Annotated in this window: 46 protein-coding genes and 2 tRNA genes (1 of these 48 running past the window's edge); 19 read left to right on the plus strand and 29 right to left on the minus strand. The window is 51.7% G+C overall.

Annotated elements, in window-relative coordinates:
* From KF749_13045 to KF749_13115, 15 genes are all read left to right on the plus strand, one after another.
* Positions 1-1,038 (plus strand): TolC family protein (locus tag KF749_13045; protein MBX2992077.1); only part of this gene is annotated, 1,038 nt, incomplete at its 5' end.
* A gap of 37 nt (positions 1,039-1,075) precedes the next feature.
* Positions 1,076-2,161, plus strand: coding sequence for an efflux RND transporter periplasmic adaptor subunit (locus tag KF749_13050; GenBank protein MBX2992078.1), 1,086 nt, complete (start codon positions 1,076-1,078; stop codon positions 2,159-2,161).
* Between the two features lie 3 nt (positions 2,162-2,164).
* The gene (locus KF749_13055; protein ID MBX2992079.1) at positions 2,165-5,284 is read left to right on the plus strand and encodes an efflux RND transporter permease subunit; all 3,120 of its coding nucleotides are present in this window, start codon (positions 2,165-2,167) and stop codon (positions 5,282-5,284) included.
* Between the two features lie 100 nt (positions 5,285-5,384).
* On the plus strand, positions 5,385-5,576 hold the full coding sequence (gene rpmB, locus KF749_13060; protein MBX2992080.1) for a 50S ribosomal protein L28: 192 nt from the start codon (positions 5,385-5,387) through the stop codon (positions 5,574-5,576).
* 88 nt (positions 5,577-5,664) lie between these two features.
* Complete coding sequence (pgsA, locus tag KF749_13065) at positions 5,665-6,294, plus strand: CDP-diacylglycerol--glycerol-3-phosphate 3-phosphatidyltransferase (protein MBX2992081.1); 630 nt, start codon at positions 5,665-5,667, stop codon at positions 6,292-6,294.
* Complete coding sequence (locus tag KF749_13070) at positions 6,266-6,841, plus strand: phosphatidylglycerophosphatase A (GenBank protein MBX2992082.1); 576 nt, start codon at positions 6,266-6,268, stop codon at positions 6,839-6,841. Before pgsA ends, KF749_13070 begins: the two co-directional genes overlap by 29 nt.
* A gap of 2 nt (positions 6,842-6,843) precedes the next feature.
* Complete coding sequence (locus tag KF749_13075; GenBank protein ID MBX2992083.1) at positions 6,844-8,085, plus strand: competence/damage-inducible protein A; 1,242 nt, start codon at positions 6,844-6,846, stop codon at positions 8,083-8,085.
* A 10-nt stretch (positions 8,086-8,095) separates the two neighbouring features.
* Positions 8,096-8,665: an RNA 2',3'-cyclic phosphodiesterase gene (thpR, locus tag KF749_13080; GenBank protein ID MBX2992084.1), complete on the plus strand. Its 570-nt coding sequence runs from the start codon at positions 8,096-8,098 to the stop codon at positions 8,663-8,665.
* A 45-nt stretch (positions 8,666-8,710) separates the two neighbouring features.
* A complete protein-coding gene (gene recA / locus KF749_13085; protein ID MBX2992085.1) occupies positions 8,711-9,844 on the plus strand; it encodes a recombinase RecA in 1,134 nt (377 codons plus the stop codon).
* A 3-nt stretch (positions 9,845-9,847) separates the two neighbouring features.
* Positions 9,848-10,495: a RecX family transcriptional regulator gene (locus KF749_13090; GenBank protein ID MBX2992086.1), complete on the plus strand. Its 648-nt coding sequence runs from the start codon at positions 9,848-9,850 to the stop codon at positions 10,493-10,495.
* The gene (locus tag KF749_13095; protein MBX2992087.1) at positions 10,492-11,175 is read left to right on the plus strand and encodes a ribonuclease H-like domain-containing protein; all 684 of its coding nucleotides are present in this window, start codon (positions 10,492-10,494) and stop codon (positions 11,173-11,175) included. Before KF749_13090 ends, KF749_13095 begins: the two co-directional genes overlap by 4 nt.
* Positions 11,176-11,265: 90 nt before the next feature.
* The gene (locus KF749_13100; protein MBX2992088.1) at positions 11,266-11,658 is read left to right on the plus strand and encodes a helix-turn-helix transcriptional regulator; all 393 of its coding nucleotides are present in this window, start codon (positions 11,266-11,268) and stop codon (positions 11,656-11,658) included.
* 19 nt (positions 11,659-11,677) lie between these two features.
* A complete protein-coding gene (arsM, locus tag KF749_13105) occupies positions 11,678-12,538 on the plus strand; it encodes an arsenite methyltransferase (GenBank protein MBX2992089.1) in 861 nt (286 codons plus the stop codon).
* A 1-nt stretch (position 12,539) separates the two neighbouring features.
* Positions 12,540-12,986, plus strand: a complete 447-nt coding sequence (locus KF749_13110) for a GNAT family N-acetyltransferase (GenBank protein MBX2992090.1) — start codon at positions 12,540-12,542, stop codon at positions 12,984-12,986.
* On the plus strand, positions 12,983-13,273 hold the full coding sequence (locus KF749_13115) for a hypothetical protein (GenBank protein ID MBX2992091.1): 291 nt from the start codon (positions 12,983-12,985) through the stop codon (positions 13,271-13,273). Before KF749_13110 ends, KF749_13115 begins: the two co-directional genes overlap by 4 nt.
* Before the next feature lie 9 nt (positions 13,274-13,282).
* Here KF749_13115 and KF749_13120 read toward each other — a convergent pair whose 3' ends face one another.
* Positions 13,283-13,558, minus strand: coding sequence for a hypothetical protein (locus tag KF749_13120; GenBank protein MBX2992092.1), 276 nt, complete (start codon positions 13,556-13,558; stop codon positions 13,283-13,285).
* 412 nt (positions 13,559-13,970) lie between these two features.
* Here KF749_13120 and KF749_13125 point away from each other — a divergent pair, with 412 nt between their 5' ends.
* Both KF749_13125 and KF749_13130 read left to right on the plus strand, forming a co-directional pair.
* Positions 13,971-18,077, plus strand: coding sequence for a VCBS repeat-containing protein (locus tag KF749_13125; protein ID MBX2992093.1), 4,107 nt, complete (start codon positions 13,971-13,973; stop codon positions 18,075-18,077).
* Between the two features lie 411 nt (positions 18,078-18,488).
* Positions 18,489-19,256, plus strand: coding sequence for a hypothetical protein (locus KF749_13130; GenBank protein ID MBX2992094.1), 768 nt, complete (start codon positions 18,489-18,491; stop codon positions 19,254-19,256).
* A gap of 19 nt (positions 19,257-19,275) precedes the next feature.
* Here the strand turns inward: KF749_13130 and KF749_13135 are convergent, their stop codons facing one another.
* The 11 genes from KF749_13135 to KF749_13185 form a co-directional block, all read right to left on the minus strand.
* Entirely contained in the window at positions 19,276-20,568 is a 1,293-nt protein-coding gene (locus tag KF749_13135; protein ID MBX2992095.1) for a GAF domain-containing protein, read from the minus strand.
* Positions 20,540-21,736, minus strand: coding sequence for a tetratricopeptide repeat protein (locus tag KF749_13140; protein ID MBX2992096.1), 1,197 nt, complete (start codon positions 21,734-21,736; stop codon positions 20,540-20,542). The genes KF749_13135 and KF749_13140 overlap by 29 nt, the downstream gene beginning before the upstream one ends.
* Positions 21,737-22,128: 392 nt before the next feature.
* Positions 22,129-22,920 carry a serine/threonine-protein phosphatase gene (locus KF749_13145; protein ID MBX2992097.1) on the minus strand — a complete coding sequence of 264 codons (792 nt, stop codon included), beginning with the start codon at positions 22,918-22,920 and terminating at the stop codon, positions 22,129-22,131.
* Positions 22,889-24,235, minus strand: coding sequence for a HAMP domain-containing histidine kinase (locus KF749_13150; protein MBX2992098.1), 1,347 nt, complete (start codon positions 24,233-24,235; stop codon positions 22,889-22,891). The genes KF749_13145 and KF749_13150 overlap by 32 nt, the downstream gene beginning before the upstream one ends.
* Before the next feature lie 606 nt (positions 24,236-24,841).
* The gene (locus tag KF749_13155) at positions 24,842-26,263 is read right to left on the minus strand and encodes a sigma-54-dependent Fis family transcriptional regulator (protein ID MBX2992099.1); all 1,422 of its coding nucleotides are present in this window, start codon (positions 26,261-26,263) and stop codon (positions 24,842-24,844) included.
* 10 nt (positions 26,264-26,273) lie between these two features.
* A complete protein-coding gene (locus tag KF749_13160) occupies positions 26,274-29,966 on the minus strand; it encodes a tetratricopeptide repeat protein (GenBank protein MBX2992100.1) in 3,693 nt (1,230 codons plus the stop codon).
* Positions 29,963-31,177, minus strand: a complete 1,215-nt coding sequence (locus tag KF749_13165) for an ABC transporter permease (GenBank protein MBX2992101.1) — start codon at positions 31,175-31,177, stop codon at positions 29,963-29,965. The genes KF749_13160 and KF749_13165 overlap by 4 nt, the downstream gene beginning before the upstream one ends.
* Positions 31,177-32,142 (minus strand): ABC transporter permease, encoded by a 966-nt coding sequence (locus KF749_13170; GenBank protein MBX2992102.1) that lies wholly within the window; start codon positions 32,140-32,142, stop codon positions 31,177-31,179. Before KF749_13170 ends, KF749_13165 begins: the two co-directional genes overlap by 1 nt.
* 17 nt (positions 32,143-32,159) lie before the next feature.
* A complete protein-coding gene (locus KF749_13175) occupies positions 32,160-33,848 on the minus strand; it encodes a hypothetical protein (protein ID MBX2992103.1) in 1,689 nt (562 codons plus the stop codon).
* A 110-nt stretch (positions 33,849-33,958) separates the two neighbouring features.
* The gene (locus tag KF749_13180; GenBank protein ID MBX2992104.1) at positions 33,959-36,847 is read right to left on the minus strand and encodes a PD40 domain-containing protein; all 2,889 of its coding nucleotides are present in this window, start codon (positions 36,845-36,847) and stop codon (positions 33,959-33,961) included.
* Positions 36,848-37,027: 180 nt separating this feature from the next.
* Positions 37,028-37,747 carry a hypothetical protein gene (locus KF749_13185; GenBank protein MBX2992105.1) on the minus strand — a complete coding sequence of 240 codons (720 nt, stop codon included), beginning with the start codon at positions 37,745-37,747 and terminating at the stop codon, positions 37,028-37,030.
* 267 nt (positions 37,748-38,014) lie between these two features.
* Here KF749_13185 and KF749_13190 point away from each other — a divergent pair, with 267 nt between their 5' ends.
* Together KF749_13190 and KF749_13195 are read left to right on the plus strand one after the other, a co-directional pair.
* Positions 38,015-38,833 carry an ABC transporter ATP-binding protein gene (locus tag KF749_13190; GenBank protein ID MBX2992106.1) on the plus strand — a complete coding sequence of 273 codons (819 nt, stop codon included), beginning with the start codon at positions 38,015-38,017 and terminating at the stop codon, positions 38,831-38,833.
* Positions 38,820-39,599 carry an ATP-binding cassette domain-containing protein gene (locus KF749_13195; GenBank protein ID MBX2992107.1) on the plus strand — a complete coding sequence of 260 codons (780 nt, stop codon included), beginning with the start codon at positions 38,820-38,822 and terminating at the stop codon, positions 39,597-39,599. Before KF749_13190 ends, KF749_13195 begins: the two co-directional genes overlap by 14 nt.
* Here the strand turns inward: KF749_13195 and KF749_13200 are convergent.
* The 17 genes from KF749_13200 to KF749_13280 all read right to left on the minus strand — a co-directional run.
* Positions 39,589-41,370: an ABC transporter ATP-binding protein gene (locus KF749_13200; GenBank protein MBX2992108.1), complete on the minus strand. Its 1,782-nt coding sequence runs from the start codon at positions 41,368-41,370 to the stop codon at positions 39,589-39,591. The genes KF749_13195 and KF749_13200 overlap by 11 nt on opposite strands.
* A gap of 148 nt (positions 41,371-41,518) precedes the next feature.
* Positions 41,519-41,591, minus strand: a tRNA-Phe gene (locus KF749_13205).
* A 109-nt stretch (positions 41,592-41,700) separates the two neighbouring features.
* Entirely contained in the window at positions 41,701-42,909 is a 1,209-nt protein-coding gene (gene rocD, locus KF749_13210; GenBank protein ID MBX2992109.1) for an ornithine--oxo-acid transaminase, read from the minus strand.
* A 76-nt stretch (positions 42,910-42,985) separates the two neighbouring features.
* The gene (locus tag KF749_13215) at positions 42,986-43,831 is read right to left on the minus strand and encodes an SDR family oxidoreductase (GenBank protein ID MBX2992110.1); all 846 of its coding nucleotides are present in this window, start codon (positions 43,829-43,831) and stop codon (positions 42,986-42,988) included.
* Positions 43,832-43,853: 22 nt separating this feature from the next.
* Positions 43,854-45,698 (minus strand): glutamine--fructose-6-phosphate transaminase (isomerizing), encoded by a 1,845-nt coding sequence (gene glmS / locus KF749_13220; GenBank protein ID MBX2992111.1) that lies wholly within the window; start codon positions 45,696-45,698, stop codon positions 43,854-43,856.
* 79 nt (positions 45,699-45,777) lie between these two features.
* Positions 45,778-45,924, minus strand: coding sequence for a hypothetical protein (locus KF749_13225; protein MBX2992112.1), 147 nt, complete (start codon positions 45,922-45,924; stop codon positions 45,778-45,780).
* Positions 45,925-45,948: 24 nt separating this feature from the next.
* Positions 45,949-46,563, minus strand: coding sequence for a hypothetical protein (locus KF749_13230; protein MBX2992113.1), 615 nt, complete (start codon positions 46,561-46,563; stop codon positions 45,949-45,951).
* A 195-nt stretch (positions 46,564-46,758) separates the two neighbouring features.
* Positions 46,759-47,427: a peptidoglycan editing factor PgeF gene (gene pgeF / locus KF749_13235; GenBank protein ID MBX2992114.1), complete on the minus strand. Its 669-nt coding sequence runs from the start codon at positions 47,425-47,427 to the stop codon at positions 46,759-46,761.
* Positions 47,428-47,467: 40 nt separating this feature from the next.
* The gene (locus KF749_13240; protein MBX2992115.1) at positions 47,468-51,364 is read right to left on the minus strand and encodes a HAMP domain-containing protein; all 3,897 of its coding nucleotides are present in this window, start codon (positions 51,362-51,364) and stop codon (positions 47,468-47,470) included.
* A 44-nt stretch (positions 51,365-51,408) separates the two neighbouring features.
* On the minus strand, positions 51,409-51,834 hold the full coding sequence (locus KF749_13245) for a DUF4783 domain-containing protein (GenBank protein ID MBX2992116.1): 426 nt from the start codon (positions 51,832-51,834) through the stop codon (positions 51,409-51,411).
* 53 nt (positions 51,835-51,887) lie between these two features.
* Positions 51,888-52,649 (minus strand): hypothetical protein, encoded by a 762-nt coding sequence (locus KF749_13250; GenBank protein MBX2992117.1) that lies wholly within the window; start codon positions 52,647-52,649, stop codon positions 51,888-51,890.
* Positions 52,650-52,871: 222 nt separating this feature from the next.
* Entirely contained in the window at positions 52,872-53,678 is an 807-nt protein-coding gene (locus KF749_13255; GenBank protein ID MBX2992118.1) for a hypothetical protein, read from the minus strand.
* 200 nt (positions 53,679-53,878) lie between these two features.
* On the minus strand, positions 53,879-55,159 hold the full coding sequence (locus KF749_13260) for a dihydroorotase (GenBank protein MBX2992119.1): 1,281 nt from the start codon (positions 55,157-55,159) through the stop codon (positions 53,879-53,881).
* A gap of 31 nt (positions 55,160-55,190) precedes the next feature.
* Complete coding sequence (locus KF749_13265; GenBank protein MBX2992120.1) at positions 55,191-56,111, minus strand: aspartate carbamoyltransferase catalytic subunit; 921 nt, start codon at positions 56,109-56,111, stop codon at positions 55,191-55,193.
* Between the two features lie 81 nt (positions 56,112-56,192).
* Positions 56,193-56,744, minus strand: a complete 552-nt coding sequence (pyrR, locus tag KF749_13270; protein MBX2992121.1) for a bifunctional pyr operon transcriptional regulator/uracil phosphoribosyltransferase PyrR — start codon at positions 56,742-56,744, stop codon at positions 56,193-56,195.
* A gap of 290 nt (positions 56,745-57,034) precedes the next feature.
* Positions 57,035-57,109 (minus strand) — tRNA-Val (locus KF749_13275).
* Positions 57,110-57,355: 246 nt separating this feature from the next.
* Positions 57,356-57,671 carry the 3' portion of a hypothetical protein gene (locus tag KF749_13280; protein MBX2992122.1) on the minus strand. Its footprint extends 176 nt past the window's final position, so 316 of the gene's 492 nt are visible here — the last part of the coding sequence; its start codon lies beyond the right edge, outside the window; the stop codon is at positions 57,356-57,358.

A 57,671-nucleotide genomic window follows, 5' to 3' on the forward strand; every position in this document is an offset into this window, starting at 1 on the left:
GTCGTCAAAACAGATCAGGAATTGGATGCCGCCAAAGCGCGCTACGACCAAGAAGTGCTTGCCATCAGTTCACGCGTCGAACAGAGCTACTGGGATTTGTACACCGCCGAACGGGATTATGCCGTTCAGAAATTGACGCGTGACCGGGCGGAATCTTTCTTGGAGGAAACAGAAGTACGCGCACGAACCGGGCTCATCGGCCCGAATCAGGTTGCCAACGCCCGCACATTTTTGGCTGAACAGAAAATCCTTCTTCTTGATCGTGAAGAACAACTCGACAGGCTTTCGGATCAGTTTGCATCGCTGATTGGCGTGCGGCCCGAACCGCCTGTACGCCGCTATCTTACAGCCGATACTCCCCCCGCCGAATTTCCACTCGAAGAAGCGGATGAACTCGTCGCCAAGGCAATCGAGAGAAACCTTCAACTACAAGCAGCGAAAGCAGATATTGAGGCACAGCGGGCGCTATCCAACGCGGCGTTTTGGGAAGCTCTGCCCCGCGTTGATGTCGTCGGCTCCATCGGCGGCAGCGGACTCGCAGGCTCGGCACGAGATGTTGTGTTTGGCGGCGATACTCTGCGCTCGGAAATCAGCGGAAGTCTGAACGAGGCAATGCGCCAGTCCATCAAACGCAGCTTTCCCGCCTGGAGTATCGGGGTGGAAGTGACCATACCCATCGGATTGCGAAGCGGTTTCGGGGAGAAGGAACGGCTTGAAGCAGAAGTTGTTCTCGCCGAGCAACGCTACATCCAGCAAGCGAGAGTTCTTGAAGAACAAGTCCGGGCAGGCTACAGGGATTTATACCACGGAAGCCGCCGGTTGAATGCCGCACGGGAAGGGGTTGACGCCGCGCAGGAACAGGTACGCATCGGGCTGATTGAGTTCCAGAACGGCCGCTCAACAGCGTTTGAGCTTGTCCGCCTCGGGGCGGATTTTGCGGTTGCCCAGCAACGGTATTCTCAGGCAATTGTGCGGAATGCGAAAGCTGCAGCCGCATTGAGACAACTGACATCCGGCGCATATCCGGCTCAACAGTAGATCATAGATATTTCGAAAATCAGAAAGGCACGAATGTATGAAACACAGGTTATCCCCGGCACTCTTCACTCTTCTTCTCCTCTTCGGAATACTTCTCCACGGATGCGGTGATCAGCAACGCGGCGGATTTTCCATGCCTCCCATGCCGGTGGAAGTCAGCAAAGTCACCGTTCAAAAAGTGATTGATAAATTCGAGGCCGTCGGCACGATTGAAGCGCTTGAAGCAATAACCGTCGTCTCCGAAATCGACGCAGCCGTCAAAGCGTTGCCGTTCAAAGAAGGCGGATTCATCCAACGCGGCCAACCCATTGCGCAATTAGACGACGCGCAACTTGCTGCAGAGGTTGCACGAGCTGAGGCGCTGCGTGCACAAAGCAAAACAACCTATGATCGGGTAAAGAGTGTTGTCGATCAGCGTGCCGGCGCTCCGCAGGATTTGGATGATGCTGCCGCGGCGTTGAAGGTTGCCGATGCAAATCTCGACGTCGCAAAAGCCCGCCATGCAAAAACCCGCATCGTTGCGCCGTTCAGCGGCATTATCGGAGCGCGACGGGTAAGCATCGGAACATTTCTAAGGCCGGGTCAGGCGATAACTGAACTTGCCAATATTGACGAGATTCGGGTTTTCTTCTCCGCTCCTGAGCGGTACCTCTCCCTTCTCTCGCAAGGGGCAGCGGTGAACATTTCGTCAACCGCCTTTCCCGGCTATGAGTTGAAAGGGAAGATCATCGTCATCGAACCCATTATCGATCAGACAACACGCAGCGCCCGTGTTGTTGCCCGCGTAACAAATCCCGACAGGCGGTTCCGCCCGGGAATGTCTGCAAACGTCTCGGCTGTTCTGAGTGAGCGACCGAATGCGCTTACCATTCCGAACGAAGCCGTTTTCGGCGGCGGAACGCAGTCGTTTGTGTTTGTTGTGAACGAAGACAGCAGCGTTGCCCGTGTGCCGCTCGTTCTCGGTACCCGCCTTTCCGATGTTGTTGAAGTTCTTGAAGGATTAAAAGAAGGAATGACGGTTGTCCGTGCAGGACATCAAAAGCTGTTTGATGGAGGAAAAGTCATGCCCATCAGCAACGCGGTGGCACAACCCGATGAAGGCTCAATGAAGAGTGGAGGATAGGCAATGAAACTCAGCACAGTATCTATACGTCGGCCGGTATTTGCCAGCGTGATGAGTTTTACGATTCTGCTGTTTGGAATCATCTCATTCACGCGCTTGCCCGTTCGCGAGTATCCCGATATCGACCCGCCGATTGTTTCCGTTGTGACGTTCTACCGCGGGGCAAGCCCTGCTGTTGTCGAAACAGAAATCACCAACATCCTCGAAGAACAATTCGCAACGCTCGAAGGTGTCAAGACCATGACATCCTCCAGCCGGGAACAGGGTTCGGTCATCACCATCGAATTCGAGTTGGCCCGCAATGTCGATGAGGCATCCAATGATGTTCGTGACCGCGTGTCCCGCGTTCGTGCCCGGCTTCCCCGCGAAATCGACGACCCCGTTATCTCAAAGGTTGACGCCAATGCCCAGCCGATTGTCTGGCTTGCGCTTTCGAGCGACAGGCACAGCGGCCTTGAACTCACCGACATTGCCGACCGCATCCTGAAGGAGCGACTCCAGCGATTAACAGGCGTCGGCTCGGTATTCATTGGAGGAGAGCGACAGTACGCAATGCGTGTGTGGCTCGACCCGTTGCGAATGGCGGCTCACCAGCTTACAACGCAGGAAGTCGAGGCCGCGATCCGTAGCGAGAACGCGGAAATCCCCGCCGGCCGTGTTGAAGGGGCCGAACGGGAATTCTCCGTGCGTACCCGCGGCGAACTGACGACTCCCGAAGAGTTTGCCGCTATTATCGTCTCCAGAAAGAACAGCGACATCGTACGCTTGAGCGACATTGCGGAAGTGAAGGTCGGCGCGCAGGACGAGCGCACGGTGGCGCGGTTTAACGGACAAACCGCCGTCGGGTTGGGAGTAGTGAAACAATCCAAAGCCAGCACCGTGGATGTTGCCGCCGAAGTGCGGGCAGCGCTGGAAGACCTTCTCTCCCTCCTCCCCGCCGGAATGAAACTCGAGGTTGCCTACGACTCGTCCCGATTCATTCAGGAATCGATCAACGAAGTCATCGAAACCCTTGTCATCGCCATGTGCCTGGTTGTTCTCGTTGTTCTGGCGTTTCTCAAGAGTTTTCGGGCAACGGCCATCCCGTCGGTGGCAATTCCGATTTCTATTATCGGCGCATTAAGCGTGGCGTACTTCGCGGGCTTCACGCTGAACATTCTGACACTTCTCGCCCTCGTACTCGCTATCGGGCTTGTGGTGGATGATGCAATTGTGATGCTGGAAAACATCTACCGCCATATTGAGATGGGAAAAACACGCCGGCAGGCGGCGTTCGACGGCAGCAAGGAAATCGGCTTCGCCATCATCGCAACGACGATATCGCTTGTTGCGGTGTTCATCCCTCTTGCATTTCTTACCGGCAACGTCGGGAGATTGTTCAACGAGTTCGGATTAACACTCGCAGTCGCTATTCTGATCTCCGGCTTCGTTGCGTTGTCGCTTTCGCCGATGCTTTCTTCACGAATTTTGCGTCCTCTGCACGGCACAAGCACAGGCTGGGCATCCCGCTCGTTCGATACGTTCTTCGAGTTCCTCAACGATATCTACGAGCGCACACTCCGCTTCGCGTTAGGCCGAAAATGGTTGATGTTGGCCGGCGCCGTTCTGACAGTTGTCCTGAGTGTCGTGTTGTTCCGGTTTCTTCCGAGTGAACTGGTGCCGATTGAGGATCGGGGAATCGCCTTCGGCATCGTGATTGCGCCCGAGGGAGCAACCCTGGATTATACCGACAGATATATGAGAGAAGTGGAAAAGCGTTTGCTTGACCTGCCCGAACGGCGAACGTTGTTCACTGCTGTCGGGTTGGGTTTTGGCGGACCCGGACGCGTGACAAACGGATTTCTGTTTTTAGGATTGAAACCGCGAAGCGAACGAACGAAGTCCCAGCAACAAATCGTCCAGGAACTGTTTCCGCAACTTCTCTCCATTCCCGGCGTGCTGGCATTCGTCATTAACCCGCCGAGTATCGGGGGGCGGTTCAGCTCAAGTCCGGTAGAGTACGTCCTTCAGGCGGAGAGCTACGAAGAACTGAACCAGGCAGTCGGCATTATGATGGGCGAGGCCAACAAGTTGGGCTATCTCATCAATCTTGATACCGATTTGCGACTGAACAAGCCGCAGCTCGATCTGACAATCGACAGGGAACGGGCGGCAGGACTCGGCGCTTCGCTCACCGATATCGGCCTGACGTTGGAGACGTTCCTTGGCGGCCGTGTGGTTACAAATTTCAAACGGGGCACGAAGCAATACGATGTGATTCTTCAGATGAAGCCTTCCGCCCGCGCTACGCCTGATGCTATCAGGGAAATCTACATTCGCGGAACGGGTGGATTGGTACAGCTTGCCAATGTTGTCCGCATCGACGAGACACTTGCTCCGAAAGAACTGAACCACTACAACCGGGTTCGCTCCGCCACACTCACGGCAAATCTCCGGCCCGGCGTCAGTCTCGGTCAGGCCCTTGACGATCTCGACCGGATCGCTGCAGAGAAACTTCCTGCGGGGATGAAACGCGAGTTCGGCGGACAATCGCTTGAGTACAAAACTTCCAGCACGAGCCTGTACTTCATGTTCCTTCTCGCCATCATCTTCATTTATCTTGTACTTGCGGCACAATTTGAGAGTTTTGTTCATCCCTTTACCATTCTGCTCTCGGTTCCGCTTGCTGTGTTCGGCGCGTTGTTAACGCTGTTCATTTTCGGGCAGAGTCTCAACATCTATTCTCAAATCGGGTTGATCATGCTTGTCGGATTGGTAACGAAAAATTCCATTCTGATTGTGGAGTTTGCGAATCAGTTGCGCGAACGAGGCGAGGAAGTTCTTGAAGCTGTTATTCACGCGGCAACGATCCGCCTCCGCCCCATTCTCATGACGTCGTTTGCAACCATATTCGGCGTTCTGCCGATCGCCATCGGTTTCGGCGCGGGTGCCGAGTCGAGACGCCCGCTCGGACTTGCAGTTGTGGGAGGAATGTTCTTCTCGACATTCCTGACGCTTGTTCTTGTTCCGGTTCTGTACACCGTTCTTGCCCGCTTCACGCGTGCAACTGCACCGGGACATGAACACGAGGAAGAGAAAGAGATCGCCATCAAATCTGAACCCGAAGCGACCCTGGCGACGTAGAGCCAACAAATAAGAGTAGTGTTTGAAGGAAATTTAATTGCACGATATTGTTCTTTTTCCTATATTTGTGCGATAAAATTTCATGAAAAAGGACTCTGTAATGGCAAAAGTGTGTGATATTTGCGGAAAGAAGCCGGTCAGCGGCAACAACATCAGCCACGCGCATAATAAGACGCGTCGCCGTTGGTTGCCGAACATCCAGTCCGTTCGGGCCAAGGTCAACGGGCGCACGACCCGAATGCATGTTTGCGCGACGTGCATCAAGAGTAACAAGGTTCTCAAGGCCGCGTAAGCGCTGCATCAGCTTCGGTTACACGAAGGCCATCACGCTGTGCTGATGGCTTTTTTATTCCTTTCACATCTCCGGGCATCCGCCGTCAATGCGGAAGATTTCAATAGAACTCAACGCCCCCAATCAACTGACGCTGCTTCGCGTTCTGTTGACTCCGGTATTTGCGCTCTTCATCCTCTCCGACTCCAACCTCTACAAGCAACTCTCGCTCGTCGTCTTCATCATCGCTGCGTTAACGGATTGGTATGATGGATGGATTGCCCGCAAGTTCGGCCATATTTCGCGCTGGGGGAAATTCCTCGATCCGCTTGCCGATAAGGTACTGACTTCGGCGGCATTTCTCGTGTACGCCTATTTAGGATTGATCGATGCGTGGATGGCGTGGATTGTGATCGTTCGTGACTTCCTCATTACCGGATTGCGAAGTTATGCCGAGTTCAAAGATCAACCGATTGTCACGTCAAAGACCGCACAGGTAAAAACGTTCGGGCAGTTCGTTGTTATCTACTACATTCTCCTCCTCCACGTCGCACAACACATCCCTGCAATCTACGAACGATTCGGCGGGCACATCGAGATGCTGATGGATCCGCCGGTGCTGTTTGGCATGATGCTGCTCGTGACTCTCTCCACGGTCGGAACCGGCATCGCGTATCTGTTCGATAACAGGAAGTTTCTCAAGGAACTTTATGAACAGTTTCGACAACGACGAGCCTGACAGTAGCGGTATACAGCCGGATTTTCTTACGCGGTTCGTCGCCACCGGCTTCTTTTCTGGCTATATTCCCTGGGCATCGGGCACATTCGGAGCCCTGGTTGGCGCGTTGTTTTTCCTGATTCCCGGCTTTACCAATATCCCCGTTTTGACCGCGGCAATTGTCGTTGCATTTTTTGCCGGCGTAGTTACTTCGGCAAAGATTGCTTCTGCCGAAGGGCACAAGCTGACTCAAACGGCGCGAAGGATGAAGGAACGATTTCAGCCCGGCGAGCATGGAGCTCCGGACCCATCCATTGTTGTTATCGATGAAATTGTCGGGGTGTGGATTGCAATGATTGCCATCCCTCTTACTCTGCCGGGAGTAGCGGTTGCTTTCTTCGCGTTCAGGTTGTTTGATATCGTCAAACCTTATCCCGTCCGCCAGGTTGAACACATCAGTTCCGGATGGGGCATCATGCTGGACGATGTTGTTGCCGGCATCTATGCAAACATCGCAACACGGCTGGTTATGGCATTTCTCTACGCATACTTACCGGAACTTTTCTAAGAATGAAAGCTGAAATAATCACAATCGGCGACGAACTGCTCATTGGACAGGTGATCAACACCAATCAGGCATTCATTGCACAAAAGCTCAACGAGATTGGCGTCCGCGTCGGCTTGATGGAATCGGTCGGCGACGACATGCAGGAGATACTCGACGCATTCCACTTCGCCTGGCGCCGGAACGACGTGGTTATTGTCACCGGCGGACTCGGACCAACACACGACGATATCACCAAGAAGGCAGTCTGCTCATTCTTCGATTCGGATCTTGTACCGAACGACGAGATTCGCAGGCACATTGAAGAGTTGGTGAAGAAATGGAACCGCCAGTGGGGCCCGACGTACGAGGAGCAAACGTTGTTTCCGCGCAAGGCAAAGCTCATCCCCAACCCGATAGGAACCGCGGGGGGAATGGTATTTGAAGTAGAGAACAAATATCTTTTCGTCCTGCCCGGCGTTCCGTATGAAATGAAAGAGATGATTGAGCAATCTGTCGCGCCTTTCCTTTCATCCCGCAACACCAGCTCCGTCATCCGCCATCTTACATTGCGAACGACGGGTATTTCCGAAAGTATGCTTGCCGCCCAACTCGGAGACATTGATTCGCTGCTGCAAGGCGCTAAACTGGCATTTCTGCCGTCGCCAACCGGCGTTCGTCTACGGATTACAGTCTATGGGTCCGACGTTCAAACTGTTGAGAACCTTCTTCGGCAGGCGGAACACCGCATTCGCGCCAAAGCAGAGAAGTACATCTACGGAGTGAACAACGAAGAACTGGAGGAAGTAGTCGGCGGAATGTTGACCGAGCGCAAACTCACGATTGCTGTCGCCGAATCCTGCACGGGCGGACTCGTTGCCGACAAGATCACAGATGTCAGCGGAAGCTCGAATTACTTCCAGCAGGGTCTCGTTACGTACAGCAATGAATCAAAAGTGGAAGTCTTGGGCGTCCCTTCCCTTCTGCTGGAGCAACACGGCGCAGTCAGCAAAGAAGTTGCCGAAGCAATGGCCGCGGGAATCCGGCGCGTTGCCCGGACGGATATCGGGCTTTCAACAACGGGCATTGCCGGACCGACTGGCGCGACATCCGTCAAACCTATAGGGCTTGTATGGATCGGCTATTCGGACGCCGAGACAACCCTTGCCGTTCGCTTCCAACTTGGCGACGGACGCCGGAGGGTGAAGGAACGGGCTGCACAAGCTGCATTGGAACTTCTCCGAAGAAAACTGCTGAAGCTTGAATAGGGACATCCTAATGGCAACCGTCCGCCTCTTCATCGCCATTGAAATACCGCCCGACATCAGATCAGGAATCGGCGCGGTGATTCAGGAGTTGCAAGCAGCAAACGCCGATGTCAGGTGGGAACAAACGGACAAACTCCATATCACGTTGAAGTTTCTTGGCGGAACAGACGAAGGAATGGTATCGAAGATATTCACGTCTCTTGACACCCTCTGCAGGAAAACCCCGGTTTTTACTCTTCGTTACAGATTACTCGGATGTTTCCCGCCGAAGCGCGAGCCGCGGATTATCTGGATTGGAGTGGAAGAGAATAGCTGCGTTCTCCAACGGCTTAGCTACTTGATTGATGAGTCGATGTCTTCATTCGGGTTCAAGAAAGAAGAACGGGAGTTTCACGCGCATGTCACCGTTGGAAGAGTCAAGAGTCAGCGGAATATCCGGGACTTGCTTCGCACAATGGAATCTATTACCTTTGAAAGCCAGCCAACGACAATTTCGGAACTTGCACTCGTCAAGAGTGAGCTAAAACCCAGCGGGTCGGTGTACACAATCCTTCACAGGATTCCGCTTCATCATCATTGAGCATGAGCTAACAACTAATTCCCCCTATTTTTTGAGGAGATGCGTATGGCAGACGAACGAGAATCAAAATTGCAGTCCCTGAAGAATGCAATCGACCAGATTGAAAAGCAGCACGGCAAAGGTTCGGTGATGCGCCTGGGGGAAGGCCCGATTCAACAGGTTGAGGTCATTTCGACGGGGTCCATCTCACTCGATGCCGCTCTTGGGATCGGCGGAATTCCACGCGGACGCGTAATCGAAATCTTCGGGCCCGAATCATCAGGTAAAACCACATTGTGTTTGCACATTGTCGCTGAAGCCCAAAAAAATGCCGGAATCTGCGCCTTCATCGACGCTGAACACGCACTCGACATGGCATACGCGAAGAAACTCGGCGTTGACGTAAACAACCTGCTCCTTTCCCAACCTGAATTCGGGGAGCAAGGGCTGGAAATCACTGAAACGCTTGTCCGGAGTAATGCTTTGGATGTGATTGTGATTGATTCCGTTGCGGCGTTGACCCCCCGTGCCGAAATCGAAGGAGAAATGGGCGATCCGAGCATGGGCGTTCAGGCACGGCTCATGTCGCAGGCCCTGCGCAAACTCACCTCCGCAATCAGCAAATCGAAAACATCCGTCATATTTACCAATCAGTTGCGTATGAAGATTGGCGTGATGTTCGGAAACCCCGAAACCACAACCGGCGGAAACGCGTTGAAATTCTATGCCTCCGTGCGCCTTGATGTTCGCCGGATCGAAGCCATCAAGGATGGTACGAACGTTATCGGCAACAGAACCCGCGTCAAAGTCGTAAAGAACAAGGTCGCCCCTCCCTTCCGCGAAGCGCAATTCGACATTCTGTACAATGAAGGCATATCAAAAATCGGCGACTTGATCGACACGGCCGTCGAACACAACATCATTGCGAAGGCCGGCTCGTGGTTCTCATACAAAGAGGAGCGCATCGGCCAAGGACGCGACTCCGTCAAGAAGTTCCTGCAGGAAAACCTGAACATCGCGAAGGAAATCGACGCCGCTATGCGGACGAAATTGGGCCTCACGGGTTCCAACGGATCACAGCCGACAAACGGCAACGCTACGGCGCCGACCGCGAAATCAGCAACAACTGCACCGGCAAAGCCTGCGGTTACGCCCGTAGTGTCCACGGGAAAGCCGCCGGTAACAGTCAAGAAAACATAGTGAATGCACATCACCAAAATCGAAAACCAGAAGAAGAACCCGTCACGCAAGAATCTGTTTGTTGACGACGAGTTTCTCATCGGGGTGAGTGCCGAAACTCTGCTGCGATTCGGCATCCGTACAGGCGACGAAATTGGTGAAGACAAGCTCAAAGCGCTCCGGGCTGCGGAAGAATTGCAGGGCGCAAAATCCGTTGCCCTCCGTTTTCTTTCCCGAAGGCAGAGAACGGAGAAAGAGGTCCGGGACAAGCTGCGTGAAAAGGAATTCGCCGACGAAGAGATCCGGCAGACAATCGAGAATCTTCGTGAACTGGGCTTTCTGAATGATGCGGAGTTCGCCCGCAGTTACATTTGCCACCAATTGACAGTCCGGCCGAAAGGAACGCTGGCACTGAAGCAGAATCTCCTTCTGCTTGGTGTGAGGAAGGAAGTCATCGAGGCGGCATTAGACGAGACGTTCAATGAAACAAATCAGGAAGAAGCGGCACTCGACGCCGCCCGGAAGTTTTTACGCAAATCCCGAAAACCAACCGACGACCCGCGCAAAACACGGCAGAAGCTTGCTGCCTTTCTTGGCCGGAGGGGATTCACGTGGGATGTCATTTCAACCGTCATGAAGAATATTCCGGGGGAGAAAGCGGATGAAGAATGAACAGAGTCGTCTTCGACATCGAAACCCTCGGTTTCCCTCTCGATACTTTTGATGAGAAGCAACAGGAATACCTGCTGAAGTTTGCCAAGACGGAGGAGGAACGAAGTGAAGCCATTCAGAAACTTGCCCTGACTCCACTCACCGGCCACATTATTGCCATCGGGATGTTGAATCCCGATTCGAAGCACGGCAAAGTCTGGTTTCGTTCGGACGAGCCTGATTCATTCACTTCCGATGACGGGCTTATTGAGTTTGTGCCGGCTGAAGAGAGGGAAATTCTTGAAGGATTCTGGGACGCAATTACCCGCTACGATCAATTCATCACGTTCAACGGCCGCTCCTTTGATTGTCCATTCGTTATGCTGCGTTCCGCCCTCCTTGGCGTGAAGCCGACACGTAATCTTCTCCCCTATCGTTACAGCCATCAAGAGCATTGCGACCTGCTCGAACAGCTAACGTTCTACAGCGCATTCAGAAAATTCAGTCTCGATTTCTACTGCAAAGCCTTCGCCATCAAGAGCCCGAAGAGTGACGGCATAACGGGACTTGATCTCGGCCCCCTGTTCGAAGCGGGACGTTTTCGTGACATCGCCGAATACTGCATCGGCGACGTGCAAGCCACGGCGGAATTGTATTTTCACTGGGTAAGCACTCTCGCCTTCGAGAAATCCCTCCATTAAATTCTCTTCAGAAAACTATATTCGCCTTGCCACATGTAACTTTGGTTATTATATTTGCGTAAGCGAATATAATTCAGGAGGGACATCTGCATGAAAGAACTGGCAAAAATCTTCAAGGCGCTGTCGGATGAGTCGAGGCTCCGGATTCTCAACCTCATCTTCAGAAGCGGTGAAATCTGTGTCTGCGACATCGAGTCGATTACGGGATTCACGCAAACAAAGACATCCCGCCATCTCTCCTACTTGCGGAATGCAGAACTTGTCGACTCCCGCCAGGAAGGGCTGTGGATGCTTTACTCCATCACAAAACCGAAGAACAAAGAACATGAACAACTGCTCGAATGTCTGAAGGCCATACTCCAGACCAACTCTGTTGCTTTGAAGGACGCGAAGGCACTGAACAAGAACATCAGCAACGGCTGCTGCACAACGTTTAACGTCATCAAGCCGGAGATAAAGCCGGCGGTTTTTGAACTCAACTAACACAAGGAGGAATTCACTTATGACAACGCAATTGGAATCTGAAACCAAATCATGCTGCGAACCAACGTGCTGCGAACCGGAATCCAGCACTGCTTCAACTCCGGTGACGGACGAACAGTTGAAGGGGACTATTCGGGAGAGATACGGCGAGATAGCAGCGAAAGGCGGTTCATGCTGCGCTCCCGCTTCAGGCAGCGGGCCAAACTGCGGTTGCGGTACGGACAACTCCCTTGAAACAGTCTCCCTGCTCATGAATGATACATACACAAACGTTGATGAACAGATTGTACAGGCCGCGGATCTCGGACTTGGCTGCGGAACGCCTCTCGCTTTTGCGGAGATGGAAGAAGGAATGACCGTCCTGGATCTCGGCTCCGGTGCAGGCATTGACGTTTTCCTCGCGGCAAAGAAAGTCGGGCCGACCGGCAAGGCAATCGGCCTTGACATGACCGACGAAATGTTGAAACTCGCCCGCAAGAACAAATTGAAATTGGGCATTGAGAATGCCCACTTCTGGAAAGGCGAGATTGAAGATATGCCGATTGAATCGTCATCTATCGACCGGATTCTCAGCAACTGCGTCATCAACCTTGTGCCCGATAAAAGCAAGGCGTTCGCCGAGATGTATCGCGTCTTGAAACCCGGCGGCAAGTTCACCATTTCCGATATTGTTTCGATTGGCGAGATTCCGGCGGAAACACGCCGTGACCTCGAACTTTGGGCAGGCTGTGTATCGGGAGCCGTTGACAAGGAAGAGTATCTGCGGATTGTCCGTGAGGCAGGATTCAAGAATCTGACAATCGGAGCAGAGAAGAAATACTCGCTCAACCGGGAAGTTCCGTTCGGTTTGGTGAGCATAACGTTGACAGCACAAAAATAAAATGAATTTAAGCATCAGAAAAACTGTGCAAGCGGACTACGACTCTGTTACGAGACTGTTGGAATCCGCTTCACTGCCGACTCTGGGGGTGGCCGATCACTTCAGCAACTTCCTGGTTGCGGAAAACGGAAGCGGCATCGTCGGGGCAATCGGGCTGGAGGTGTATGACGATACCGGCTTGCTCCGTTCCGCTGTTGTTGATTCGTCACTGCAGAACAAGGGGGTCGGTTCGCTTCTCTACAACAATCTGATTGAGCATGCAAAGCAACTCGGTGTGCGGCGACTCATTCTTCTCACGATTACCGCTGAGAAGTATTTTGAGAAGAAGGGATTCAGAAAGATCAACCCGGATTCTGTCGCCGGCCCGATCAGGCAATCGGTGGAATTTTCGGGAGTGTGTCCCTCACACGCCGCTTGTATGGAACTCATTTTGAAGGAGGATGAATGAAACACGTCATCACACGACATGATAACAGGATCGAGATTCAGTTGACGGGAATCGGCGACGACAGCAAATTCTTCGGGAGCGTAGACTCCTGCGCTCCGGTCGAAGATACATGCGGACCCGAGAAGTATCAAACACTGGATTCGCTTGCGACCCACCCGTTTTCCGACGGCGTCCGCTTTGAGCTGCGTGCCCGTGCCGATGCACAGCTGGATTTGGATGAAGCCGAACAGTGCCTCGACAATGCGATGGGGCGCATCATGGAGAAGCGGGAAGAAGCCTACGCATGACAAGAGTTTCTATTCTCTGTACCGGTAATTCTTGCCGTGTTGACACAGGAATACCTGAACATCATCAAGAACGCGATCATTGAAAAGATCCAACAACTGCTGACAACGCCATCGGTCGGGTATCAAGAAATGAAGGACTCCTGTAGAGCCCCGCTCACGGTTAATCCTGATGAAGAACGCCCCTGCAGACGCGGGAGAAAGGACTCCGGCATCTGCATTCGCAACGGACAGAGCATTCCGTTGGGACGCATTCTCGCTGACAGTCCCCATCCTCTGGTCTCTCATCTTCTATTCCCAGATCTGAGAAATAACTCAATTGGCCGAGTCAGGGCTGGTGCGCGCACTTGATGAGCGTGCCAACCGCTCAGTTCATTACGGTTATGGAAGGACGTGCTAATTCTGCGCGCATCGGGTGGGGCAACTTTGTCTCACACCTTCTATCCTCTTTTTCGAATATCTGATAATCTACCGCTTTTCTACCGGCTTCTGTAGGATTTGCTGAGCCATTTTGGCATCTACGGTTTGGCATAACACGTGATGTGTTACGAATGCCGGCCCCACTACCCTTTCGGAATCGATAATCCAATTCTGTTGTCCGGCATCATGATACGGATACATACGGGCACGACACATCAATGCCCGGAATTTGAAGATATGAATTTCACATACAATCACATTTCTTTCTATCGGAGGTATCATGATAGCATTGCGTAATTTGCTCCGCTATTCACATTTCGCGACACGGCACGGGCTTATCGTTGTCATGGCAACCATTCTCATGAATGCAGCAGTCGCTCAGTGGACTACTCAAAGTCCGGTCCCGACCCACCTCGATGTGCGAGGCGTTGGTGCCCCAACGCCCCAACGGGTGTTCATCGCAACGGATGATAACTTCTTCGACAATGGCGGTGCCCTGTTCGAGTCATCGGACGGCGGTACGGCGTGGATTCAGCGGGACATCCCTGTGAGCCTTGCCAATCCGCTTAACGGACTCTTCTTTCTCGACTCGCAAAATGGATGGGCATACGGGAACGAGAACTACAGAACAACCGACGGCGGAACGACCTGGACCCAGCTTCCGTTTCTCGGCTCGACCTATTTTATGAAGTTCTATACTTCGACTTTCGGCCTGGCGACGGGGAACGGCGGCGGCTACATCAGCACCGATGGTGGCAATTCATGGAACCCTTCGCCGAATGGTATGTCAGCATTCGACTTCGCCGATGACCAGATTGGCGTTGGGGTCGCTGACAGCATGGTCTTTAGAACTACCAACGGCGGAACAACATTTTCGCTCGTCCACATCGGCCCGGCGAGAGATGTTGTGTTTCTTTCGGGCACAGTCGCGGTTGGTGTCGGCGGCGGCGGGTTTATCAGGTCAACCAACGTCGGTGTATCATGGACACCCGGTGCAGCATCTATTGGGAGAACACGTCTCTTGCGTGTTTCGACTGACGTCGTACTTGCGTGGGGTCGAACAGGCGGCTTCCCAAATTATGATGACCGCATTCTCCGATCCACAGATGCAGGACAAACGTGGACTGATCTCGGCGAGGTAGTGCCGGCCGGCGTGTTCGCCATCGCTGCAGTTGATCCGCAGAATGTTGTTGCCTCTGACTACAACGGAAATATGTTCCGCTCCGGTGATGCAGGATTGAATTGGGTACAGACATTCACATCTCCCGGTCCGTCGCCGAGCTTTCTGAGCAGCGCAACGCTCGCTTTTGCTAATGCACAGACGGGCTTTTTCGGTTACGGTGCGGGCTTCGTCATCAAAACAACAGACGGTGGTGCAACTTGGTTTCAGATTTCGAGCGGAACGGGCAATGCCCTCCAAGATATTGCCCGATTTCCTGACGGAAATATGATTGCCGTTGGTGAGAATGGTACACTCCTCACAAGCAACGGTATCTCGCCTTGGATTCTCCGCGAATCGTTTACGCAACTTGATATTGCGGCGATCGATATCATCAACGCGACTGACGCTGTCGTTGTCGACCAATCGGGTCAGGTATACAAAAGCTCCGACGCGGGCGCTACTTGGATGGCTGCGCCGGCAAAGCCATCGAATCTATCGGCAGCACGGGATGTTCGTTTCACAACACTCCTCGACGGCTGGGTTATCGGGCAGAGTTTCAGTACGGGGGCATTGTACCATACAACAAACGGCGGCACGACCTGGACGCCCGTTCCCGATTTCCTCGGCGGCTATGTTGCCGTTGATGTAGAAGGATCGAACATTTGGGCGGCAAATGTCGGCGGACGCTTCTACCGGAGCACCAATAGCGGGGGAACCTGGATTCAGGGGGACCTTCCGGAGTCTCCCCTTCTTATCGGAGATATGGACTTCTTTGATGAAAACATCGGTTATGCAGTCGGGGCGTGGGGCCGGGCATTTCGTACCGAAGACGGAGGAAGTACCTGGCAGGCATTGCCCATGCCGAACAGCACCGATAATTTCACCGACATTCACCTTCTCGGCCCGAATGAATTCTGGCTCAGCACAAACACAAACGCCGCTTACTACACCGCCACAGGCGGCCATAATTGGGCAGTGCTGAACATCGGCTCGGCAGGATTCGGCTCGTTCGCCGCAATTGCGGCAAGCCCCTCCGGGAGCGCATGGGTGGTGGGAGATCAGGGATATATTGAATACTTCGCAGGACCGCCGCCGCCGCCATTAAACCGGCCGCCTGAGGCGTCGTTTACCTTCATTACTTCGGGGATGACGGTACAATTCACCGACACAAGTGTCGATCCCGACGGGATTGTCATCGGTTGGTTTTGGCAATTCGGTGATGGGACAACATCAACGGAACGACATCCCACACACACATTTACAGATCCGAATTCCTATATCGTCCGCCTGACGGTAACGGACGACGACAGTGCAACCGGCAGCAGAGGACGCATCGTGGTTGTGCAGCCCAATCCGGGAGGAACGTTCGGCAACTTTACCGAAGTGACGCCACTTGACTCACTCTTCGTTACTAACCAAGACGAAGATTTCTGGGTGATTACCACCGCGCCGGCCGACTTTGATGGTGATGGCGATATGGACATTGCAGTTCTCGGCTGGTACGTCATCTACAATCAAAGTGTGGAGGATCGTCTGATATTGCTGCGGAACGACGGTTTGGGAACAGAGGGCCGCTGGGCTTTCACACATATCAGCGTGCCGCTCGGAAATCTCACAGCCGGTTCATCTGACCTTGCCTGGGGTGACGTTGACGGCGATGGCGACCAGGACCTTGTAGTTGGCACCGATGGCCAGACTGTAATCTTCCGCAACGATGCAGGTACGCTCGTTCTTACAGACACGGAACTTCCCCCTTATTGGGAGTATAACGACCAGGCCGATTTCGATCTCCGTTCCATCACGCTTGCTGACTACGATAACGACGGCGACCTCGACCTCCTCATCCCTTCGGTATTTGAAGCCGGAAGATACCGCACCGCACTGATGCGCAACGACGGCCCGAACGGGACGGGCGGCTGGATTTTTACCGAAACCGATTCCGTTTTCGCCCCGACTACTCACGCGCAAAGCATGTGGGCTGACTTCGACGGCGACTTGGATCTTGATCTACTTCTCGTCAATATTGCCCCTTTAACGGACTACGGCTTCATCCGCCGTTACAGGAATGACGGGAACGGAGTGTTTGTTGCCGAAGATGTTCTCGGCCCACTGACGATTGAACATGGCGAAGCTCAATGGGGCGATTACGATGCCGACGGTGATCTCGATATTCTTGTTGCAGGAAACCTCAAGGAAGTCGGCGGAACCTACACAGCCCGTGCTCTCCGCATTTACCGGAACACGAATGACACGTATGACTCACTGGATGTCATTCCCTGTATTCCCTGCGAGGGGTGGTTCGATATGACCGCCGCAACATGGGCGGATTACGACAACGACGGAGATATGGACATTCTTCTGGCCGGGACATACAACCCGGGCTCTCAAATCGACGGCCGCGCGAGGGTGTACCTCAATACAGGCGGCGTGTTTGCCGATACAGGGGGTACGTTGCCTGCGCCACGGGCAAGCGGCGATCGCGGCGGCACCTTCTCTTGGTTTGACCTTGATGGTGACGGCGATCTGGACTATTTCATTGCAGGACAGTATTTCGTACCGGGCGGAAATGGGCTCGTGGAAGCACAAATGCATGTGTACCGAAATGATGCGCCCGGACAGAATGCCCCACCTTCACGGCCGACAAATCTCGGCGCTGCGATGCACGACAGCCTTACCGTGACACTGACGTGGACGGCTTCAAGCGATGACCACACGCCGAGCGTGGCGCTTACATACGATCTGCAGCTTTTCCGGAACGGCGTGCCGATTGCGCTTCCCCGGAGTCTTCCGCAACCCGGTAACGTCAGCGCCGGCACGGAATGGCTGCTGACCGGCTTGCCGCAAGGCCAATACCGGTGGGCGTTGCGCGCGATTGATGCGGCCTATGCCGGAAGCGAGACTGCAACGGGAGAGTTCGTTATCGGCGGTCCGACGACGGTGGGGACGGAAGACAATTTGCCTCGTTCGTTTGCACTCGAGCAAAACTACCCCAATCCCTTCAATCCAAGCACCACAATCGAGTTCGCTCTCCCGCACACGAACTTTGTAACATTAACGCTCTACAACATTCTTGGTCAGGAGGTAAGAACTCTCGTCAGCGAAAGGATGGACGCGGGTACGTATCAAGTGCAGTTCAACGCTGGAGGTTTGCCGAGCGGAGCGTACATCTACCGGCTGCATGCCGGAGGTTTCGTCCAGACCCGGAAACTTCTCTTGTTGAAATAAAGACATTTGTCCTCACGCTCTTTTGCGACGGATCTGAGGGGGATCAGGGTCGTCAGCCCGTCGCAGCGGATGAACGCACGCCGAAACGGACACAGGGGTTCGAGTGAACTTGCGCTACACGATTGCTGTTTCTGGGTTCTCCATCGGGTGGTTGACAGACCTCGAACCCGTTCAACCTACGGCGAAAACGCAGGAAGGGACGCTTCGATACGTATCAACTGAAAGTTAGTGGTGGAACCCGGGCCGTTGCCTTCAACGATCTTAGGCGGCGGCCCTCCGTTTACAAGAGACTCAATCTCCTGGCCGAGATACAGCGTGGAAAATTCAGAAACGAGACCGGAAGACAGAAAATGGTGGAATATTCAACGGAGTAACCATACATTTACCAAGTAAGACATTTCACCAGCGTAAATGCATACAGAAGTCGTTACCATTCTTGGCCTCGGTTTCTTTCTCGGCCTTAAACATGCCCTCGACGCGGACCATTTAGTCGCCATTACGACTATGGTAAGCGACGGAAAAGGGATTCTCCAATCGTCAATAGTCGGGGCTCTCTGGGGTTTCGGACACACTATCGCATTGATGATCGTGGGCTCATTCGTGATTACCCTTGGTGTGCAAATACCGGAGAATGTCGCTCTGTTGCTGGAATTGGGCGTCGCAGCAATGCTCATTATCCTCGGCATCAATGTTCTGATAAAACTCGTTCGAGGCGATACGCTTCATGTGCATGCACATACCCACCACGGAAGGACGCACATCCATCCTCACACACACCCGCATATTGCAGATCACTCTCATGAGATGGACGCGTCGCATCATGAAAGCCCCTCAAGCACTCTGTTACAGCGAATTCTGTCGCACGTTTCAGCGGGCAAGAGGTCAATTCTTATCGGTATAGTTCATGGAATGGCCGGAAGTGCAGCTCTGATGCTTGTCGTGCTCGCCACAATCTCATCTACACAGCTGGCTATAGGTTATGTTGCTGTGTTTGGGATTGGATCGATCGGGGGAATGGTGTTGATGAGCACGGCCATCGGACTTCCGTTCATGCTCTCAGCAGCCCGTTCACGGATATTCAATATTGTTGTTCGGGGAATAGCAGGCGTGATCGGCGTTGCTTTCGGCCTGTTTCTGGGATGGCATATTGGATTTGTTGAGGGCCTCTTCCTTCCGTAGCAGTCCGGGCCGGCGCCCTTCAGTCCGGCAATGGAAAAGTAAGTGTAAACGTAGTGCCTTCACCTTTTCGCGAGTCTACACTTATGCTCCCGCCATGGTTTTCCACAATCTGACGGCAGACAAGTAATCCGTATCCGTGACCATCGACCTTTGTCGTCACCTTTTCCGCGAATAATTTTGGCCGGATGGATTCGTCAATACCAGGGCCGCTATCTTCGACCTTGAGAATAGCGACACGGTTCGTCAGGTTGACTTCAGTAGCAAACCTGATGTCCGCATCGGCGCGGGCTTCCACGATGTTGTTGACCAGATTCAGCAGAACTTGCTGAATCTGATCGATGTCCAGGTTCAGGAGCGGGACGTTCTCCGCCAACGAACACGAAATCTTGTTGGACCTGAATTTGGGAATGAACCTCATAAAATCTGCAAAGTCGGATGTAATTTTGTTCAGGCACCGAGCCGCGAGATTTACGGCAGAGTGAGGACGACTGAGGAGATTTGTCGAGAATTTTTCAATTTTCCGTACACCGCCGATTGCATTTTCAATAATGCCGCTTAACTCATCGGGCGTTACCGAGCCAATGCGCATACGTAAGCGTTGTAAACTGAGCAGCACAACTGAAACAAGGTTCTTCAGTTCGTGACTTACTTCCGAGGCCAATTCCCCTTTCATAGCCATCCGTTCAGACTGAATAATGTGCATATGCGCCTGCCTTAAATCCTCATATGCCTCCTTGAGATTGGCATAGAGTTGCGCGTTGCGAATGGCAATGGCAGCCTGCCCGACGAGGATTTCAAACAATGAGAGAATTTCGCCTTTGTCAACCGATTGAATGTGCTTGCTGTCCACATACAGTACTCCAATCTTCTCTTCCTGGGTCTTAAGAAGGCTGCAGATAATTGTCTGCAACGCAAGATTCAGGATGCTTTTGCGACTTTCGAACCGTTGATCTGTCAGGGCACTTTCGATGCAAATGGACTCGCCGGTTTTGTACACATCCTCCAGCACGCTGGAACTGACTTGGATATTTTCGGCTTGCAGTGATTCCCCGCGTGCATTGCGCCCAATAACATAGGCAAGTTCGCCCGCTTCGTTTGTGAGCATAAGAAAGCCGCGATCGGCCTTCACAATACGTATCGCCTCATCCGTTACGTGTTCCAGTACCTGTGAGAGTTCAAGCGAACTGTTGATCTTGCGCACAACGTTCAGGATCATTTCCAGATCGTGAACCCTCGTCTGCGCATTATCCCCGGCTTCATCACTTTCGTGGCGGACACCACGATCACTCTTGATGAGTTCCTCGAGTTTCATGGATTGAATATCCCCCCATTGTGGTAAGTTCTGACAACACGCTCTCTGCATCATGCAAAGCCCCTATGGTCCGGAAGGTCCTGAGGCTTTTTTCCAATACCACACGTGCTTCGCCATTCTTGTTGCTGCACGCGTACAAAGCGCCAAGTTGCCGGTAACACTCTGCAACTCCATACTGGTTTTCTAATGCCTGATTGATCGACAGGCTTGTGTGGAAATACCATTCAGCAAGTTCAAAGCGTTTCTCACTCCGATAAATCTTGCCTTTCAGCAGAAACAGGTCGGCGGCATGTATTCTGTGGTCATGGGTTGAAAGCGCCTCACGCGCGTGGTTTGCAAATTTCAACGATGCCTTCACATCTCCCAATGCAAAGAGAATATTTGCTCTTCCCAGATTCGCAAGTCCCTGGAATGTTGGACTGCCGGCCTTCTTTCCAAGTGATGCTGTTCGGTCGAATTGGCGTGTTGCATCCCCGAACGAACACTTTGCGAGAAACGTCATGCCCATCCTGTAATGCAGCAAAGCCAGCCGTGCCGGGTCGCCTACCTCTTCGAAGTGGGACCTGGCACGTTGGTAGGAGCTTAGAGCGGCATCGTAATCACCGAGCAGATTGGACACGACCCCAAGATTCATCTGAGCGATGCCGGAATCGACCACCTCGTTAAAGTGCTCGAATGATTGCAGTGCATGCTTGATATATGACTTTGCCCGTTTGATTTTTCCCCTCAACGCATAGCTCAAACCCAAAATGTTCTCCACCCTCCCTACCGCAACAGGTACGTTGAGTTGCAGGTAGATTCTTCTTCCGCATTCAAAGTCTGCAGTTGCTTCGCGCCATTTACCTTGCGCTCTGTACACATCCCCCCTTTGTAATAACGCTTCGGCAAGAAGCCCGAGGGGACACCCGCTTGACCACTGGTCCAACCCCAAAGTGTACAATTCCTCAGCCCGTGAGTAATCCCCGAAATCCCTACAATAATTCCCGATGGAAATGACAAGCCTGAAAAGATCACCCTTCTCCATCGATTCACTCGACAGTGTGAGAAACCTGTTGAGCAGACCGGAGTTCCCCCGTAGCGCTTCTTGCAGGCCGGGCAGATCCGATCCCTCGAGAGGGGTGCCTGTACTGCGTATTAGTGAATCAGTCCTTGCCGATCTTGGTATCATTCCCGTGGCCGACACAGTTATTCATGCCTAGCAAAGCAACACCGATGTAATGAACTTTTCACTCAAGCACTGAGTGGCAGAGGCTCTCGGGGGGGCAGATTTCTATGCTCGGAAATCTGAGACAAACGGGGATCGGAACAAATGACTTAACCTTCCGATCCCCCTCTTGCGAAGCAAATCACTTACAAGCAATATGCCAGTATTATCGAAGAAGGGTAACTCGCAGAAAACTGCCTTAAAATCGACAATATTTCACTATGTGAGTCAATGGGAAGGGAACCGATTGTTACGTTATGATCCAGATTGGCACGTAGATGCAACAGAATGTTACATCCTCCGACGTCAAAGTGTTACACCAATGTTCTACCTGAGGAGGTATGGACGATCCTGATCTAGTCCTTCTCCATTTTCAAGACTTCAGACGTAACCAGTCTTGCTGCAACAACCGAGATGTTATCGTCACTGTGATTTGCTTCGGCTTGGTGAATGAGTTTCTCCGCTACCAGATCGAAGCCGGTGGTGTTGAGAGTATTCTGAATCTCCATATCAGAAACGGCAGACGTCAGACCATCAGAGCAAAGAACGAGAGTATCTCCCGCTGCAATATTGCCGCAATAGAGATGCGGCTGGACAATCCTTTGCGGACCTATGGCTTGTGTAAGGACATGCGACAGGTTGCGTACACTTGGGCTGAACGGGTTGAAGTACATGCTATCCATTGCATGATCGCGACTGAGCAATTTCAGCGTGCCGTTCCGAAACAAGTATGCCCGGCTATCGCCTACGTTGATAACGACAAGGGCACTGCCGACAATCAGAGCAGCCACAGTCGTTGTACCGAAACCCTTTTCTTCGTACGTCCTCCTCCCCTCCTCATACACGAGGCGGTTCATCTCGACAATCGACTCAGAAAGAGACTCCTGCGGATTCGGGTTTGCGTTCTCAAGATAAATCCAGGGCAGCAACGTAGTGACCATCGCGCTTGCATGTTCACCGGCTTCCATCCCCCCCATACCATCTGCAACTATCAGAAGGGTTCCTTTTTCAGGCAAACCCTGATCTGAGAAGTTGACAACGGCCAGACTATCCTCGTTACGATCACGAACAGGGCCTTTCTCGCTTGTGCAAACGAATTGAACGACAGACTGTTTTTCACTGGCTATGACATGTGTTGAATTCAACATGAGAATCAGCATAATCCGGTTTGTGTTGTGAAAGCGGGAGCGAGATGATGAACACTACCCCTTCCCCTTTTTTTGATTGAACTGAGATCGTCCCTCCATGCCCTTCAATAATCTGCTTGCAGATTGGAAGTCCGTAGCCGTGGCCATCGACTTTCGTTGTGATTTTCTCTGCAAACAGACGGTCAAGAATTGATTCGTCTATACCGGGGCCGTTGTCTCTGACCAGAAGGCGTACTACATTCATGGCGGCATCGTATTCCGTCTGCAACGTGATTGCTGCAAACTGATCGGCTTCGACACTGTTATTTACGAGGTTGAGAAGTACCTGTTGAATCTGATCGGTATCAAGATCAACGGCCGGTATCTGATCACCCAGAACGGCTTCAATGCTGTTCCGTTTGAATTTGGGCAAAAACATGACAAATTCGACAAAATCAGAGGCGACCTTATTCAGACTGCCGGGCACAAGTTTCGATGTGCTCGGACGCCTGTTCAGAAGGCTCTTTGAAAACCCCTCAATCTTGCGTGCGCCCGTGATGGTCTTCTCTATCAATCCGCTAATCTCATCAATTGAAACATTGCCCGATTTGCGTTGCATCAGTTCGAGGTTCAGCAACACGACTGCAACGAGATTCTTTAATTCATGGCTTACTTCGGCCGCAAGTTCTCCCTTCATCGCCATGCGTTCGGACTGGATGATGTATTGGTTCGCTTGCTTCAGTTCTTCATACGTCCGTTTGACGTTGTCATACAGACGGGCATTGTTGATCGCAATGGCAGCCTGCCCGGCAAGGATCTCAAATACGCTCAGGATTTCGTCCTTCTCGACAGCCTGAATGAACTTGCTATCCACATAGATGACACCGATTTTCTGGTCATGGGTCTGCAAGGGGCTGCAGATGATCGTCTGCAACTCAAGATTCATGATGCTTTGTCGCCTCTCGAACCGCTCATCATTCAAGGCATTCTCAATACACAACGATTCGCCGGTGGCAAACACGTCGTCGAGCACACTGGAACTCACCTGAAAACTCTCGGCTCGTATCGATTCGCCCTTGGCATTCCTGCCGATAACGAATTCGAGTTTACCATCGTTATTCGCCAGCATCAAAAACCCGCGCTCGGCCATTGCGAGCCTGATCGCTTCATCGGTAACAAGCTCAAGCACTTCATTCAGTTCAAGAGAGGTGTTGATCTTCCGAACGATATTGAGGATCGTCTCAATATCGCGGACGGTCGAGCGTAGCGGCGGATCAATCACATCAACCGGCGCTTCAACCGTAAGGCTCTGCCGCATTAAATCGTCAAGATTCATAGTGACGCCTCATTACTGTGCATCGTTGAAGTCCACATCGGTGCTTAGATTCGTCCACGGGAAACAGGCAACTATCACATGCCATTTCTGCTCCGCGCAAGGGACACATCAATTGGGTCAATTCCTCTCCACATTTGTGGTTATGAATAGTCACTTTTTGTTATAGCTTCTGGAAACGAATGTATCTCGCCCGGTAACATGCTCTCCGGGGGTCAGCGGATGTACAACCACGGAACATTGTTACTGCCGGAACATCAATGAAACCGACCCACAGCTTTTGAAGCAACGTTTAGTTTCTCGGGGGAAAAAGCACAAAACGAGGCGCAAGGGGGATGTTCATTTCACACCTCAACAATGACTATTAGCGTCACCATCTGTATGCCACAATAGGGGTGAGACGAGGTAGTAGGGTAAGAGAGGAAAGGGGTGACGATAACTGCTGGTCACATCAGACTTTACACGAACTCAGAAATCAACTATGTCCATTGAGGATATGCGACCTAAGTGCCGACATTGAGTCATAAACAGACTTTGTTAAAAGAGGAAGGAATTTTCTACAATCGACTTCTAATTGCCCGTTTGAATCGATCGGCACTGCTGACAGTTTCATTGTTTAGCGCTACGCAGGATGCGGTCAAGTCGGGGGCGTGACACCTTCAGTATACGCGCCGCTTTCAGCTTGTTTCCGCCGGCATATTCAAGCACCTTTTTAGCGAGCATCGCTTGAACTTCCTTTGCCGAGGCTTGATCAAGGGGAACGAGGAGCATGAGAGTCTCCATAGTCATGGTCGGGAGCGCATCGCTTGATCCGCTGACGATGCGTTTCTTCGGTGGACGTATTGTCCGGTCCTCAAAATCAAAATCGTCTTCAGTGAGCCAGTCACCTTCTTCCAACAGAACAGCCCGTTCAATTGCGTGTTTGAGCTCACGCACATTTCCTTCCCAAGAATGCTGCATGAGAAGGTGCATGGCTTTCGGAGCTATGCCCTTGATCTTCTTGGTGTATGTGTGATTGAAAGACTTGAGGAATGCTTCCGCGAGAAGTGGAACATCCTCCATGCGTTCGGCAAGGCTCGGCAATTCCAACGGCAGTATTTTCAAGCGATGATACAAATCCTTCCGGAATTCATTTGCCCGGATTTTTGCGGACAGATCGGCACTTGTTGCGGCAATGATCCGGGCACGCACGGACACGTCGCGTATTCCTCCAACTCTCCGCATTGTCCTGTCCTCAATGACTTTGAGAAGCTTGGACTGAATGGCGGGGGAGATATCTCCTATCTCATCCAGAAAAATCGTCCCCTCACCGGCAAGCTCAAACAGCCCGATCTTTCGCTCCTTGGCATCTGTGAACGCCCCCTTTTCGAAACCGAATAGCTCGGCTTCAAGCAATGTTTCGGGAAGAGCGCTGCATGCAATGTCGACGAACGGGCCGTTTCTGTTCGCGCTGTTGTAATGGATTGCGCGTGCAAAGAGCTCCTTTCCCGTTCCGGTTTCGCCGGTAATCAGGATTGTTCGTGCATTATTCTTGATAACTTTCCGGGCCCGCTCGATGGTTTGCTTCAGAAGCGGCGATGAACCGATAATCGAACGAAAGTCGTACACCTCCTGCTGAATCTCGACAAAGCGGCTTTTTTGCTTCTTTGCCTGCCAGTCGTTGTAGAGGAGGTTGAGCTCATCACGGATTTTTCTGTGCTCATCCGGCACTATGAAATACGCGGAAACACCGAGTTTTACCAAATCAACCGCAAAACTGTGATCCGGCTCTTGAGCGATGGCGACAATCGGCACATCGGGGATCTCTGAACAGAATTCCTTCAACGACGATCGCAACGTAAGACTATCACGCGTGACATCAATGAGGACAAGCCTTGGCACATTAAACAACGCCCTGCCGACCAGAAACGATGGCGAGGATGCAAACTGAAGATGAACATCTTCGGCTGGAGTGATCAGACGGCGTACATCTGCCATCATTTCTTTGCGGCCGCAAAGCAATATCGTAAACCGGTCTTTTTTTGTGGGCACGTCTGTTTCCTCAGGTTTTGACGATCGAGTCTATTGTTGCAAGGACCCGGTCTTTTTGATCAATCGCAAGGTAACTGGACTTCAACTTGTCGGATGAAATATGAGAAAGAAAGAACTGCACAATAAGTCTCGTCTTGATGAAATACTCCTTCGCACGATCGCGCTGCCCGCGGTTGAAGTACTCCCCTGCCAGCGCGTACGCCAGCTTCCATGTTATTTCTGTGACAGGTTCTTTCGCAAGGATATCCATTCCCCGCTTGAACAGGACAATCGGCTTTTCGAGCCCTTCGGCGTGCGTCGAACCGGCGCAGATACCAAGGATAAAATTGGCCTCGGCGAGGTAGCGCGGATGACGGCGTACCTCTTGTTCACAAAGTATCCCGTTGGCGAGTGAAATCGCCTCGTCGTTTTTTTCCAATTTGTTCAAACACTCGGCTAATCGCAATTGGGATTGCCAGAGTATGTCATTTGCCTTTTCCTCACTTGATACCTGCATTGCATCCCGGAAAGCCACGCAGGCTTCGCCATGCCTCCCGCCAAGATAGTGACGCAACCCTTGAAGAAGCCGGTAGCGCGCAAAGAACATCCGCTGGCCTTCATTCTCAATTAAGAGTTTTGCTTCCTCGAGCCTCGCCTCTGCAACATCAAGTACGCCGAGAGCAAGAAGGGCCTGTACACCGTACAACAAGCTATATACGTGGTGGTACATGTTTTCCATTACTTCGGCCAAACCTCGGGATTCGTCGAAAAAGGAAACAGCCTTCTCATATTCACCTTCGGCAAGCGATACTTCTCCGAGATTCGCGATTACCAACGCGAGACCTGCCATCGAATCAATCCGTTGGTATTGTGAACGTGCCTTATCGTAATACTGTTTTGCAGCGCCGTATTTCCTGAGGCTATAATGCGCAATCCCGAGGTTATTGTGAATCAAGGCTTGCTGATGCATTGTGCCGAAATCCTCACTTGCCTTTAGTGCCCGGTGCCAAAACTCAATGGCCCGCTCGGTGTCGCCTTTCCTGCTCAGAACATTACCAATGTTGTTCATCGAGTTGATCACCTGCGTTCTTTCCCCCGTCGATTCATACTGTTTCATCGCCTCACTGAAGCACTCTACAGCATCATCGAAGCGTTCCTGATAAAAGGTTGCAATCCCGAGGTTGGTATAGATGTCGCCTTTCAGCCGGTTTGATTCCAATCCGGCGGTTTCCCCGAGTTGCTGCAAGCAATCCTTTTCAGCTTCCGCAAATCGACCCGTAGCAATCTCAAGTCCGACCAACTCCTGCCGCAGTTCAAGCTGTTCCGCTTTGTCGGTTGTGGCGCGCAGGGCGGCGCTCAGAAGTTCCTGAGCAAGATCATTTTCTCCAAGCCGGGATGCTGAAAATCCCATTACCTTGGAAAGCTTGGCTCTCTCGGGGGGCAGAAGAGCCGTACTATCCTCAAGTTCCCGACATAACGCGATCGCTTCCCGATATGAACCAGTTTCGTAGAGTGCCAAGGCCAACTTTGCCTGAACGGCTACTTCACCACGAACATGCCGGTTTGCCTTTGCAAGGTCTATGGCACTACAATACAATTGCAGTGAACGCTGAAGAGCAAACAACTTCATTCCTTCGTCGGCAGCCCGCTCGTAACAGGAGAATGATTGCATGTACTTGCCGCATCCGGAAAACTGGAAGGCGAGTTCCTGCAGTCCTTCAAATCCCCCGGAACTTTCCTTATCACGTTCCAGCGTTGCCGAGATCAGCGAGTGCAGTTCAGGTTTCTCATCCTGAATCCGTTCGTAGATTGCATCTTTCAGTCTCTTCATTCTTATGAAGACACGCTGTTCGGAACTCGTAATAAATTCATCGAGATGCAGAAACCGAAGGTGTTCCGACATGCGTTGCGGGTGAAAGGGAAGAAGTCCGGCGAGGATATTCTCTTTCACCGGAAATTGGAAACATGCAAGAATGCTGAGTACTAGCTGCCTCTCACGGCTCAGTTTGTTGAAACGAGCAAGGAGGAAGGCATCTATCGTTCGCGGGAGTTTCGTCTCCAATCCGGAAACAAATTCCTTCCCCATGTCGGGCTGTGTCAGCGCGTCGGCCGGAACCATTGACAGCACGGCGTTGAGCGCCTCCACCACGACGGCCGGCGTGCCGCCATACAAAGTATTGAGCAAGGAACTGATTGAACGGACTACGGGAGTTTGCCCGAGAACCGACTGACTTATCTCGGCAATCTCCTCAGCAGTCAATTCACCCAAGTGAAGCTCTTCAGCAATCGTCGGCGGAAAAACTGTTGCCCTTTCAGCGGTTTCCGCGGCAAGTACGAAAACCCTCCCCTTTACTGCGTTGCGAATGGTTGTGCGTACGACTTGTACCGACGCATCATCGAGAAGTTGCGCGTTATCAATTGCTACGGCAAAGGGAAATACATCCGAGCAAGCAACAAGAAATCGTGCCAGAAGCTCGGCAATCTCATCCTTCCTTCCACCCCACTTTTCAAAACGATGCGCGGGTTCCGCACCTAAACCAATCAGTTGATCGAATCTCTCGAATACCATTCTCCCTGGTTCCGAGAAGGAACGAATGTCCGCAATGAGGGGCTGAAGAATTTCAGATATGCTGTCGAAGGGAACATCCGAACGAATCGGGTTGATTTCGTATACTGTCAAACCGGAGGATCGTGCATGCTTCAGAGATTCTCTGATCACAGAAGTTTTCCCGATCCCCTCCGGTCCCGTCACGCTGATGGCTAAGCGGGAAGGCGCTTCTCCGTCAATCCCCAGTGCTGAGAAAGCACGCTGAATCGTTGCAAGTTCCTGACGGCGGCCGACAAAACGGGACGATCGCGCAAGGCCGAAATATAATTCATACAACTCGACCCCGTTCTGCATTGACGAACTGAGCTTTCGTGCGGCCTCTTCCGCAGTGGCAAACCTGCGGGAGGGAAGCTTCTGCATAAGTCCCAGAATGACTTCTCGCGTGCGGGTTTTTCCAACCCCGGATGCAAAGTGAGGTTCCTCGGAAAGAACACGTTTGGCCAGTTCCACCGGGGTTCCTGCTTCAAACGGGGGGTGTCCTTCAAGCAAGTGAAAGAATGTGGCTCCCAGCGAATACAAGTCCAGCCGATGGTCGCATTCCTCGCCCTTGAGGCATTCCGGCGCCGTGTACTCCAGTGTCCCCCGGACGGAAATGTCAAGCGTCTCCTCTTTCTTCTTGCTAAAGCCAAAGTCGGCCAATTTGAGCAACGGCCCCGCCGCCAATTTGCCTTCATCGACAACCACAAGATTCTGCGGCTTGATATCGAAGTGAACAATGCCTTCACGATGGATGTACGAGAGAACGCTTAAGGCCTGGAGCAGAAGGAGTTCAAGTTGTGATTCCTTTTTGTCATCATTGAACCCAAGCCATGCGAGCGTATCGACACCATTCAACAATTCCATCGTGAAGAACCGTCTCTGAAGAATGGCCTCGTCCGCGTGACGTATCGTGCCGAAGTCGAATATCCGGATCAGATTTGGGTGCGAAAGGGCAAGCAGCGCCGATACTTCATTCTTGAAGACTTCATCGGCCTCCGTATCGGATTCCCCTGAGCGATGGAGAATTTTCATTGCCATCTGTTGATTCTTCCGGCAGGTGTCTTCCACCAGAAAAACCTCTCCGCTTCCACCGACACCTAATCTTTCAAGAACGGTGTACCGGAAGTTGATCGTCATGCCTGCCTCACCCCGTCTTTCACGGCATAGTGAAGCGCAATCAATACAGCGGCAAGCAACGCTCCCGGGAAGAATCCAAGCCACCATCCGGAATGTAGAGAACTCACTGCTTGCCACAACATGTTCCCCCAACTTGCGGTCGGCGGTTGAATGCCGAGCCCCAGAAAACTCAACGAGGCCTCCGCCAAGACGGCACTGCCGAACTGGAGGGTGGCGGCAACGACGAGAATGGGTTTCAGATTCGGGAGGATGTGTTTCCGGAGTATATTCCAATTCGATTGATGTAGGAGTTTTGCCGCGAGGATGAATTCCTTCTCACGTAATCGCAGTACCTCGGTTCGAACCGTTCGGGCTATCCCCATCCACCCAGTGAGGGAAAGGAGGATGATGAGAGATGTGATTGATGTCCCCAAAAATGCCATCACGGCAACAACCAGAAAAATGCTTGGAATGGAAAGCATAAGGTCAGTCAGACGCATCAGGAGAGTGTCAAGCAGAGGATTCGTGTATCCAGCCAGGAAGCCGATGGCGACACCGATCAGAAGAGAACCAATTGCAGCACATAGCCCGATCCCCAACGACACCCGGGTGCCGAACACAACGCGACTGAAAACATCCCGCCCGACATCATCAGTCCCGAAAAGAAATCGCATAGGTCTCGCTTCCGTCGCAAATGGTTCCATCAGTTCATTGTTGGACGCAGCGTTGAAGGAGATGTTCTGTTGCAGCACTATGTTATTTGATTGTTCATATAATCGTCGGAGTGGACTCAGCTCCACCATTTCCGCATCTTGCGGAACTGTGTGTACAAGGGCGCCCCGGCTCAACGGACCAAGCAACCGTGTCGTAACGAGATCCCCCTGTTTGTTCGGGCCGAATAGTGTCACAAAGGGGGCGCAAACAGCAATAAAAGCCAGAATCGCCAGAAAACCTACAGGGCCTGACATCCGCTCCTGAGCAACCAACTGACCTTTGAAGTGCTGCCGGATTTTCCACACAACATATACTCCGCCGCCAAGCCATACAACCGCAGCAAGCCAAAACTCCCAGATATCGTGTCTCCAATACGTTGCCGGAGATGTCAGTTCCGAAAGAGTCAGGAGGCTATACGAACACAACGAAACGACACTCGCCACAATCTCATCAATCTTTCTCCATGACAGAAGGAGATAGATGACAAGACCGGCACCGAGTAGCGTGATTCGTCTCATTATGATCCCCCGATCCGCAACCGCGGGTCGATGCATGCATTAAGGATGTCGGCAAGCATATTACCGGCAATCACGACAATTCCGGCGACAAGCGTACACCCCAGTATGAGGGGATAATCACGCGCGTAAATCGCCGCAACAGTCAACTGCCCCATCCCGGGCCACGAAAACAAAACCTCCGTCACCATAACGCCGGACAGCAAAATCCCGATCTCAATTCCTATAAGCGACACAATCGGCGTAATTGCATTCGGCAAAACGTACATACCGAAGATTCTACCTTGCGACAGTCCCATACTTCGAGCATGAAGCACATACGGTTGCTGCATCACGGAGGACACGTTACTTTGTAGGTACCGCGCCAGCCCGGCAGCGGCGGGGATGGCCGCGGTGCACGCCGGCAATACAAGATGATGCAGAATATCGGGTACCGATCCGGCTTGCCCTGATGTGAACATCTGGGATGATGGAAAAACGCCGAGTCCGTATGAAAAAACAACGAGCAACATAATGCCGACCCAAAACGATGGCAGCGCATATGCAACCAGCAGCGCGTTTGTGAGAACCATCCCTACCCGTTCCCGCTTTGAAAAGAACGTCGCGGCCGCAAGCGATATGCCCAACACTACTTCAAGAAACAACGCAGCACCGGCAAGAAGAATAGTGTTCGGAAACACTTCCCCGATTATTTCAGCAACCGGCGCGTGCCGTGTCAATGACATTCCCAGATCGCCGGTAATAACCGAGCCGAGCCAAAGCCCGTATTGTTCGAGCAGAGGCCGGTCCAGCCCGAATTGCCTTTGCAATTGATCCCTGACGGATTCCGGAATAGATGGGGAGAGAAGCGCATCCGTCACACTGCCGGGCAGCAACCGGGAAAGGAAGAACACGATTGTCACCAGGCCGAGAATGAGGGGAACTGCTTCGAGAATACGTCTGAGAACGTAGTAGAAAAGTGACGCCAAGGTTATTCCGCTAGCGACTATCGGGTTTGTGGGGTCTCAACGCGCCACTCCCATGCATTGTGAGTCGTTCCGAGAATGCCAATGTGTGTTCCTTGCACCCGGGTGCGCACACCGGTGATGTTGTTGATCCAGAACAGGAAGGTGTACGGCTGCTCATCGTACACGATCGCTTGAAACTCTTTCCATAAATGAGCCCCCTCCGTTTCGTCGGACAGCGACCGTACGTCCGCAAGGATGGCATCAACGCGCGGATGTCGGAAACCTGCAAGATTGAACGGATATTTCCTCAGGTCGGAACCCCACAGATCATCCAATTGCATCTGCAGTGGAACGCTGAATCCGGCAAACCACGCGTCATACGATCGCTGCATCAGATTACTCCAGAACGTGCCGCGTTCCACCTGTTCAATCTTCATTTCAATCTTCACCTCCTTCAACTGTTGTTGAATGACTGTAGCCATCAGGTTGCGAAGTTGGTTGCCCGAAGCCAGCTTCAACGTGAACATAAACTTCACTCCGCGTTTGTCGAGAATCCCGTCACCATCGGAATCTCTCCATCCCTCCTTCTCCAGAATATTCGCTGCCTCTGCCTTATCGAACGGCAGCGGCTGTAGTGTATCGTTGTATGCCCATCGGAACAGCGGCGACACGCCGCCGATAGCTTCCTGTCCGTGCTCGCCAAGATATGCTCGCACAATTTCACGCCGGTTGATCGCCATTGTGAGCGCCCTCCGAACCCGGGATGAGCCGAACAACGGATGCGGCCTGATTTCACGCCCCGCCGCTTTTGTGTATGTTTCGGGATCGATGTTATTCCATCCGATAAAATCATAATCCCGACCGACAGTAGAGATGATTTTGATGGATGGATATTGCGAGGGCAACTCGGCTTCTTCAAGACGCAAGCCCGATACGATATCAACCTCACCGGATTTCAACTGCTCAACTCGTGTCCTGTAGTCAGGCAAGATCTTGAACACCAGTTGAGCCAACTTCGGTGTGAATGGTTCAATGGGGAATGTGGTTGGCTCAAGAACGACTTCTTGCAACGGATTCCATCGGGCTATTGCAAACGGGCCGGCTGTTGTTGGAGTCTTGTTGTGCGCACTTGTACGGATTTCTTTCCTCGGAATGCCGCTGAAGATATGTGAGGGAACGATCGGGAGTCCTACATCAAACAACTGTCCCGGACGCGCTTGTTCGAAATGAAACACGATCGTGGAATCAGTCAGCACACTCATGCTCTTGGCAACTTCGAGCTTGCCGTTCGTTCGCCGGAAGTTCTGCACGGCACTTTGGCGTACGCTCGCAACAATCGTGTCACCGTACAATTCAAAGGAGAACTGTACGTCGCGGGCTGTCACCGCAACGCTGTCCGACCATCGAAAATCAGTTCGAAGGTGAAATGTCACATCGCGCTGATTGCTACTGAACTCCCATGACTTGGCAAGATACGGTGTGAATTCCAGTGACCCTTGTGAAGCGTTGAATTCGGGGTGGATAAGGCGGGGGAAGAGAAGATCGTTGATTTCGCCGGCAACTATCTCCCGGGCGAAAAGCGGATTGAATGTGTCGATGTCGCCTTCGATAGCGACGGTGACTGCGGTACGCTCACGATCTTGCGTACCGCATCCCCCGACAGTAATAGAAACCGCAACTATCGACAAAAACGACGATAGCTGCAATACAACAATGTTCTTACACATCCCCTGAACGCAAAAAATTACAGCTAAATATAGTTATAGTGCCACGGTTTGTCAACCATCTCTGCTCATTACCTGCTCAAAACGTGATGCCCGCCTCACCGCGATGACCCTTAGTTCTTGAGAAGCTTGAACGAAACGAACCACTCATCGGAATGCCTGCCATTAATCCATGCCCGCGCCGCACCGGCAGAGAGTGTAGATTCCAGATTGAACCAATGCCTGAAAACACCATTCATCTGAAACCCCGCATTGACACCAAACCACCTGCTGCCATTTGCGAGAAGTGTTTGTGAAAACAGTGACGCGTCAATGTGGCTCAACAGGTGTTGCCCGAGAGAAACATCCCCGAATCGCAACGGCGGAAAGTTGTTCTCGACCATCAACTTTGCAAATCTATCAACGCCGATGCTGTAGATTGGAGCGCCGGGGAAACGGAAGATTGTGCGGAATTGCTTTGCGTCAACATTCTCAACTGCCCGATTTCCAAAACCGCCAAAATAGAATCGTGATTGAACAAGGTTCTTGTTTGTTGCATGATACCCTGCGGCCATCTTCAGATGCAGTACATTGTGCGGAGCGAGGTACGTCGTAAAGTGATCCCACTCTGTGTAGAGTTGCACTCCGAGTTCGGGCTTTCGCGGATTGGCTCCAAAGATCATCGCCGTTATCCCGATTTCATTGCCGAATTCGTGGTCGCTGCTGCCGATGGATCTCCGGAGGTATTGCGAGGTAAGCGTTGTGTGTCCGACAACAAAATCCGGCTGCGATACCGGCACAAGATTGTCATTGATGAATTCGACTCCGCTGTAGAGTGTGAGTTCCGATCGTTGCTTCAACTTGTATGGATTGTCGTACACCCAATAGTGCGTATTGCCCAATCGGAATTGGTTGCCGTACAATCCCCGTTTCCTCTTGTTAAAGAGATCGTAGAAATCGGGACTATTGTACTCCCAACCGATCTCGAATGATTTCAGATACTCGTATTTCATGCGTAGGTGAAACTGCGCTGGCTGACTTCTCTCACGAAACGGGCTTACCCCTGTTTCGACGACCAAATCATGATTCAGAATCGGGTCGGAAATATGGGTAAATACGCCGAGTACTTTTTTAGATTGAAATCCGGTAAGAACCGGAACGAAAGACACGACCTTCAATCGATCAAAGCCGTTGTATTCGTTGGCCGGCAGACTCTGTTCAGTTGTGTGAGGCCTTTCCTGCTGTGCAACGGCAAAGTCTGCAACATGCGGATACATATCCTGAATCTGCTGTCCCAGATATTTGATGGCGGGAAGACGTTGTGCCGGGGTATTCGGAATGATTACCGGATAGAAACCGTCTGTTGAAAACTCAAATGCAAACACTGAATCTTTGCTCAAATATAGCGGCTTGAACAAGCCAATGCGTGTGTGGCTGATTGCTTCAATTGTTCCGCTGTCCATGCTTCTTCTGTAGATATTGGACACACCATTGGTGAACGCATTCCAATAGAGCCATTTGTTATCGGGACTCCAACTTGGATTCTCAGGTGAGCCTTCGTCCGTGATAACGGAATATGATGCAGGCTGGCCCTTGCGAATCTTGTCACAATCAGTGAGGACAATTGATTGACTGCCGTTTGCGCGATGAAGTACCGCTGCTAACCGGCTGCCGTCGGTACTCACCGCAATACCGTGTATTTCGTCTCCAATATCAAAATGTGTGTGTTCTACCAACGAATCATACGGCGGAGTAAAACTCACCAGCGATGCAATGCCGCCGCCATGGCGGATTCCCCAAAGTTCACCTGTAACAGGAGATACCGTCAGGTGTCCGACACGACAATCCTCGAACAGCATTCTCCGCTTTCCTGTTGCCACATCCAACATCCAAAGGTCACGATAGAATTGATTATTGTTGGTTGTGAAGAACAGCGAATTCGTTTCGTCATTGAGAGCAGTTGACGTCACTTGATGCGTACTGGGCGTGGGCAAGGTTTCGGTTTCGATCAATGTGCATGTTCCACGATCAAAGCGTTGAATTCCCGCGAGGTGATGGGGACGGTGCTCCGCCCAGTACAAAAATCTGCCTGACCTGTCAACATGAGGGTGCGAAACACCACCGGACCGTGTGTCAGACAATCGCGTGATCGGTGTTAGTTGGGCCCCTTCCAGTATCGCAAGATTGGAGCGCTGAAACTGCTGTTCCGACTGCTCGAATTCTCTCCATGCCGTCCTGAATTCAGTTCCGTACGCCTGCTTGAATCGTTGGGAGAAGTTCCTATAGAAGCCAGTCTTTGGGGGAGTAAACCACTCAAAGAGTTTTGAAGTCCCGTATTGTTTGACGAGATGCGAAACAAACCTTCCACCATATGTGTAGTGATTTGTTTCCGTCAAGAATGATCGATGCGGGGTCTTTGATTCGAGATAAATATCCGAGGGAAACTCCTTCCCCTCTGCAACGAGGGATCGGAAGTACATCTCATCAAAACTTCCCATTGTTCTTCCGAATCCACCACTCATCCACGTTTCCAGAAACACGGCAATACCCTCCTGATGCCACCGTGGCGTGTATCGTCCGTAATTGGTGAGCAGGCTATAGAGTACAGTAAGAGGCTGGCTTTGAACAGGAGCCACCTTTGAAAAAATGGAACGAGTGAACCTCTCTATGTTGGAAGCCAAATCGTTCACAACCACATGAACAAGTTCGTGATTCAGCAGCCACTGGAAACGCTCACTGTACGGAATATTCTCGTAACCGGGCTCGAGAGGCGAAAGATCAAGCCAAATGTAGTTCACAGGCACTGAAGATGCGGCAGCACCGCCATAGTCGTTTACGTCATGCGTATTGATGATTATTTTGCCCGACGGCGTATACGAAAAGATGATACTGATGCGCTGCAAAGCTGCTTCTGCAGAGTTCAGAAGATGTTGAACCAGATGCGCATGCCCCGCCCGATAGATAACCCGGAAGTGTTGACTTTCGCTTTCGTACCACTGCACTTGCGCAGTCAGTCGATTCATGGCGCAAACGGCAATACTCAAGATAACAACAGTGGCCGACAACCGGACAAGTGACAACTCTACCTCGGGTTTTTGGTTCAGAATGAAAATAAAAAAAAGCCTTCAACAATGAAATTGAAGGCTTTGGGCTTACTCCCCTGAAAGGAAGACAAATGACTAAGGTCCAAAGAATGAAGAGTACTAACGTCCGAAGATGTACGCACTACCGAGTGCTTCCACCTGTGACGCTGAACGTCCGAAGATGTACGCACTACCGAGTGCTTCCACCTGCGATGCCGAACGTCCGAAGATGTATGCACTACCGAGTGCTTCCACCTGTGACGCTGAACGTCCGAAGATGTACGCACTACCGAGTGCTTCCACCTGTGACGCCGAACGTCCGAAGATGTATGCACTACCGAGTGCTTCCACCTGTGACGCCGAACGTCCGAAGATGTATGCACTACCGAGTGCTTCCACCTGTGACGCTGAACGTCCGAAGATGTATGCACTACCGAGTGCTTCCACCTGTGACGCTGAACGTCCGAAGATGTATGCACTACCGAGTGCTTCCACCTGCGATGCCGAACGTCCGAAGATGTATGCGCTACCGAGTGCTTCCACCTGTGACGCTGAACGTCCGAAGATGTATGCGCTACCGAGTGCTTCCACCTGTGACGCCGAACGTCCGAAGATGTACGCACTACCGAGTGCTTCGATTTGTGAATTGGAACTCAGCAGAAGCTGATTGAATTGTGTTACTGCTACGTCGCTTGCAGGCTGTGACATAACCTGGGCAACGGGTGTGACGAGTTGAGCCACTCGAACGCGTGTAGCTTGTTCCACGTTCTCATGGCTGATGGCGCTCCCTGCGAAAACCAAAACCGCAAGGATAGCCATGATGAATTTGGTTTTCCTCATGGGGGACTTCCTTCACTAGTGATACTTCAGTGAATTATGTTATGTAAAGCGGCACCTTAGGAATCCGCTTCCTTTCGCAGAAAAACATAGGATATTCACCAATCACTATCAATAATTTCGCGCCGAAGTTACGTATTTTTTTACGATTTCTAATAATTATCTACGTTGTATAACGTAGATAATTCGGATTCAGGCCAGTTTTTGGTCGAATTTCTCCATGTGCTCTGGAACGTGGGATTGGGAGTGGAATTCCTTAAATTCATACTCATGGAAGCACTTCTATCCGTTGACCATCTCACTGTAACCACACCAGAGAAGGGTGAAGTCCGAACAGTCGTAGACGATGTTAGTTTCTCGCTGCGTAACGGACAGGTACTTGCTATAGTCGGAGAAAGTGGAAGTGGAAAGACTTCAATCTGCAGGGCACTGACACGACTCAATCCATCCTCATACACAACGACTGGAATTGTCAGGTTTGATTCGAAAGACCTGCTGACATGCAATGATGAGATGCTGCAAGATATCCGCCGCCACCGCATACGATATATCTTTCAGGAACCACATCAGGCACTGAATCCTGCTCTCACTATTCGCAGTCAACTATTGCTTTCATCCGGCAGGAAATCACCTGCAACCGGTGATTTGCACAACCTGTTGGCCGCAGTAGGACTCCGACACACACAGGAAGTACTCAACTCGTACCCGCACAAACTTAGCATTGGAATGGCCCAGCGAGTGATGATTGCCATGGCAGTTCTGCCGCAACCTTCCTTGCTCGTTGCCGACGAACCGACAAGCGCTCTCGATGCTTCACAACGTTACAAGCTTCTTGATCTTCTCAAGTCGATTCACACTCAACACGGCATGGCAATGATTATTGTCACGCATGACCTTGAGCTGGCAAGACTGTATGCCGACGACATCGCTGTTCTAAGAAACGGACAGATCATCGAATACAAAACAACAGCCAGTTTCTTTCGTTCTCCCAAAGCGAACTACTCCAAGTTGTTGATCGACGCCATGTCCATGACCGACAGAGGCAGGCCACGCATGGTCAAAGGAAAGGGTGACGATGCCACTGCTTGAAGTAACGAACCTCTCAACTTCAGTCCGAATCAGTTCATTTGCAGGATTCAGAATCGTCCGGAGACTTGTACTTGATAGAATCTCATTCTCCATTGAGGGAGACGAAAGTTTCGGTGTATTAGGTGAAAGCGGAACAGGCAAATCGACACTTGCCCGATGCATAGCAGGATTGCAGCAACCTGATAGCGGCAAGATTCTATATAAGGGCGTCAGTCTGTTTCCGCAGAAAGCACATCGAAGCCAATTCCCTCTTGAATTGCAGATGGTGTTCCAGGCAGGTGGAGCTTCGCTTGACCCGACGATGAGCATTGAGGAGTGTCTGTTGGAGGGAATTGCGGCTCAAGAACTTTCAAGCAGCAAGCAAGATGCCGTGACACCGGACTCGCTCCTCGATTCTGTCGGCTTGCGACCTGAGTTGCTTTCACGATATCCGTTTGAACTGAGCGGAGGCGAGCGTCAGCGCGTTGCTCTCGCTCGTGCGCTTGCGGCAAAGCCACGGCTGTTACTGTTAGACGAGCCGACCTCAGCACTCGATCTGCTGACACAAGCTGAGATCATCTCACTTTTGCAATCCATCCGGCAGAAAGAGCAGCTTTCCTTTCTTCTGATAACCCACGATGTAAAACTGGCATTGTTCCTCTGTGACAGGATCGCCGTTCTTCACCAAGGAAGGATTGTCGATGAGGGTACGGTGAATGAACTTCTCTCGTTGCACAATCATCCGTACACGGCGCAACTGTTTGCTGATGCACGACTCAGTTCTTGATCGACTCCTTTGCTGCAAGCAACATCCCGCTCCCGCGTTCGCCGATTTGTTGACGCCACATGGCATAATACAAGCCCTTCAGATCGAGAAGTGTTGGATGATCTCCTGCTTCAATAATGTGGCCCCGTTCGAGGACGTAGATTCTGTCCGCGTGCATTACAGTGGAAAGCCGGTGAGCAATCAGAATCGTAATAAGATCTTTACGCATCGATACGTCACGGATAGTTTCGCTGATTTCCTCCTCTGTCAAAGAATCCAGTGATGATGTCGCTTCATCGAACACCAGAAGGTTCGGGCGTCGCAAGAGGGCCCGCGCAATGGAAAGCCGTTGCTTCTCGCCTCCCGATACTTTCACGCCACCTTCACCAATAAGCGTGTGTAACCCTTTGTCCGCCCGAACAAGCAACGATTGACATGCGGCCATTTCCAGCACTACCAGACATTCCTTGTCTGTTGCGCCAGGGTTGACAAAAAGGAGATTCTCCTTGATGGTTCCGGAGAACAACTGTGTATCTTGTGTGACGAATCCGATCCGTTCGCGCATATGTTCAAGATCAACATCCTCCCGCGACGAGCTGTTGTAGAGAATCCTTCCCGACTGCGGCGCGTACAGCCCGATCAGCAGCTTCACGAGCGTCGATTTGCCTGACCCGGACGGGCCGACAAAAGCAACGGTCTCGCCCATTTCCACAGAGAACGAAATATGATTAAGCGCGTGAAGAGAAGCTGACTGATGTTTGAAACTCACTTGATCAAAAGCAAGTGTTTTGAGATCCGAAACGCGTATGGGATTCGCCGGTTTCACCTCTTTGGGAGCATTCAGGATATCCTCGAAATTCTTCAGTGATACCTCGGTTTCACGATAAATGTTGATGACATTGCCGAGTTCCTGCAACGGCCCGAAAATGAAAAACGAGTATATCCACAACGAAAAAAACTGCCCGAACGTGATCTGCTGGTCGAAAATCATGAAGAGCATGAGGCCGAGTATCGTCGTTCTCAAGAAATTCACAGATGTGCCCTGAATGAAGCTGAGGCTGCGCAGATACCGGACTTTCTTGAGTTCAAGCTTGAGAATCTTGTCCGTAGTGCTGTTCAGCCGCGAGATCTCCTGTTGTGCAAGTCCTAAACTCTTCACCAATTCGATATTCCTGAGGGACTCGGTGGTCGAGCCTGCGAGGGCCGTCGTTTCGGCAACAATGACTTTCTGCAGAGTCTTGATTTTCTTGCTCAGTGCCGAGCTCAGCCATGCAAGCAACGGTACCGTTGAAAAATACACGGTTGCAATCAACCAATGCACGCTGAAGGCATAAATCATAACAAAGATAACACCGACCAGTGACATGAACACAATGTTGATAAAGGCATTAATCATCCTCTCAACATCGGATCGTACTTTTTGCAACTTGCCTAATGTTTCTCCGCTTCGCTGATCTTCAAACACTTGATACGGAAGCTCAAGCGAATGACGCAAGCCGTCGGAATAAATCTGAGCCCCTAAACGCTGCGTAATGACATTTGTGACATAGTCCTGAAAATTCTTTGCTACACGGGAAACAAACGCTACACCCATCGCTGCAAGAAGTAACAGTCCGACACCTTTGAGGAAGTCGCTGCGCGTATACTCCTGAAATCGGGTGACGTACTCGTCGATGATATGCCGGAAAATAAGAGGATCGAGCAGCGAGAAGGTTTGATTGATGGTGGCAAGCAGTAGTGCCAGAAGAGACAGTTTCCAATACTGTCTCAAGTACGAAAGGAGAAGTTTCATAGAACGTCGGGGAAATTTCTGATGAATCAAGATAGAGAATTGCTGCATCAAAATCTTGCCGGTGCTGGCGAGTGGTTGCGCCTTGAGCAACTACTTCTACCTATCCCCTAAAACACAAAAGCGTCAACTCACGCTGACGCTTAGTGTGTGGACAGGGAGGGAATTGAACCCCCGACACATGGATTTTCAGTCCATTGCTCTACCAACTGAGCTACCTGTCCAAGTTGCAGTCTAAATATATGGGTTTGGAGAGAAATTTCCAAAGTTATGCCCTTTCGCAAAATCTCAACATCGCAACGAGGGCCACGCTCCAGCATCCAACTGATCAAATCAGGAGAGCTCTTGCATAACAGCGGCAATCTGTTTGCACACCCACTTCACTTCCGATTTCTTGATTACAAGCGGCGGGGCAAATCGAATGACATTCTCATGTGTTTCTTTGCAAAGGACGCCGCGTTTCATCAATGCTTCACAATACGGCCGGGCTTTCGTGTCAAGCACAAGCCCGATCCACAATCCGCGTCCGCGTACCGTGACAATGTGTGGATTCTTTATTGCACGAAGTTGTGCCATGAAGTACTGTCCAAGAGTTTTGGATCGTGCAATGAGCTTTTCCTTTACCAGAACTCGTAGCGCAGCAACGGCAACGGCTGCGGCAAGCGGGTTTCCGCCGAAGGTCGAGCCGTGATCCCCGGGATGAAATACGCCGAGGATCCCTTTGCTGGCAAGCACTGCCGAAATGGGATAGAACCCGCCGCCCAATGCTTTGCCGATGATCACCATGTCGGGCCGAACATTCTCATGTTCGAACGCAAACAACTTCCCCGTCCTGCCCAATCCGGACTGAATTTCATCGACAATCAGAAGAACATTGTTTTCCTTGCAGAGCGCAGCAGCCTCCCGCAAATATCCCTCCGGCGGAAGCACAATTCCCGATTCACCCTGTATAGGTTCAACCAAAAATGCCGCCGTGTTAGGAGTAATGTTTCTTCTCAAATCATCAATGTCGCCGTATTTCACTATACGGAAACCCGGAGTAAAGGGCCCGAATCCGTCGCGATATTGCGCGTCTGTTGAAAAGCTGACGATTGTGGTCGTACGCCCGTGGAAGTTATCGGTGCAGCAAATGATCTCCGCCTGATTTTCAGGAATACCCTTCACCTTGTATCCCCACTTGCGTGCAGCTTTTACTGCCGTTTCAACCGCTTCGGCTCCGGAGTTCATCGGTAGCGACATGTCATAACGCGTCATATCATGCAATGCCTTGTACAGCATCGGGAGCTGGTCGTTACGAAATGCGCGGCTTGTCAGTGTTACTCGCTTTGCTTGTTTGACAAAGGCCGCCGCTATCTTGGGATGGCAATGCCCCTGGTTAACCGCCGAGTATGCGGCAAGACAGTCGAGATATTTCCTTCCTTCGACATCATAGACCCATACGCCTCGTGCTTTTTGAATCACGACATCGAGTGGATGATAATTGTGCGCGCCCAACTTTTCTTCGAGCGCAATCAATGCTTGTGTTTTTGAAGTCTTGCCCATTCGAGTTCTGTTGTGTTAGGTGAATAGTCTTGTGAATATGTGGAGAAAATCTGCAATCGACCTTTGCCAAGGTTCGTTAATCCGGCCTTTCGACGCTTTTCTTCCCTATGTATTGCACGTAATCTTCCCCGCCGTCAACCCGAATTACGTTCCCTGAAATAAAATGAGCATCATCGTGAGCAAGCAGCGCAATCGCCTTGGCAACATCCTCCGGCGTACAGTTGCGCATTGAAGGGTTGCGGGCTCGTGCAACCTCGAGCATCTCACTTGCTCCGGGAATCTTTTTGAGGGCAGGAGTATCGGTAACGCCTCCAAGAATCGTGTTGGCAGTAATTCCCAAAGGGCCAAGCTCAAGCGAAATTTGCCTGATGTATGATTCCAGCGCCGCCTTTGCGGCTGAAACTGCGCCGTAGTTCAATAACGACGAATGCCCGCCGGATGACGTCATTGCATAGACCCTGCCGCCGCGTTTCATCAATCCCCTTTCCATGACAGCCTGCGTCCAATACACCAGCGAGTTCGCCATTACATCCATCGTCATTTCAATCTGGGCTTGTGTGAGCGACACTCCTGACTTTGGCGAAACGAGAGGTTTGAGGCTTCCGAATGCGAGCGAGTGCATGAGCACGCGAATCGTATTTGCTGAATCGGATCCAAACTCCTCTTTCATCGTATCCAGCACCTCGGCACGCTTCTGAGGGTCAGAGGCATTCACGTTGAAGAAGCGTACATGAACTCCGTATCCCTGCAGCTCCTCGATCAAGGCTTCAACAGCAGGCATCCCCGCAGCGCGATCGAAATGGACGCCGATGATACTCATGCCGTGCCGTGCAAGTTCGCGTGCAGTTGCCGCACCGAACCCGCTGGACGCGCCGAGAATAAGCCCCCATTGGTTCTTGCTGTAGGAAAATGTTGATTTCACGGAGTTCCTTTCTTCTATTCAACTATTCTACGGTTACGCTCTTTGCGAGATTTCGCGGCTGGTCCACGTTCGTGCCTCTCGCTACCGCCATGTAATACGACAGAAGTTGCAGAGGGATGATGTTCACGATGGGGCCGAAATAGCCGTACGTACGCGGCACACGAATCACGAAATCCGCCAACTCTTCAATTTCATGATCATCTTCATTTGCTACGGCAATAATGCGTCCGCGACGGGCTTTTACTTCCTGCAGGTTGCTGATGACTTTCTCATAAATCCCGTCCTTCGGAACGACGAACACGACCGGCATATTCTCATCAATCAAGGCAATCGGACCGTGTTTCATTTCCGCTGCCGGATATCCTTCGGCATGGATGTAGGAGATTTCCTTAAGCTTCAGAGCGCCTTCCAACGCCACGGGGAAATTTGCTCCGCGACCGAGATACAGGAAGTTCTGGGCATTTCGAAATTCTTCGGCAATTTCCTTGATCTGTCCCGTCGTCTTGGCGAGAATTTTGGCCACTTTTTCCGGGATTGCCGCCAGTTCTTGTGAAAGTACTTGCGCATGTTTAACCGTGATAGTTCCCTTTGCACGGGCAACCATCAGAGTGATCAGTGACAACACAGTTAGTTGCGATGTAAATGCCTTTGTCGAGGCAACGCCGATTTCCGGACCGGCATGCACGTAGACGCCACCGTGCGACTCACGGGCAATTGTGCTTCCCACGACATTGACGATGCCGAGTACAGTTGCGCCTTTCTGCTTCGCTTCCCGTCCGGCCGCAAGCGTATCCGCCGTTTCACCGCTTTGACTGATCAGAAATACGACATCGTCGTTGTTGATAATGGGGTTGCGGTAACGGAACTCCGATGCATATTCCACCTCCGTCGGAATCCGGGCAATTTCTTCAAACAAGTACTCCCCGACAAGTCCGGCGTGCCACGACGTTCCACAGGCCGTAATGACGATACGACGTGCCTTGAGTAACTTGTCCTGTACCTCGCGCAATCCTCCGAGAACCACAGTCCCCTCATCAACTTGAAGGCGTCCCCGCATTGCATTGGTGATCGTCTCAGGTTGCTCGTGAATCTCCTTGAGCATGAAATGATCGTAGCCGCCGCGTTCAATTTGCGATAATTCGAAGGTTATTTCCTCGATTTCACGTTCTGTTTCCTCGTCATCAATGGTCATCGTTCGAATGTTCGTTGCGGTGATTTCCGCCACTTCGCCATCTTTCATATAAATCACCTGCCGCGTATGGTCAACAATCGCCGCGGCATCGGAGGCGACAAAATTCTCTCCATCCCCCACACCGATAATCAGCGGACTTCCTTTTCTTGCGGCAATCATTTTGTCAGGTTCATGCGTCGAGAGAACGACAAGCCCGTAGGTTCCCTCCACTTCGGCAAGGGCATGACGAACCGCGGAGGCAAGATTCTGCGTCCGTTTGTACATTTCTTCGATGAGATGAGCCAGAACTTCGGTGTCGGTGGCGCTGCGAAACACGTGGCCTTCACGCACGAGTTTCGTTTTGATGGTTGAGTAGTTTTCGATGATGCCGTTGTGAATGATGGCAATCTCCTCTTCGGAGTCCCAATGCGGGTGGGCATTGGTGTCGTTCGGTTCACCATGCGTAGCCCACCGTGTATGCCCCATGCCGAGTTGGGCATTCAACGAGCCGTTATACTGGCTTAGATGCTGTACCAGATCGGCGACTTTTCCTGCCTTCTTGTCGATGCTGAACAACCCATCCTTCACGAGAGCGATTCCGGCCGAATCGTAGCCGCGATACTCGAGTCGTTTCAATCCTTCAAGAATAATCGGCACACAATTCCGTGGACCGACATAACCTACGATGCCACACATAGTTACGCTTCCCCTTCCAAAAAATGTGTCACAAGATACCCAAATCTCAACAGAGAATCAACGAACCGAATCAGCTTGTTTACGGCAGAACTCCTTGAAGAATAATGTTGCCTTCTCCTGTTTCGACAACAATCCTGACCGTTCCCGTCACCGAGCCTTCCGTCAACACCGTCGGTTGTTGATTGATTGTTGTGAACGTGAGGTGTCTGGATGCTGATCGTTCCATTTGTGGTTCGCGCGACAATATCCGCTAATATTTGTAAAATTTAAAGATGATTGTTCCCTTCACTGCCGTAATGGTGCACGACCCTCCCGGCGGAATGGCCACTTCGCAATCAACACCGCCATCGAGGGATGTTATGTTGCATGAAGCGTTCAACCTCTTCACAACAACACCGTACACGTTTCGCATCGTGAGATCTGCGCCGAGATCCGACACCGTTGTTGTTCCCTGCACGCCCTCGACAATGCACGGAGTCAGGAACGGAACGCCAATCGTCAGATCGGCAGATACGGTGTACCCGACAACGCCGGCCGGAGTTTGCGGGAAGTACCGGACAGTATCGGCAACGGGCTGACGTATCAATTGAATCAGATTCAAGAGTGCCAAGGCATCGCCTCGATTCTTTCCCGTTGTTTGGCGGCTCAGAGTCCAACGCACAGAATCTTCCACGCCTGCCCATTTCAACACAACCGATCCGGCCGAGTTTCTGATGTTCACGTGAAGTCCCGAGTCTAAGACAGCAACGCCCGCAATTCTGTCGTTTGCGCTGACAGGTTCAGTGACATCGTTCGGAAGGTCACTCGTACATCCCGACAAGAGTAGCGCGAAAAGAACACTAAAAACCACAACACGATAATTCATTCAATCCTCATCAAAGAAAAAAAGAGACTGTTCATCGTAGAAAAACTGAAATCTGGCAGCAAATGTCAACTGATTCGCTTAACAAAAATCCGCCCACAAAACCCACCCATTGTACGGCCTGTCATTGAAAGTTGTTGTGATGTAGATACGGCTTTTCTGGCGTTGGACAATCTGAACAAACTGCCCGAAGGATGGCTAAAGAATGCCTATTGTGCCCATCATCCGGCCAGAATTCCCTTTCTCCCGACGGTAGGAATGAAGGAAAGGCTCCGAGATAGTACAAAGCGGGCTTGTTTCGATTGCCCCGGGTGAAATGCCGCACTCCTCCAACTGCCGGGCATTCGCCGATTTCAGGTCAACAAAAATGCCGCCGTTACGATGAACCACAAATTGCCCGGCGAACTGCGACGCCACTTCACCTCCAACAGCATAACAACAAACGCTCGCCGCAGGTCCGATGAACGCAACACACTTTGAGGGTTGTGTGCCGTATTCACGCCGCATCAAGTTGATTGTTTGAGTGACAATACCTCCGGCTGTTCCGCGCCAGCCGGCGTGCATCGCCGCGACGGCGTGGTTTTGCGAATCGTAAACAAATACCGGAACGCAATCCGCCACGCTGACGCAGAGGAAGACCCGACGTGATGCCGTGACTAACGCATCGCAATCGGGATACGACCCCGGACTGTTTGCAACTTTCGCAACACTACTGTGAACCTGGCGGGGGATGGCAAGTTCGGCAGGTTGTATCCCCAATGAACCGAAAAACAACTCCCGATTCTTCCTGACATTCTCCTCGCTATCGCCTACACCAAACGAAAGGTTCATACCGAACGGCGACTGACCACCGATGGCTGTACTCATCCCGAATCGAACAGACGGAAATTTCCGGAAACACGAGGCGCTAATGACGGAGTGGTTTGCCGTCATCTGCAGTTACTTTCGGTATGCGAATAATCACAGTTGTTCCCTCGTTGACGATGCTTTCGATTGCAATACTGCCGTTCATATCTTCAATCGTTTTCTTCACAATTGCAAGGCCGAGTCCCATTCCGTCCGTCTTGGTGGAGAAGTTGGGCTGGAAGAGTTTGCCTTTGATGTCATCCGGAATGCCGCAGCCGAAATCCCGGATGCGAATTTCAATTTCTGTTCCTGCGTCGGCACTTGATACCTCAACTCTTCCCTCCCCGTCCATTGCCTGAATGCCGTTGCGGATAATGTTAATGAACGCCCTGCGCAGTTCTTCCCGATCCGCCATAATCGGAGGGAGATGTTGCTCGAGCATGATGCTGAATTCCACCTTCTGATCCTGCTCGAAAAGGTATGCCGCCTCGCGTACAATGTCATTTACGCTGCACCGTTCAAGCCGGGCGCTCGGCATGCGGGCAAAACTTGAAAACTCGGAGGCAATCCGCCCCAACGCATCCACCTGACGGATCACCATCTGACTGATTTCCTCGAATATCTCATCGAAATTCTCCACTTTGTCACGGTACGTTTGCCGCAAGTGTTGAATGGCGAGTTTCATCGGTGTAAGCGGATTCTTGATTTCATGCGCGACTTGTTTTGCCATTTCCTTCCAGGCAAGTTCGCGTTCATATTGGACGAGATTCTCCCTGTTTCGCTTGAGATCTTTTGTCATGGTTTCAAATGAGCGAACCAGATCCTCGATCTCGCCAACGGCTTTGATGCCGACTTTGACGTCAAGGTCACCTTGCGATACGCGCTTCGTTGCCTCCGTGAGCTTCTGAATCGGTGCGGCGATTCGATTCGCAAAGGCGATGGCCAACAGCGCCATGCCGATGAAGATAATTGCCGAAACACCGAACAGGAACGCGTTTGTCCGTGCAACATCCTCGTCAATCTGATCCTGCCTGTAGAGGGTGGGAACGGCAATGACGCCGATGATACTCTCCGCCGTATCGATGATGGGCTTGTAGCCGACCGCGTATCTGTACAATCCGATATTCTCCATCTCGAAATGAAAGCGCTTCCCCACCACAAAAACTTCCGCGTAGGCTGTGCCGCTGAGCCGCCGGTCGAGAATGCCCGACTCGTAGAGTTCGGGCCGGCTGCTCACGAACAGTGTGTTGCCGATATAAATGTTGAAATCGGATTTCATCCCCGATACTAAATGCTCGGTTGAAACTTCACTGGCGAGCTGCCCGATGAGACTGTCCCGCGTTGCTACAGGGGTGAGTTTATCTTCAATCATTTGAGTTTCCTGACTCAGCCGTTGTGCGAGATACTCCTCCACACGTTCGCGTGCAAAGCTCCGTGTGTAATTCGAGATGATAATCACGGGGAGAGCCGACACAATTAACAACGCAACCAGCAATCTGTCGCGAAACGTGAAGCGATAGGGCTTTCTTCTTGCCCACTGCACAACCAGGAATGCTGCAAATCCCCCTATTAGTACAAGCCCGAAATAGACCAGCGTGCGCACAACACCGAAGACGTGCCAGAAGAAACCCAGCGACTCCATACGCAACGCCACAATACGATCGCCGGAGGGAAGTCGTCTCGCAAAATACGTCTCGTAGTCTCGGCCGGCAATCGTCTCATGAACCCACATTGATGTAACAGTCGAATCCTTGAAGCGTTCGCGGGCTTCCGGGGGAATGCGATAGCCCACCGGCAACGTCAAATTGCCGGAAGAGAGTGCCCGTTCGCCCTTGAATTCGGTTACTGAAATCGTGCGGTAGAATGATTCGATTTTCTCGTGAGAAGCAGTCTGAAACACACGCGGAGTTTCACCACGGAACAATGATTGTTGCGCAGCCGAGATCACCACAACGCCATAGCCGAGCAACTCGTCGGCCGCACGGATTGGCAGGGACCCTGCATACACCTTTATCGCCTCCATCCCTGATCCGGCTTCACGCACATCAATCTGTGTCGTGTGATTCTTTAGCACGGCAAGGCTTGCCTCCTGAGCGGCTGCGGATTGCTCACCGATGGCAAACCGGCTGATCTCCTGGCCATCGGGGGTGTAGATAGTAAACGAGCAATTGAAGCCCTGCTGCGCAGCGTTACTTCCGGCCCAGCTTGTAAAAGCGAGCCGCTCCAGTTCCTCCTTGTCGCCGTGCAGCAGAACGTCAAACGCCTCATCTGTAACAAAACTCTGCAATGCTTCGTTGATGTTGAACGTGAACCACGCGTCCGTCGGGCGAAGAACGTCGCGGGCAAAGAGCTCAACGCGTTCCCGGTCTCTTTCCTGTATCACTTGACTGAGAAGAGGATAGAAAAAGACCGCAGACAACGCGAGGACACTCACGGCATTCCCCAGCAGAATCGGCTTCCGCCTGTATCGCCTGTTCCGGTGAACGAAGAATGCAAAGATGAGTATTCCGGAACCGAAGAACAGCCGAAACGACGTTGACATGAGGGGCGTCTCCTGCACAACACCGAATACGACCGAAGCAAGAACATACAAACCCGCCATGAAGATCCAGGGCTTGATGTCGCGACCTGTTCTGTCGCTTTCGAACAATGAGACAATAAATCTCGTGAGCGCGACAGCAACGACAATCAGCGATGCACTAATGACGAAGAGATTGAACACCATCAGCGCCAACTCAAGTGGTGGAACGATCACTGTCGGATCGTTGAAGCGGAAATTGGAATCAATCACGGCGCTTCGTATCGTGGCGGCGTATCCCCTCAAGAGCAGGTAGATGAGTGCCGCAACTGCAACTGCTGCCACAATGCGCATGGGCAGCCACATTCTCCTCTCCGGCGAACCGGTCGGTTCGTCCCGGACAAACCGGAATACACCTGCAACGTTGGTAAAGAGCGCAAGCGACGTCAGTGTCATCTCACCCACTGACTTCGCCAGCCCGTTGCCGAATTTGGATGCAAAATGACCCGGATCGAAAATACTCCATTGGACAAGTATCTGAGGAACTTCAAGCCAAAGCAGGAGATAGCGGACAATCCAAATGATGGCTGTGATTCCGACTATTCGGAGAAACAGCGATGTGAGGTTGGATAGAATCCGTGCTGCGTAGAGCGCTAAAACAAACATGCCCAACACCAACAATCCAACTTTCACTTTGTGAAAGCGTGCTGCAACCAATTCCAGGTATGCGGAACGAGAGAATTTCACGATGCTTGCAACGCCGAGCTTTCTGCCGTCGATGCCTGAAAGAACCGTCGAAGCGTAGCGGCCGTCTTTGGGTAGTTCCGCATGTTCAGAGTAGTTGATATCAACATTCACTCCGAAATCCTCGCTCAGTTTTTTTGCCAAACCTGCTGGAGTAATGAATTTGTTGCTGAGGGGATAGTTGACTTCAATGGTCTGCCGGATGAGAACGGCCCCCACGACCTCACCCTCAACACGCACCGGAGTGATGACAAAAAGTTGCGAGAATATCGGCCCGCGGGTGACATACGATGTGAGTACCCCTTGGAGAGCGACAGCAATTTCACGCTGATTGACGATACCGCTTCTTCCGTGCCACGCAACCAGAACCCCCTCCTTGTCATATACTTCAGCGCCCACATCCTGATTGCGGGATATTCGTGCACTCTGGGAGAAGAGGGCATCGGCATCATTCGTTTTTCCGGTCAAATACTGAGTTACATCTTCGTGACGCGCAAGCTCAGCGGCAATGCGGCGGGCCTTGCGTTGAACGCCGCTGAATTCGGTCCGTATCGCAGCGAGTTGCTCGTTGCTTTTCGATTCGGTGATGCTGTCCCAATTGCGCGTGTAGTATGAGATTGTTGTGTACTCAGCAACCTGCAGAATGGCCAATATCCCGATAATAAAAAAGACGATGCCGAAGGATCGTCTTTGCACGGATAAGGATTCGATGTAAGACCGCAGTCTTGCGACCATCTATTTCAGTAGATGTTGATTTCGGAAATCACCCACTTGTCTGCCGACTTCATCAGCGCCACGTATACTTGGGCAATTTCGCGAGCGCCCTTGTGACTGAACACGGCAGTTCCTGTTGCGTAGGGCATTGCTTCTGTTTCGCCGACAGCAGAGAATTCGAAGCTAATGACTTTGCGGGATTTGAGAAAGTTCTCAAGAATGTAATACGCATGATTCGAGCTGAAGTAGCCGTTTTCCTCTCCTTTCAATGTTACCTGCACTTTGAGTCCTAAGTACGGCGAAAAGACGGAGACCTTTGAGATTTCGAACCCGTGCTGTATTTCCTCAAAGACAACGCGGAAATCCCTCGAACCTGTCGGAATTTCCTGCGCTTTTCCTACCGGTACGAAACAGATGGCAAGGAACACTGCAAGAGGTAGAACAAATCTCATAACACTCTCATCAACGATAGTTCAAAGTAAAAGGAATCCATCCAAAAGTCAATTCACTTTCCGAACTTGGCAATCAGGGTGTTGCGCCGTGTTTCGCCATTTCGGTACGAAAGGTCGGAGGGGATTCTCGCTCCACCTGCAACTTTTTGCCAGTCGAATGACACTCTGCTCTCCGAAATAGCAATCACGCGAAACGAATAGTATTGGTTGTCCCAAGTCCACACTACATAGACATTCTCAGGCTCGGCAGATACGCGGCGTGCTGAAGACCAAGCTGTCGGGGAAATAGCATGACGTTCCGGAAAATCATCCCTCTGCCCCAAGTCTTGAATATCTGAATCGTCTCTGACGATAAATTCCGACCCTTCATCACTGATCGAGAAATATACATCAGCTCCTTCATCGGCGAAGCTCACGACATCTTCCGAAGAAAAATCAAAGCCCGACTTGTTCGGGAAACTCTCCTTGTCGTGAAGAATGACTTCATTCGCTTCGGGCTCCTGTCGGGTGTCCGCCCGATTAATAACAACAACGGGCGCGGGTTGCACAGGAAGGATGCAAACCGTCCCTCCTATCAACACCGGTGGCGGAGGTACAATCGGATGCGGATGCACGGGCGGCCGAGGTGTTTCAGGGGGCGGCGGCGGAGTTGCCGGTTGTTCGGCCGGACGTGTTTCCGCCGGACGTCCGCCCGGATTTCGGGAACCGGTCTCGGTTGTTGCCGGATCCCGCGTGTTCCCGATTTTCCTCTGGCCATATCCATCTATGGCAACGAATAATGTTGCCACTGCAATTGTCAACACGATTGTCTTCATGGTATTTCTCTCTATGTATGTGAGACAAAGAACGCGCAAAAACAAACAATGGAGAACGGCACCACTCATCCGGCCACCATCAAGTCCGTACGAGCGGCACCTGCTTCTCCACTGTATTCAACGTGCCCCGCCTCTGCTCGTTCACTTCACACACCACTTCACCCTAACCAACCACTCAGCCACAACAACACCATCAGCACCGGGGCAACGTTGAGATGTCCATTATCGCTGATGATCAGAATGTACGGTCGTCCTCTCTCCTCCTGCACCTTTTCCCGCCTTCAGCATCGGGTTTGATTGCTGCAACTGATACGCCCAATCGAAGGTTACCCTGCTTGGCGAAATATTCGACACTCTGAACTTCGCATAATGATCATCCCACGTCCAGACAACATACGTATGGCCGGGAATAAGTTGCACGTCCCGCGTCGGCGACCATCCTGAATTCGGCGCTTCCCGAATATCAAGAATTGAGTTCGTCGGACCCATATCCTGAATGTCCGTATCGCTGCGGACGTTCATGTAGTACGTGCCCTGATAATTTTCAAAGTACATGTCTGCATACAAATCGTTGTACGGCACAACTGCATAGCGCGAGAAATCGTAGCCCGACGTTGCCGTAACCCGCCTGTAATCGTCCAGCACAACTCCATATCCTTCGGGACGGGGAACATCGTAGATAACATCCCGGCTCAACTCGCTTTCGTTGCCGTCGTAGTCGTACGCCGTTACCGCATAGTAATATGTTGCACCGTTTCGTGCGTCGGTATCTTTGAAGTACGGCGTTCGGACCGAACCGATCAGATCGTAGCGGCCGTTGTACGACCCGCTCACGAATACGTTGTAGCCGGCAACATCGCCTTCCCGGTTCTTCTTCCAGAACAATTCAATGAAGTTGTCGCCGGTTTCCGTCCACAATCCGGTCGGAGGTGAGGGAGGTGAATAATCGGCAATATCGTTGACGAGCTGCTGACAGCCGCTGGCAAACAATATCAAGATTACAACCCACATCGCTTTCAGACTTTTCACAGTTTGCTCCTTGTTGTTGACCGGAATCTTACAAACAGCTAACTGTGTTAACGCAAAGCGTGTGCCACCACGAAAACAAGGCGGTTTGAGGGATGAAGAAAGGATTGGAACGCCAAAGTGTAGCTTCAGGTATGCAGTCGTCTAAAATGGAGGACGCAGAATTTCTGCCACAGTAGGAATATTGAGGGAATTGCGAACTCTCAATTCCAGTATACCCGGCCGTTATTGAAAACCCCGACTGCCTTTCCGCGCAAAACATATCCACTGAAGGGAGAGTTCTTCGACTTCGATTTGAATTTCTGCACATCAACCTTCCACTCGAACGAAGGGTCAAGTAGAGTGAGGTTGGCGGATTCCCCTTCTTGAATTTTGATTTGGGGGAGATGGAGAATGCGCCGGGGATTTGTCGAGAATTTTTCCACGAGTTGGTAGAGCGACAGGATATTCTTCTCGAACAGCTCTGTGATTGCCAATCCGATTGCCGTCTCTAATCCCACGATGCCGAACGGCGCCTGCTGGAATTCCACCTGCTTCTCATCAAATGAATGCGGGGCATGATCCGTTGCAATCACGTCTATCGTTCCATCCTTCAGTCCTTCTTTCATCGCTTCAACATCATCTTGTGAGCGGAGGGGCGGATTCATCTTCGTGTTTGTGTCGTACGTCCGGACTGCGTCATCCGTCAACGTGAAATGATGGGGCGTGACTTCGCATGTAACGTGCAGCCCCTTCCTCTTCGCCTCTCTCACCAACTCTACACAACCGGCGGTGCTCATATGCGCAACATGATATTGCGAGTTGGTGTAACGGGCAAGCTGAATATCCCGCGCCACCATCAAATCCTCGGCAATCGAAGGCATTCCGGGCAAACCGAGTGTTGTCGAGTTGAAGCCTTCATTCATCACGCCTCCTTTCGTCAGCGGCAAATCCTGTGCATGCTGTATGACGGGTTTTTTGAACATGCTTGCATATTCGAGAGCCCGGCGCATGATCTCAGCATCATGAACGGGGTCGCCATCATCGGTAAACGCGACGGCTCCCGCCGAGGCAAGCTCGGCAAGCGGGGCGAGATGTTCCCCTTTTCTTCCGAGAGTAACGGCAGCAATCGGATACACATCAACCAATCCGTTCAGCGCAACTTTTGCTCTTTCGTGTATGAACTTGATCACCGATTCGTCGTCGATGGCAGGTTTTGTGTTCGGCATGCACGCTACTGCTGTAAACCCGCCCGCCGCCGCAGACGTACATCCGGTGAGAATGGTTTCTTTATGTTCAAACCCGGGCTCCCGCAAATGAACATGCATGTCAAAGAAACCCGGAGCGATGATTTTCCCTTTCAGGTCAACCGACTGAATCGAACCGGAGGCTGAGATGTTCTGCGCAAGTTTTTCAATCCTTCCATCAACAATATGAATATCGCAGGTCTCATCCCGCCCTGAAGCGGGATCTATCAAACGTCCGTTTTTTAGCAGGATGTTCATCATGGAATCTTTCGTAGTCAGAGTTATGTTTTTAGTTTCTTGTTCCCAACAGATACAGCACGGCCATCCGAACTGCAACGCCGTTCAGAACTTGCTGCAGGATAACTGAATTCTCGCTATCGGCCACATCGGCGGAAATTTCCACATCCCGGTTAATGGGGCCGGGATGCATGATCACAACGTCACGTCCAGTCTTGTCCAATCGCTGGCGCGTAATGCCGTAGTAGTTGTGATACTCTCGAATCGAAGGGAACAATCTCCCCGCATCCCGCTCCAACTGAATACGGAGAATGTTCAATGCATCCACTTTCGGAAGTACGTCATCGATATGATTATACACATCCACGCCAAGCCGCTCGACGTCACGGGGAATCAATGTTGCCGGGCCGCAGACGGAAACCTTCGCCCCCATCGTCTTCAGTCCGTAAATGTTCGAGCGGGCAACGCGGCTGTGGGTAATGTCACCGACAATGCAGACATGCAGGCCCTGGAGTCTTTCGAATTTCTCGCGGAGAGTGTACATATCGAGCAGAGCCTGCGTCGGGTGTTCGTGCCCGCCGTCTCCCGCGTTGATCACAGCCGATTCAATGACGGTTGAGAGATAGTGCGGTGCCCCGGAAGCAGCGTGCCGCATCACTACCATATCTATTTTCATTGCTTCGATGTTGCGGGCCGTATCTTTCAGCGTTTCGCCTTTCGATACGCTGGAGCCTGCGGCTTGAAATCCCAACACATCGGCAGAGAGCCTCCGTTCGGCAAGCTCGAATGAGAGCCTCGTGCGTGTTGAACTCTCGAAGAACAGATTCGCTATTGTCTTGCCTTGTAACGGCGGGACTTTTTTGATCGGACGCTCGAGAACCTCGCGGAACGACACGGCCGTATCGAGAATAAGCTGAATATCCTCCTTCGGCATTCCGTCGAGTCCGAGCAGATGTTTGCTCTTTAATGGCATAGTCTGTTTGGATTTAGTTGCCACTGAGGCACAGAGCACACAGAGTTCCTCTGCGACTCTCTGCGTCTCCGCGGTGGTTTTTCATTCAGGAATTTCGGGATGCATGAGCAACACTTCATCTTCTCCATCTATTTCCTTCAGGTGGACTCTGATCGATTCTCCGGCTGATGTCGGCACATTCTTTCCGACAAAATCGGCTTTGATGGGAAGTTGGCGATGTCCGCGGTCAACCAGAACGGCAAGCTGTATGCTGCGCGGCCTGCCGATATCCGTCAAACCGTCGAGCGCTGCTCGGATGGTCCTGCCGGTGTATAGCACATCATCCACCAGCACAACATCCTTCCCGTTGATGTCGAACAAGATGTCGGTTCCCTTCATTTCCGGCTGTTCTAACTTGCCTAACAAGTCGTCACGATAGAGTGTGATATCAAGAAAGCCGATGTTGAGCTTGACTTCCTCGACGGCCTCTATTCTCGACGCAACTCGTTTCGCCAGCGGTTCGCCCCGTGTGCGGATGCCGACGATGACAATGTTGCCCGCGCCTTTGTTCTTTTCCAGAATTTCATGCGCAAGACGCGTGATCGTTCGTTCCATTCCCGAAGCATCGATGATCTTGGCTTTGAGTTTTCTCATTGCATATCCTTTCGAAAGACAACCGCGAAGACGCGAAGGCACGAAGAAGTTTGGGGGAGAAGAATACTTCGCGTCTTTGTGTCTTCGCGGTTTTCTTTTTCCTGAAAAATAAAAAACCTCGCATCCCTTGCGGGACCGAGGTCTGAAGAAATCTGAAATCTGTAATCATCTTTTCCCTTGCCTGCCTCTCTGTGCAGGATTTAAAGGGTGAAAGGTATTGCGTTATTTTGTGGACGCTGCGGCCCGCCTGCGTGCAAGCACTTCGGCGGGTGTAGATTTGCAGCATTTCGTGGACGCTGCGGGATTTGAACCTGCGACCTTACGCGTGTGAGGCGTACGCTCTGAACCAACTGAGCTAAGCGTCCGTGTTTTTCAAAGAAATTCGGGCAGTTTTTCTATTCGCTGGTGCCCTTCAGTATCAAGTGTTGAACGATTTTTCAACAATTCTCTCAACACCTGCCTCTGTCAAACGGAACGACCCTCGCACTCAATCAGGGCACTTCCGATGCCTTGCAGTTGTACGGGGGTCATTCACAATCTTTTCGATTTCGGAAGTTTTTGACTGTTCAACTGCAACACCAAGATACAAAACGAAAGAGAGCAGTGCAAGTTCATTTATAGCCTTTTTGCCTTAGTGCTTTCTTCACAGCATCCATTGTTGTACCGAGGTCGCTTGCAATGTGCCTGAACAATCCATCGAACTTATGGCTTTCGTTGCTGCTTTCATACGTGAGATTGTAGCACACGCGGCACCTGAAGTGAATAGCCCCCGAAGGCAGGTAGAGTTTCGCACAACGCCTCGAACACCTCGGACACATGAACCAGAACCTCTCACCCCCGAAGTTCGTGGATGTGGCTTCGAGCCGTACCTTGTCGTTGACGTTGACTTTCTCACCCTCGAACGTTGTGCTGGTGTAGCACAATGTG

The sequence above is a fragment of the Bacteroidota bacterium genome, from assembly GCA_019637975.1.
Taxonomy (GTDB): Bacteria; Bacteroidota; Ignavibacteria; order UBA10030; family UBA6906; genus CAADGV01.

Coding starts and splice junctions, on each gene's coding strand:
- thpR (MBX2992084.1), top strand. CDS start 8,096: ATGGCAACCGTCCGCCTCTTCATCGCCATTGAAATACCGCCCGACATC.
- rpmB (MBX2992080.1), top strand. CDS start 5,385: ATGGCAAAAGTGTGTGATATTTGCGGAAAGAAGCCGGTCAGCGGCAAC.
- KF749_13195 (MBX2992107.1), top strand. CDS start 38,820: ATGCCACTGCTTGAAGTAACGAACCTCTCAACTTCAGTCCGAATCAGT.
- KF749_13185 (MBX2992105.1), bottom strand. CDS start 37,747: ATGAGGAAAACCAAATTCATCATGGCTATCCTTGCGGTTTTGGTTTTC.
- KF749_13225 (MBX2992112.1), bottom strand. CDS start 45,924: ATGGAACGATCAGCATCCAGACACCTCACGTTCACAACAATCAATCAA.
- rocD (MBX2992109.1), bottom strand. CDS start 42,909: ATGGGCAAGACTTCAAAAACACAAGCATTGATTGCGCTCGAAGAAAAG.
- KF749_13135 (MBX2992095.1), bottom strand. CDS start 20,568: ATGAAACTCGAGGAACTCATCAAGAGTGATCGTGGTGTCCGCCACGAA.
- KF749_13115 (MBX2992091.1), top strand. CDS start 12,983: ATGAAACACGTCATCACACGACATGATAACAGGATCGAGATTCAGTTG.
- KF749_13265 (MBX2992120.1), bottom strand. CDS start 56,111: ATGCCATTAAAGAGCAAACATCTGCTCGGACTCGACGGAATGCCGAAG.
- KF749_13230 (MBX2992113.1), bottom strand. CDS start 46,563: ATGAATTATCGTGTTGTGGTTTTTAGTGTTCTTTTCGCGCTACTCTTG.
- pgsA (MBX2992081.1), top strand. CDS start 5,665: ATGCGGAAGATTTCAATAGAACTCAACGCCCCCAATCAACTGACGCTG.
- pyrR (MBX2992121.1), bottom strand. CDS start 56,744: ATGAGAAAACTCAAAGCCAAGATCATCGATGCTTCGGGAATGGAACGA.
- KF749_13100 (MBX2992088.1), top strand. CDS start 11,266: ATGAAAGAACTGGCAAAAATCTTCAAGGCGCTGTCGGATGAGTCGAGG.
- KF749_13110 (MBX2992090.1), top strand. CDS start 12,540: ATGAATTTAAGCATCAGAAAAACTGTGCAAGCGGACTACGACTCTGTT.
- KF749_13130 (MBX2992094.1), top strand. CDS start 18,489: ATGCATACAGAAGTCGTTACCATTCTTGGCCTCGGTTTCTTTCTCGGC.
- KF749_13245 (MBX2992116.1), bottom strand. CDS start 51,834: ATGAGATTTGTTCTACCTCTTGCAGTGTTCCTTGCCATCTGTTTCGTA.
- KF749_13160 (MBX2992100.1), bottom strand. CDS start 29,966: ATGACGATCAACTTCCGGTACACCGTTCTTGAAAGATTAGGTGTCGGT.
- KF749_13145 (MBX2992097.1), bottom strand. CDS start 22,920: ATGTTGAATTCAACACATGTCATAGCCAGTGAAAAACAGTCTGTCGTT.
- KF749_13125 (MBX2992093.1), top strand. CDS start 13,971: ATGATAGCATTGCGTAATTTGCTCCGCTATTCACATTTCGCGACACGG.
- KF749_13165 (MBX2992101.1), bottom strand. CDS start 31,177: ATGAGACGAATCACGCTACTCGGTGCCGGTCTTGTCATCTATCTCCTT.
- KF749_13140 (MBX2992096.1), bottom strand. CDS start 21,736: ATGATACCAAGATCGGCAAGGACTGATTCACTAATACGCAGTACAGGC.
- KF749_13175 (MBX2992103.1), bottom strand. CDS start 33,848: ATGTGTAAGAACATTGTTGTATTGCAGCTATCGTCGTTTTTGTCGATA.
- KF749_13250 (MBX2992117.1), bottom strand. CDS start 52,649: ATGAAGACAATCGTGTTGACAATTGCAGTGGCAACATTATTCGTTGCC.
- recA (MBX2992085.1), top strand. CDS start 8,711: ATGGCAGACGAACGAGAATCAAAATTGCAGTCCCTGAAGAATGCAATC.
- pgeF (MBX2992114.1), bottom strand. CDS start 47,427: ATGAGTACAGCCATCGGTGGTCAGTCGCCGTTCGGTATGAACCTTTCG.
- KF749_13055 (MBX2992079.1), top strand. CDS start 2,165: ATGAAACTCAGCACAGTATCTATACGTCGGCCGGTATTTGCCAGCGTG.
- KF749_13260 (MBX2992119.1), bottom strand. CDS start 55,159: ATGAACATCCTGCTAAAAAACGGACGTTTGATAGATCCCGCTTCAGGG.
- KF749_13090 (MBX2992086.1), top strand. CDS start 9,848: ATGCACATCACCAAAATCGAAAACCAGAAGAAGAACCCGTCACGCAAG.
- KF749_13190 (MBX2992106.1), top strand. CDS start 38,015: ATGGAAGCACTTCTATCCGTTGACCATCTCACTGTAACCACACCAGAG.
- KF749_13070 (MBX2992082.1), top strand. CDS start 6,266: ATGAACAGTTTCGACAACGACGAGCCTGACAGTAGCGGTATACAGCCG.
- KF749_13050 (MBX2992078.1), top strand. CDS start 1,076: ATGAAACACAGGTTATCCCCGGCACTCTTCACTCTTCTTCTCCTCTTC.
- KF749_13095 (MBX2992087.1), top strand. CDS start 10,492: ATGAACAGAGTCGTCTTCGACATCGAAACCCTCGGTTTCCCTCTCGAT.
- KF749_13150 (MBX2992098.1), bottom strand. CDS start 24,235: ATGAATCTTGACGATTTAATGCGGCAGAGCCTTACGGTTGAAGCGCCG.
- arsM (MBX2992089.1), top strand. CDS start 11,678: ATGACAACGCAATTGGAATCTGAAACCAAATCATGCTGCGAACCAACG.
- KF749_13200 (MBX2992108.1), bottom strand. CDS start 41,370: ATGAAACTTCTCCTTTCGTACTTGAGACAGTATTGGAAACTGTCTCTT.
- KF749_13180 (MBX2992104.1), bottom strand. CDS start 36,847: ATGAATCGACTGACTGCGCAAGTGCAGTGGTACGAAAGCGAAAGTCAA.
- KF749_13075 (MBX2992083.1), top strand. CDS start 6,844: ATGAAAGCTGAAATAATCACAATCGGCGACGAACTGCTCATTGGACAG.
- glmS (MBX2992111.1), bottom strand. CDS start 45,698: ATGTGTGGCATCGTAGGTTATGTCGGTCCACGGAATTGTGTGCCGATT.
- KF749_13120 (MBX2992092.1), bottom strand. CDS start 13,558: ATGAGAGACCAGAGGATGGGGACTGTCAGCGAGAATGCGTCCCAACGG.